The 56,364-nt window shown below is 42.5% G+C and carries 60 protein-coding genes and 1 pseudogene (1 of these 61 cut by a window edge); 21 read left to right on the forward strand and 40 right to left on the reverse strand.

What is annotated here, in order from left to right; genetic code table 11:
* The 15 genes from ACP26M_RS22920 to ACP26M_RS22990 all read right to left on the reverse strand — a co-directional run.
* Positions 1 to 246, reverse strand: partial view of a phage holin family protein gene (locus tag ACP26M_RS22920; protein WP_426583602.1) — the 5' portion only. 105 nt of this gene lie to the left of the window's left edge; the window shows 246 of its 351 coding nt (coding positions 1–246); the start codon lies at positions 244 to 246; its stop codon lies off the left edge, out of view.
* Between the two features lie 60 nt (positions 247 to 306).
* On the reverse strand, positions 307 to 573 hold the full coding sequence (locus ACP26M_RS22925; RefSeq protein WP_090532345.1) for a YtxH domain-containing protein: 267 nt from the start codon (positions 571 to 573) through the stop codon (positions 307 to 309).
* Between the two features lie 163 nt (positions 574 to 736).
* On the reverse strand, positions 737 to 1,771 hold the full coding sequence (locus ACP26M_RS22930) for an AI-2E family transporter (protein ID WP_176625915.1): 1,035 nt from the start codon (positions 1,769 to 1,771) through the stop codon (positions 737 to 739).
* A gap of 78 nt (positions 1,772 to 1,849) precedes the next feature.
* Positions 1,850 to 2,053: a hypothetical protein gene (locus ACP26M_RS22935; protein ID WP_176625913.1), complete on the reverse strand. Its 204-nt coding sequence runs from the start codon at positions 2,051 to 2,053 to the stop codon at positions 1,850 to 1,852.
* Between the two features lies 1 nt (position 2,054).
* Positions 2,055 to 3,503 carry a sigma-54-dependent transcriptional regulator gene (locus ACP26M_RS22940; RefSeq protein WP_426583605.1) on the reverse strand — a complete coding sequence of 483 codons (1,449 nt, stop codon included), beginning with the start codon at positions 3,501 to 3,503 and terminating at the stop codon, positions 2,055 to 2,057.
* A 173-nt stretch (positions 3,504 to 3,676) separates the two neighbouring features.
* On the reverse strand, positions 3,677 to 4,282 hold the full coding sequence (locus ACP26M_RS22945) for an outer membrane beta-barrel protein (protein ID WP_426583607.1): 606 nt from the start codon (positions 4,280 to 4,282) through the stop codon (positions 3,677 to 3,679).
* A gap of 390 nt (positions 4,283 to 4,672) precedes the next feature.
* Complete coding sequence (gene pgl / locus ACP26M_RS22950; protein WP_426583609.1) at positions 4,673 to 5,404, reverse strand: 6-phosphogluconolactonase; 732 nt, start codon at positions 5,402 to 5,404, stop codon at positions 4,673 to 4,675.
* Between the two features lie 7 nt (positions 5,405 to 5,411).
* Positions 5,412 to 6,926 carry a glucose-6-phosphate dehydrogenase gene (zwf, locus tag ACP26M_RS22955; protein ID WP_426583611.1) on the reverse strand — a complete coding sequence of 505 codons (1,515 nt, stop codon included), beginning with the start codon at positions 6,924 to 6,926 and terminating at the stop codon, positions 5,412 to 5,414.
* 26 nt (positions 6,927 to 6,952) lie between these two features.
* Positions 6,953 to 8,377, reverse strand: a complete 1,425-nt coding sequence (gene gndA / locus ACP26M_RS22960; protein WP_426583613.1) for an NADP-dependent phosphogluconate dehydrogenase — start codon at positions 8,375 to 8,377, stop codon at positions 6,953 to 6,955.
* A complete protein-coding gene (locus ACP26M_RS22965; protein ID WP_274986012.1) occupies positions 8,374 to 9,000 on the reverse strand; it encodes an HAD family hydrolase in 627 nt (208 codons plus the stop codon). The genes gndA and ACP26M_RS22965 overlap by 4 nt, the downstream gene beginning before the upstream one ends.
* A 105-nt stretch (positions 9,001 to 9,105) precedes the next feature.
* A complete protein-coding gene (gene tal / locus ACP26M_RS22970) occupies positions 9,106 to 10,194 on the reverse strand; it encodes a transaldolase (protein WP_426583616.1) in 1,089 nt (362 codons plus the stop codon).
* A gap of 269 nt (positions 10,195 to 10,463) precedes the next feature.
* On the reverse strand, positions 10,464 to 11,171 hold the full coding sequence (gene rpiA, locus ACP26M_RS22975) for a ribose 5-phosphate isomerase A (RefSeq protein ID WP_426583618.1): 708 nt from the start codon (positions 11,169 to 11,171) through the stop codon (positions 10,464 to 10,466).
* Between the two features lie 135 nt (positions 11,172 to 11,306).
* Positions 11,307 to 13,310, reverse strand: a complete 2,004-nt coding sequence (tkt, locus tag ACP26M_RS22980) for a transketolase (protein WP_112653383.1) — start codon at positions 13,308 to 13,310, stop codon at positions 11,307 to 11,309.
* 38 nt (positions 13,311 to 13,348) lie between these two features.
* Positions 13,349 to 14,104 carry an ROK family protein gene (locus ACP26M_RS22985; RefSeq protein WP_090532325.1) on the reverse strand — a complete coding sequence of 252 codons (756 nt, stop codon included), beginning with the start codon at positions 14,102 to 14,104 and terminating at the stop codon, positions 13,349 to 13,351.
* Between the two features lie 242 nt (positions 14,105 to 14,346).
* Entirely contained in the window at positions 14,347 to 16,731 is a 2,385-nt protein-coding gene (locus ACP26M_RS22990) for an alpha-L-rhamnosidase C-terminal domain-containing protein (protein WP_426583621.1), read from the reverse strand.
* Positions 16,732 to 16,884: 153 nt separating this feature from the next.
* On the opposite strand from ACP26M_RS22990, the gene ACP26M_RS22995 reads away from it, so the two are divergent.
* From ACP26M_RS22995 to ACP26M_RS23030, 8 genes are all read left to right on the forward strand, one after another.
* Positions 16,885 to 19,287, forward strand: a complete 2,403-nt coding sequence (locus tag ACP26M_RS22995; RefSeq protein WP_426583623.1) for a DUF2339 domain-containing protein — start codon at positions 16,885 to 16,887, stop codon at positions 19,285 to 19,287.
* Positions 19,280 to 20,497, forward strand: a complete 1,218-nt coding sequence (locus ACP26M_RS23000) for a hypothetical protein (RefSeq protein ID WP_426583625.1) — start codon at positions 19,280 to 19,282, stop codon at positions 20,495 to 20,497. The genes ACP26M_RS22995 and ACP26M_RS23000 overlap by 8 nt, the downstream gene beginning before the upstream one ends.
* A 183-nt stretch (positions 20,498 to 20,680) precedes the next feature.
* On the forward strand, positions 20,681 to 21,310 hold the full coding sequence (locus tag ACP26M_RS23005) for a SprT-like domain-containing protein (RefSeq protein ID WP_090532317.1): 630 nt from the start codon (positions 20,681 to 20,683) through the stop codon (positions 21,308 to 21,310).
* Positions 21,311 to 21,456: 146 nt separating this feature from the next.
* Positions 21,457 to 22,095 carry an MBL fold metallo-hydrolase gene (locus ACP26M_RS23010; RefSeq protein ID WP_426583627.1) on the forward strand — a complete coding sequence of 213 codons (639 nt, stop codon included), beginning with the start codon at positions 21,457 to 21,459 and terminating at the stop codon, positions 22,093 to 22,095.
* A gap of 62 nt (positions 22,096 to 22,157) precedes the next feature.
* Complete coding sequence (locus ACP26M_RS23015; protein WP_426583629.1) at positions 22,158 to 23,384, forward strand: FtsX-like permease family protein; 1,227 nt, start codon at positions 22,158 to 22,160, stop codon at positions 23,382 to 23,384.
* 15 nt (positions 23,385 to 23,399) lie between these two features.
* Positions 23,400 to 23,765 (forward strand): hypothetical protein, encoded by a 366-nt coding sequence (locus tag ACP26M_RS23020; protein WP_090532839.1) that lies wholly within the window; start codon positions 23,400 to 23,402, stop codon positions 23,763 to 23,765.
* A 99-nt stretch (positions 23,766 to 23,864) separates the two neighbouring features.
* On the forward strand, positions 23,865 to 24,242 hold the full coding sequence (rbfA, locus tag ACP26M_RS23025) for a 30S ribosome-binding factor RbfA (protein ID WP_090532309.1): 378 nt from the start codon (positions 23,865 to 23,867) through the stop codon (positions 24,240 to 24,242).
* Between the two features lie 9 nt (positions 24,243 to 24,251).
* The gene (locus ACP26M_RS23030) at positions 24,252 to 24,959 is read left to right on the forward strand and encodes a peptidoglycan DD-metalloendopeptidase family protein (RefSeq protein ID WP_426583632.1); all 708 of its coding nucleotides are present in this window, start codon (positions 24,252 to 24,254) and stop codon (positions 24,957 to 24,959) included.
* A 73-nt stretch (positions 24,960 to 25,032) separates the two neighbouring features.
* Here ACP26M_RS23030 and bshC read toward each other — a convergent pair whose 3' ends face one another.
* The 7 genes from bshC to ACP26M_RS23065 all read right to left on the reverse strand — a co-directional run bounded on the left by bshC (position 25,033) and on the right by ACP26M_RS23065 (position 31,702).
* A complete protein-coding gene (bshC, locus tag ACP26M_RS23035) occupies positions 25,033 to 26,649 on the reverse strand; it encodes a bacillithiol biosynthesis cysteine-adding enzyme BshC (RefSeq protein WP_426583634.1) in 1,617 nt (538 codons plus the stop codon).
* Between the two features lie 132 nt (positions 26,650 to 26,781).
* Positions 26,782 to 28,119 (reverse strand): 30S ribosomal protein S12 methylthiotransferase RimO, encoded by a 1,338-nt coding sequence (gene rimO, locus ACP26M_RS23040; protein WP_426583636.1) that lies wholly within the window; start codon positions 28,117 to 28,119, stop codon positions 26,782 to 26,784.
* A gap of 102 nt (positions 28,120 to 28,221) precedes the next feature.
* Positions 28,222 to 29,187, reverse strand: a complete 966-nt coding sequence (gene ftsY, locus ACP26M_RS23045) for a signal recognition particle-docking protein FtsY (RefSeq protein ID WP_129568978.1) — start codon at positions 29,185 to 29,187, stop codon at positions 28,222 to 28,224.
* 206 nt (positions 29,188 to 29,393) lie between these two features.
* Complete coding sequence (locus ACP26M_RS23050; RefSeq protein ID WP_090532298.1) at positions 29,394 to 29,558, reverse strand: DUF4295 domain-containing protein; 165 nt, start codon at positions 29,556 to 29,558, stop codon at positions 29,394 to 29,396.
* A gap of 83 nt (positions 29,559 to 29,641) precedes the next feature.
* Positions 29,642 to 29,824: a 50S ribosomal protein L33 gene (gene rpmG, locus ACP26M_RS23055; protein WP_022830075.1), complete on the reverse strand. Its 183-nt coding sequence runs from the start codon at positions 29,822 to 29,824 to the stop codon at positions 29,642 to 29,644.
* 82 nt (positions 29,825 to 29,906) lie between these two features.
* Entirely contained in the window at positions 29,907 to 30,140 is a 234-nt protein-coding gene (rpmB, locus tag ACP26M_RS23060; RefSeq protein ID WP_022830076.1) for a 50S ribosomal protein L28, read from the reverse strand.
* 419 nt (positions 30,141 to 30,559) lie between these two features.
* A complete protein-coding gene (locus ACP26M_RS23065; RefSeq protein WP_426583640.1) occupies positions 30,560 to 31,702 on the reverse strand; it encodes an NAD(P)/FAD-dependent oxidoreductase in 1,143 nt (380 codons plus the stop codon).
* A gap of 149 nt (positions 31,703 to 31,851) precedes the next feature.
* Here ACP26M_RS23065 and ACP26M_RS23070 point away from each other — a divergent pair, with 149 nt between their 5' ends.
* Both ACP26M_RS23070 and ACP26M_RS23075 read left to right on the forward strand, forming a co-directional pair.
* Entirely contained in the window at positions 31,852 to 32,580 is a 729-nt protein-coding gene (locus tag ACP26M_RS23070) for a zinc metallopeptidase (RefSeq protein ID WP_090532294.1), read from the forward strand.
* 228 nt (positions 32,581 to 32,808) lie between these two features.
* On the forward strand, positions 32,809 to 33,750 hold the full coding sequence (locus ACP26M_RS23075; protein WP_426583642.1) for a YXWGXW repeat-containing protein: 942 nt from the start codon (positions 32,809 to 32,811) through the stop codon (positions 33,748 to 33,750).
* Positions 33,751 to 33,859: 109 nt separating this feature from the next.
* Here the strand turns inward: ACP26M_RS23075 and apaG are convergent, their stop codons facing one another.
* Positions 33,860 to 34,246, reverse strand: coding sequence for a Co2+/Mg2+ efflux protein ApaG (gene apaG / locus ACP26M_RS23080; RefSeq protein WP_090532292.1), 387 nt, complete (start codon positions 34,244 to 34,246; stop codon positions 33,860 to 33,862).
* A 45-nt stretch (positions 34,247 to 34,291) separates the two neighbouring features.
* A complete protein-coding gene (gene dusB, locus ACP26M_RS23085; protein WP_426583645.1) occupies positions 34,292 to 35,284 on the reverse strand; it encodes a tRNA dihydrouridine synthase DusB in 993 nt (330 codons plus the stop codon).
* A 39-nt stretch (positions 35,285 to 35,323) separates the two neighbouring features.
* On the opposite strand from dusB, the gene ACP26M_RS23090 reads away from it, so the two are divergent.
* From ACP26M_RS23090 to ACP26M_RS23105, 4 genes and pseudogenes are all read left to right on the forward strand, one after another.
* Entirely contained in the window at positions 35,324 to 36,268 is a 945-nt protein-coding gene (locus ACP26M_RS23090) for a CPBP family intramembrane glutamic endopeptidase (RefSeq protein ID WP_090532289.1), read from the forward strand.
* Entirely contained in the window at positions 36,269 to 36,481 is a 213-nt protein-coding gene (locus ACP26M_RS23095) for a DUF2007 domain-containing protein (protein ID WP_090532286.1), read from the forward strand.
* The gene (locus tag ACP26M_RS23100) at positions 36,478 to 37,284 is read left to right on the forward strand and encodes a phosphatidate cytidylyltransferase (RefSeq protein WP_188833633.1); all 807 of its coding nucleotides are present in this window, start codon (positions 36,478 to 36,480) and stop codon (positions 37,282 to 37,284) included. The genes ACP26M_RS23095 and ACP26M_RS23100 overlap by 4 nt, the downstream gene beginning before the upstream one ends.
* A 26-nt stretch (positions 37,285 to 37,310) precedes the next feature.
* Positions 37,311 to 37,964 (forward strand): annotated as a pseudogene (locus ACP26M_RS23105) (phosphatidylserine decarboxylase family protein); the annotation flags it as partial.
* A 713-nt stretch (positions 37,965 to 38,677) separates the two neighbouring features.
* Here ACP26M_RS23105 and rplS read toward each other — a convergent pair.
* Complete coding sequence (gene rplS, locus ACP26M_RS23110; RefSeq protein ID WP_090532282.1) at positions 38,678 to 39,025, reverse strand: 50S ribosomal protein L19; 348 nt, start codon at positions 39,023 to 39,025, stop codon at positions 38,678 to 38,680.
* A gap of 248 nt (positions 39,026 to 39,273) precedes the next feature.
* Between rplS and ACP26M_RS23115 the strand changes: the two genes are divergently transcribed.
* The gene (locus ACP26M_RS23115) at positions 39,274 to 39,690 is read left to right on the forward strand and encodes a hypothetical protein (RefSeq protein WP_090532277.1); all 417 of its coding nucleotides are present in this window, start codon (positions 39,274 to 39,276) and stop codon (positions 39,688 to 39,690) included.
* Positions 39,691 to 39,705: 15 nt separating this feature from the next.
* On the opposite strand, the gene ACP26M_RS23120 is transcribed toward ACP26M_RS23115, so the two are convergent.
* Genes ACP26M_RS23120 through ACP26M_RS23130 form a run of 3 tightly spaced genes read right to left on the reverse strand, consistent with a single transcriptional unit; the run spans position 39,706 to position 41,059 of the window.
* The gene (locus ACP26M_RS23120; RefSeq protein WP_090532274.1) at positions 39,706 to 39,951 is read right to left on the reverse strand and encodes a hypothetical protein; all 246 of its coding nucleotides are present in this window, start codon (positions 39,949 to 39,951) and stop codon (positions 39,706 to 39,708) included.
* Between the two features lie 5 nt (positions 39,952 to 39,956).
* A complete protein-coding gene (locus ACP26M_RS23125; protein WP_139160026.1) occupies positions 39,957 to 40,448 on the reverse strand; it encodes a hypothetical protein in 492 nt (163 codons plus the stop codon).
* A 44-nt stretch (positions 40,449 to 40,492) separates the two neighbouring features.
* Positions 40,493 to 41,059 (reverse strand): RNA polymerase sigma factor, encoded by a 567-nt coding sequence (locus ACP26M_RS23130; protein ID WP_090532270.1) that lies wholly within the window; start codon positions 41,057 to 41,059, stop codon positions 40,493 to 40,495.
* A gap of 153 nt (positions 41,060 to 41,212) precedes the next feature.
* On the opposite strand from ACP26M_RS23130, the gene ACP26M_RS23135 reads away from it, so the two are divergent.
* On the forward strand, positions 41,213 to 42,508 hold the full coding sequence (locus ACP26M_RS23135; RefSeq protein ID WP_426583649.1) for an ArnT family glycosyltransferase: 1,296 nt from the start codon (positions 41,213 to 41,215) through the stop codon (positions 42,506 to 42,508).
* Here the strand turns inward: ACP26M_RS23135 and trmD are convergent.
* The 8 genes from trmD to ACP26M_RS23175 form a co-directional block, all read right to left on the reverse strand.
* Positions 42,505 to 43,185, reverse strand: a complete 681-nt coding sequence (gene trmD / locus ACP26M_RS23140; protein WP_091167128.1) for a tRNA (guanosine(37)-N1)-methyltransferase TrmD — start codon at positions 43,183 to 43,185, stop codon at positions 42,505 to 42,507. The two genes, ACP26M_RS23135 and trmD, sit on opposite strands and share 4 nt — an antisense overlap.
* A 106-nt stretch (positions 43,186 to 43,291) precedes the next feature.
* Positions 43,292 to 43,627 carry a VOC family protein gene (locus ACP26M_RS23145; RefSeq protein ID WP_426583651.1) on the reverse strand — a complete coding sequence of 112 codons (336 nt, stop codon included), beginning with the start codon at positions 43,625 to 43,627 and terminating at the stop codon, positions 43,292 to 43,294.
* Positions 43,628 to 43,714: 87 nt separating this feature from the next.
* Complete coding sequence (locus ACP26M_RS23150; protein ID WP_090532262.1) at positions 43,715 to 44,104, reverse strand: VOC family protein; 390 nt, start codon at positions 44,102 to 44,104, stop codon at positions 43,715 to 43,717.
* A 16-nt stretch (positions 44,105 to 44,120) separates the two neighbouring features.
* Positions 44,121 to 44,321 (reverse strand): helix-turn-helix transcriptional regulator, encoded by a 201-nt coding sequence (locus tag ACP26M_RS23155; protein ID WP_091209995.1) that lies wholly within the window; start codon positions 44,319 to 44,321, stop codon positions 44,121 to 44,123.
* Positions 44,318 to 44,755, reverse strand: a complete 438-nt coding sequence (locus tag ACP26M_RS23160) for a hypothetical protein (protein ID WP_426583654.1) — start codon at positions 44,753 to 44,755, stop codon at positions 44,318 to 44,320. The genes ACP26M_RS23155 and ACP26M_RS23160 overlap by 4 nt, the downstream gene beginning before the upstream one ends.
* A gap of 68 nt (positions 44,756 to 44,823) precedes the next feature.
* Entirely contained in the window at positions 44,824 to 45,258 is a 435-nt protein-coding gene (locus tag ACP26M_RS23165) for a hypothetical protein (protein ID WP_426583656.1), read from the reverse strand.
* 161 nt (positions 45,259 to 45,419) lie between these two features.
* Positions 45,420 to 45,947, reverse strand: a complete 528-nt coding sequence (rimM, locus tag ACP26M_RS23170; protein ID WP_426583658.1) for a ribosome maturation factor RimM — start codon at positions 45,945 to 45,947, stop codon at positions 45,420 to 45,422.
* A 95-nt stretch (positions 45,948 to 46,042) separates the two neighbouring features.
* Entirely contained in the window at positions 46,043 to 46,564 is a 522-nt protein-coding gene (locus ACP26M_RS23175) for a 30S ribosomal protein S16 (RefSeq protein WP_426583660.1), read from the reverse strand.
* Positions 46,565 to 46,795: 231 nt separating this feature from the next.
* Here ACP26M_RS23175 and ACP26M_RS23180 point away from each other — a divergent pair, with 231 nt between their 5' ends.
* Together ACP26M_RS23180 and ACP26M_RS23185 are read left to right on the forward strand one after the other, a co-directional pair.
* The gene (locus ACP26M_RS23180) at positions 46,796 to 47,332 is read left to right on the forward strand and encodes a 5' nucleotidase, NT5C type (protein WP_426583662.1); all 537 of its coding nucleotides are present in this window, start codon (positions 46,796 to 46,798) and stop codon (positions 47,330 to 47,332) included.
* A gap of 54 nt (positions 47,333 to 47,386) precedes the next feature.
* A complete protein-coding gene (locus ACP26M_RS23185; protein WP_426583664.1) occupies positions 47,387 to 48,739 on the forward strand; it encodes a PAS domain S-box protein in 1,353 nt (450 codons plus the stop codon).
* 55 nt (positions 48,740 to 48,794) lie between these two features.
* On the opposite strand, the gene pfkA is transcribed toward ACP26M_RS23185, so the two are convergent.
* The 4 genes from pfkA to ACP26M_RS23205 form a co-directional block, all read right to left on the reverse strand.
* Positions 48,795 to 49,772, reverse strand: coding sequence for a 6-phosphofructokinase (gene pfkA / locus ACP26M_RS23190; protein ID WP_426583666.1), 978 nt, complete (start codon positions 49,770 to 49,772; stop codon positions 48,795 to 48,797).
* Between the two features lie 146 nt (positions 49,773 to 49,918).
* Positions 49,919 to 51,676 carry a protein-disulfide reductase DsbD family protein gene (locus ACP26M_RS23195; RefSeq protein ID WP_426583668.1) on the reverse strand — a complete coding sequence of 586 codons (1,758 nt, stop codon included), beginning with the start codon at positions 51,674 to 51,676 and terminating at the stop codon, positions 49,919 to 49,921.
* A gap of 23 nt (positions 51,677 to 51,699) precedes the next feature.
* Positions 51,700 to 52,152 (reverse strand): protein-disulfide reductase DsbD domain-containing protein, encoded by a 453-nt coding sequence (locus ACP26M_RS23200; RefSeq protein WP_426583670.1) that lies wholly within the window; start codon positions 52,150 to 52,152, stop codon positions 51,700 to 51,702.
* A 15-nt stretch (positions 52,153 to 52,167) separates the two neighbouring features.
* A complete protein-coding gene (locus ACP26M_RS23205) occupies positions 52,168 to 52,941 on the reverse strand; it encodes a biotin--[acetyl-CoA-carboxylase] ligase (protein ID WP_426583672.1) in 774 nt (257 codons plus the stop codon).
* A 47-nt stretch (positions 52,942 to 52,988) separates the two neighbouring features.
* On the opposite strand from ACP26M_RS23205, the gene rsfS reads away from it, so the two are divergent.
* The 3 genes from rsfS (at position 52,989) to ACP26M_RS23220 (ending at position 56,260) form a co-directional block, all read left to right on the forward strand.
* Positions 52,989 to 53,363 (forward strand): ribosome silencing factor, encoded by a 375-nt coding sequence (gene rsfS, locus ACP26M_RS23210; protein WP_090532232.1) that lies wholly within the window; start codon positions 52,989 to 52,991, stop codon positions 53,361 to 53,363.
* Between the two features lie 90 nt (positions 53,364 to 53,453).
* The gene (gene ftsH, locus ACP26M_RS23215) at positions 53,454 to 55,565 is read left to right on the forward strand and encodes an ATP-dependent zinc metalloprotease FtsH (protein ID WP_176625846.1); all 2,112 of its coding nucleotides are present in this window, start codon (positions 53,454 to 53,456) and stop codon (positions 55,563 to 55,565) included.
* A 56-nt stretch (positions 55,566 to 55,621) separates the two neighbouring features.
* A complete protein-coding gene (locus tag ACP26M_RS23220) occupies positions 55,622 to 56,260 on the forward strand; it encodes a LutC/YkgG family protein (protein ID WP_176625844.1) in 639 nt (212 codons plus the stop codon).
* Positions 56,261 to 56,364: the final 104 nt, after the last annotated feature.

The raw sequence follows: 56,364 nt of genomic DNA on the forward strand, positions 1-56,364 counted from the left end.
ACATCCAAAACCCATCCAGTAGGAGTGTAAAATATCGGCAAGAAAAAAGCCCAAAGTAACACTCGCAAAAAGAAAAGCCAGTACCATGCTTATTACAGTCACCAAATCGGCAATGATGCTTGCTAATATGGAGCTACCACCTTCAATAGCTTCGTATTTTAAAAGTTTAAACCGGGTTTCGGCATATTCCTTTAACTGATCAACTATTGGGGGTACTGGTGGTTGAGTCTCTTTTTTATCTTCCATGGGTAAGGTTATATATCCCGGATGTTGTTTATCTGCATCCGGGATTGGTGTTATACATGCTTATGCGTGCTCCAGGTCGTCCTGGTATTCTTCTTCGGCACCTTTAATTTTCGACTTGATGTTTTCAACAACTTTGTCTTTTAAGCCAACCAGGTTGTCAATTTCGGCAGCCGCGGTATCTTTTATCGACTCTCCCAGGTTTTTTAATGATTCGGTAAGCTTGTCGCGGGTTTCATTGCCTTTATCAGGTGCAAACAAAATACCTAACGCTGCCCCTGCTGCTAAACCGGCAAGCAATGCAACAACTACTTTTGAGTTATCATTCATTGTAATATAATTAAAAGTTGAACACTTGATTAGTTACGTGTAAATATCCTGCCAAATATGTGCATTTGGCACAATTATTTTTATTTAAGTATAAATTAACTTTTATCAGCCAAATAAATTTTACCCTGTGTTCACAAAACTATTCAGGGCTGTACGGTATATTTTATACGCTGTTTATCCGTTCAAGCCTGTCGGCCGCCATGCGGTTTGTTTCATAAATTTCCATCAGCAGCAGGAAATAGGATAACAACACCGGGCCAAACACCAGGCCCAGGATCCCGAAAAGGGGCAGGCCTATAAAAACGCCTATTATCGAAATAATAGGGTGTGTGTTGGCAACGCGTTTATTAATGATCATGCGCAAAAAATTATCAATATTGCCAATGAACAATAAACCGTAAGCCAGTAATGCTACTCCCTGCCAGTTGTGCCCCTGTGCAAACAATACAATGCTTGCCGGGATACAAAGTGTTGGTGCACCTACCACCGGTAAAAACGAAATAAAGATAGCGATAACCCCCCAAAAAATAGGGTCGGGAATGCCGAATATCCAAAATCCGTTGGCCAGTAATATTCCTTGCGTAAGTGCTATAATTCCCTGGCCTAAAACATTTGAATAGGTAGAATCGCGCAGGGCATTGGCAAATTTCAATGCATGCTGCTCCCTGAATGGCGCATATTTCAATAGCCCGGCCTCAAATTCACGAATTTGTGTAAACATGAAATACAGTATAATATACAATACCAGCAGGGTCAATATGGTGTTGGCCGCGCTGCCCAGTATAGACGGGAAGAGGCCGGTGGCAAAGGTGCTTAATTTTTGTAACGTGTCTTCGGCAAAATGAGGTTGATTAAGGTTAGCGCCGGCAAAAGCATCGATTTTTGAGATCCATTGGTCAATAGGGAGATCTTTAAGGTTGATGCTTGAAATTTTGCCCACAACCATTATGCTTAGTGTTAAGAAAGGGATCACGATAACGATAAGCGATATAAAAATAATAAGCAGGGCCACCAGCGAGCGGTTCCATCCTTTGTTTTCGGCAAGATTAATGTAAAGGGGACGAAAAATGGTGAACAGCACTACTGCACCAAGAATTGAGCTAAACAAGCTGCTGAGCGCATATAATAAAAAACAGCCAAGTATAATGATACTCGCCAGGATAATATTGTTGCGCTGCTTATAATTGAAGACTGACATGTAGGCTGTTGATTGATACTTGCTTAAACAAAAAAACGCCAAAAAGTTTTAGCGTTTCAAGCATTAATTGCAACGCCTTTAATTAGTATCGTTAAGCAGGGTATTGATCCGGATTGAACTTATTTCTATGGTATCCATGTAAAACAAACAGTCTGATGTTGGATTGGGTATTTCATACCGTAATTGCTCAAGCGCCAGGTGAATGTTTGATAATTGGTTTTTTATATCGTGCCTTAATTTACGCAGGGCCTCGGCATCGTCCTTTTCTTCATAAGCCCCCATTTTACTTAAGGTTAATGGCCTTCATTTTATTATAAAGCGTTTTGCGGTCGATATTCAGGATTTCGGCAGCTTTGGTTTTGTTGAAATTAACTTCCCTTAACACCCTTATAATTGTTTCATACTCGGCCTCGAGCGCGGCATTTTTAAGGTCATGACGAGGTTCTTTTGACTCAGGGGCTTCTGCCACATGCGCTGTGGCATGATGATGCTGCGTATAATGATTAGCCGTTTCGTATGATAATTTATAGGTCGACATTTCAAGCGGCAATGCTTTAAGCGTGATCTCATTGCCCTCGGCTAAAAGCGCTGCACGGCGGATCACATTTTTAAGCTCTCGGATATTGCCCGGCCAGCGGTAGTTCATAAAGCAATCCACGACCTCCTGCGAAAACGATTCAACATTGCGCCCGAGCTCCTGGTTGGCTATTTTTAAAAAATGTTCGGCCAGTAATATAATATCATGGCCGCGCTCACGTAAAGGCGGCATGTAAATACTGAACTCGTTAAAGCGATGATAAAGATCTTCGCGGAAACGGCCTTTCTGGATTCCCTCCTGCAGGTTCTCGTTGGTGGCAATGATAATACGTACATCAAGATCGATCTCCTTGGTGCTGCCTATTCTTTTGACTTTACGTTCCTGTACGGTACGAAGTAAAGCTGCCTGGATCTCGTACGAAAGGTTGCCCACTTCATCTAAAAATAAAGTGCCTCCGTTAGCCATTTCAAAGTGGCCTATTTTAGTATATAAAGCGCCGGTAAATGAACCTTTTTCGTGGCCAAAAAATTCACTTGCCGCGAGCTCCTTGGTTAAAGAACCGCAATCCATTGCTATAAAAGGCTGGTTGTGCCGCGGACTGTTAAGGTGAATGCTTTTCGCTACGGATTCTTTTCCGGTACCGCTTTCGCCTAAAATAATAACACTGTAGTTTGTTGGTGCCACCAGTTCTATCTGCCGGGCGAGCTCTTTTGACGCGCGGCTGGTGCCGGTTACAAATTCGGCTGCAAAAACGGTTTTTTTTACAGTGTTAACTTTAGTTTTCTCAGGTAAAATAGTCGCCTGGGGCTCCTCGTCAATTTCAACCAGGGCATGGTGGGTTTCAAGGGCCTTATTAATAGTATTTAATATTTCATCAGGATACAGCGGCTTGGTGATATAATCATAGGCCCCCATTTTAATGAGCTCGACCGCCATTTTAATATCTGAATAGCCGGTGATGATGATAACCCCTGTTTTTGGATATTGAATTTTAATATTGCGGAGCATTTCGCGGCCGTCGGTATCTTCGAGCCTGAAATCACATAGTACAAGTTGATATTCACCATTTTTCAACGCTTCCATCCCACCGGTACCGCTTGATGCCGTACTAACGTCAAACCCATTCCGCGTCAAAAACTTCGATAGCAATAACGCCACATTAACTTCATCATCAATGATGAGAATCCTTTTCATATTCAGCAATTATTGTGCGGTAAATGTAATATTACGTGTCAAAATACAAACAATGTGCTAATTTATACGATTTATTTAATTATAAAGGTTCATATCAACTAAAAAAACATAATAAAAAAGGGGAGCCCGAATGAGCTCCCCTTTTGATATCAAGGTATATGTAGGGCCATATATTAAAAGCCGTACGCTACACGTAAACCTATAAAGTTAACTTTGCTTGCGTCAACGCCGGTAGCATATTTGGTAGTTGCTTCATAGCGGATACCGGCATCAATAAAGCTGCTTGCACTCACCGGGAACTGAACACCAATTTGCGGAGCGTAAACAAACGCAGTTGATTTATTAGCGCCAACGTCAGATTTGTTTAACAGGAATGCAGCACCAGCTTCACCTTGTACGTAGAAGTTGCTGATAGGGAAGTATTTCAAACCTGCTTTAACCGGGATCAAATGAAAATCGGTAGGGCTAACAGTTGTATTACCTACAACCACATCATTTTTACCAAAGATATTGTTGTAACCTGCGTTAACAGTAACAAATAACTGGTTTGAAACAACCGGGATATCAGCCTGTACCGAACCGCCTAAATTCCATTTGTATCTGTCTTTGAAGTCGCCAAGAGGAATACCTGCGTCGACACCGATGCTGTAACGGATGCCGCTTTTAGTTGTAGTTGATGTTGTAGCAGTGGTAGTAGGTGTAGATGTTTGTGCTTTTGCACCAAATGCTAAGCCTGCAAATGCAAGGGCTAATGCTGAAACTTTGAATAAATTTTTCATAACTATTGTTGTAATTTTTATATGTGTTGTCTTAAACACACAGCAAATTAACAACAGAAATCAGATGTGATTTTTCATCCAAAAGTCATGAATATTTAATCAATTGATTAATAGTAATTTATTTTTTGACCCTATGGGTATTTTGGTCAGGATAGTGTAAAATGCCCTTGTAATTGCTGTTTTTCTGTCAAAAATAACATTGGCTTAACATGTGTTTTTGACCCCAAAAATGATGAATTCTGCGTGAAATTGGGCGAAACGACTAAATGCCGAAAAAAATCCTGTGAAATTAATGTTCAATGTGCATCCGGTAATCATTACGGACTACTCAAAACAAAAAGGGCTTAAGCAAATGCCCAAGCCCTTTAGTTGCTAAAATAATAGCGGATATTATTCTTTATTCTCCAAATCGGCAGCAGCAGGTTCGTCGAGGAACCATTCTACTTCGCCGGATATGGAATCAATAAGCTGTGCTGGATAAAGCTCAATATCCTCATCATCTTCCAGGATGTGTTTTACAGCTTCGGCCTTGCCTGCGCCGTAAACTAAGAATGCTATTTGAGCAGCATCATTAATAAGCGGTGCGTTGAGGGTAATGCGCCATACCTGCTGATCTTCAAGCCATACTTCTTTTACACCAGGCACACGGTCATGCAACACCGGCGTATAAGGGAATAATGATGCTGTGTGCGAGTTATCGCCTAAGCCTAACAGCACGAGGTCAAAGCTTGCTTCGCCATCATCAAAAAAAGCCGAGATCACTTCCCAGTATTTGGCAGCGGCTTCGGCAGGGCCAAACGATGTCTCAACCGGAAAAATCTGCGCCGGGCTTATCATCAATGGCTCAAACAACGCTTTTTTTGCCATCAGGTAATTGCTGTCCTTGTGGTCATGCGGCACGTTGCGCTCATCGCCAAAAAAGAAGAAAACTTTTTCCCAGTCCACCTGGTCGGCGTATGTTGTTGAAGCTAACAGCTCATATAGCTTTTTAGGTGAGCTGCCGCCCGAAAGCGCCACACTGAACTTGCCGTTTTTGTTGATGGCTTCGGTAGCCAGGGTAACAAAATGATCGGCCAGCCCGGTTAAAACTTCACCTTCCGTGTTATAGATATTCAGTTTCATCAGCTTTTTATTTTTTACCATTTACAGGTAAAGTAAACCAATTATAGCCATCACGTGCAATTAAAGCTTCTGCTGCTTCAGGGCCCCATGAATCGGCCGAATAATTAGGGAAGTTAAGGCTCTTTTTATTTTGCCATGTGTTTAGTATCGGCATTACCAGTTCCCATGCTGCCTCAACCTGGTCACCACGCATAAACAGGGTTTGATCGCCCATCATGGTATCCAGGATCAGTGTTTCATAGGCTTCAGGCGCCTGGTTGGTGTAGGTACCTTTATAGTCAAACACCATATCAACGGCGTTTAATACCATATCGATACCGGGGCGTTTAGCCTGAACCTGCAAACGGATGCTCATCTCTGGCTGAATGCTGATGATCAACCTGTTTTGCTGCCAGCTTTCAGTAGCTTCGGCCGGGAAAATCTGGTGAGGGACATCTTTAAACTGGATAGTAATCACTGATGATGACTGGTGCATTCTTTTACCTGTACGTAAATAGAATGGAACACCCTGCCAGCGCCAGTTGTCGATAAAGAACTTGATGGCCGCAAATGTTTCAGTATTTGATTCGGTGTTAACCTTTGGCTCTTCTCGATATCCCGGTACTTCTTTACCTTTCATCCATCCGCTGCCGTATTGGCCCCTAACTGTTGAGTTACGTACGTCTTCAGCAGTAAACTTGCGCATTGCTTTCAATACGTCAACTTTGCGGTCGCGTACTTCATCGGCGCTAAAACTGATAGGAGGCTCCATAGCCACGTGGCAAAGCAATTGCAGCAGGTGGTTCTGGATCATATCCCTCATCGCACCTGAGCCATCGTAATAGTCGCCACGTTCTTCAACGCCCAATTGCTCGGTAACTGAAATTTGTACGTGCTCAATATGGTTACGGTTCCATAGCGGCTCCATAATGGAGTTGGCAAAACGGAAAGCCATGATATTTTGAACAGTTTCTTTACCCAGGTAATGATCGATACGATAGATCTGGCATTCATCAAAAATGCTTTTCAATAACTGGTTCAGATCTTTTGCAGTTTCCAGGTCGTGTCCAAATGGTTTCTCAATGATGATCCTTACACGTTTTTTATCATCGGCCAGTTTAGCTTTTGATATGTTTGATGCAATGATCGGGAAGAAATTAGGCGCTACCGCAAGGTAAAACAACACGTTTGCCCTAGTTTTCCACTCGGCGTTGTGTTTTTCAATGCGTTTGCCAAATTCTTTGTATGTTTCAAAATCAGTAGCGTCAGATACCTGGTAATAAACGTTTTTTACAAATTCGGCCCATTGTTTATCATCCGTTTTACCGCTGCGCGAAAACTGGTTGATATCTTTATATAGGTTTTCTCTGAATTGCTCGTCGGTTAGCTTGGTACGACCGGTACCAATGATTGAAAATTGTTTGGGCATCCATCCATCTAAAAATAGATTATATAGGGCCGGCGCAATTTTCCGGGAGTTCAAATCTCCCGTTCCACCAAAAATGATAAATATGGTAGGGTCTGATTTAGCTGTTGTGCTCATTGTTTTGTTTTAATTAATAGCGTCAATTAGTCGTTTGCCGGAGCCCATTGTGTATGGAAGGTGCCTTCTTTACCAATCAGCTCATAAGTGTGCGCGCCAAAATAATCACGCTGGGCCTGGGTAAGGTTTGAAGGCATTCTTTCGCTGCGGAAAGCATCAAAATAGCTCAATGCTGAAGCATAACCAGGAGCAGCAACACCGGCAGCAATAGTAGCCGATAATACTTTCCTGATGCCTGGTAAGGTACCGGCAACCAATGCTTGTATATCACTGTCAAGCAACAGGTGAGGCAGTGCCTGATCTTTATTATAAGCATTGTAAATGTCATTCAAAAATTCTGAACGGATGATACAGCCGCCTCTCCAGATCTTGGCAATTTCGCCCAAATGAAGGTCATATTTATACTCTTCAGATGCTTTGGTAAGCAGGTGCATACCCTGTGCATAAGTAAGGATGCTGGTAAAATAGAAAGCCTGCTCTAAAGCAACCAACAACTCCTCCTTATCGCCTTTAAGCTCGATAGGGTCGTTATAAAGGGCAGAAGCTTTTTCGCGCAGTGATTTGTATTTTGAAAGATCGCGCATTGATACAGATGTATCGATGGTTGGGATTGGGGTTACCAAATCCATAGCCACCTGCGACGTCCATTTACCTGTACCTTTAGCTTTCGCTTCGTCTTTAATATCATCTAACAATAAATGATCGGTTCCAGATGCTTTGTATTTGAAAATATCTTTGGTGATATCTAAAAGGAATGACTGTAAACGGCCTTCGTTCCATTTAGTGAACAGATCGCCAATTTCATCGTTACCTAACTTTAAGCCTTTTTTAAGGATCTCATAAGTTTCGGCAATTACCTGCATAATACCGTACTCGATGCCGTTGTGAACCATTTTAACAAAATGACCTGATGCGCCAGGGCCAATGTAAGTAACACAAGGTTCGCCGTTAACTTTAGCAGCGATGGCTTCAAAAATAGGTTTCATCACAGCATAAGCATCCTTATCGCCACCCGGCATCATGCTTGGGCCACGACGGGCACCTTCTTCACCGCCTGATACGCCCATACCGAAGAAATGCAGGCCTTTGGCCTCCAGTTCCTCAACACGACGGTTTGTATCAGTGAAGTGCGAGTTACCGCCATCAATCAGGATATCGCCTTTTTCCAATAACGGGGTTAATTCCTCAATTACAGCGTCAACAATTTTACCGGCAGGCACTAACATCATGATAGCCCTTGGTGTGGTAAGGCTCTGTATAAATTCTTTAACATCGGCAAAGCCCTTAGCGGCCCTGTCACCAGCTTCCTGGTTCAATGAATCTACTTTACCGGTATCTTTATCGTGCCCGGCCACCGCGAAGCCATGATCGGCCATATTTAGCAGCAGGCTGCGACCCATAACACCCAGGCCTATCATGCCAAAGGCGTATTTGTTTTCTGTTGCGCTCATTTTGTTTTGAGGTTTTCTTTTTTAAGAGTTTCTAAAATTTTCTTGGTGCTTTCGAGGCTGGTATGCTGAAAAGAACGGATCCCCAGTTTTTGGGCGGTATCAACAAACATCTTTCTGTCGTCAAAATACACGCATTGTTGAGGCGATACCTGGGCTATACCCATAGCTAACTGCCATATGCCGGGGTCGGGTTTGCGCATTTTTACTTCGCATGATGATACAAAGGCATCAAAACATTCATGCAGTTTAAATTTACGCACCCGGTAGTCGTTCAGCTCCTTGCCTTCGTTGTTCACTGAAATAATACGGAAGCCACAATCTTTTTTCCAGTCTTTAAGGAATTGCAGCATGGGCAATTCAACAGATGTAGAATAGATAAAATCCTTAAAATCTTCGCGTACAAAATCCCTCGGGTGGTTAAATATCACCGTATCAAGGTATTCGTCGAGCGTGATGCTACCAATTTCATATACATTAAAAATGAAATTATGCAGCGCGTTAACTTCGTCGTAATCAAGGTTAAAACGTTTGGCCGCTTCTTCGCGCGCCTCATGCCCCCATCCGTTCGACAGCAAAATGCCGCCCACGTCAAAAAAAAGGATCTTCAGATCAGCAACTTCCATAGATGTATTTTGTATTAAAGTCGTTAGTCTAAAGTCTTAAGTTCAAAGTCAAAGAAATAATCCCGACTTCGAACTTGGACTTTCGGCTTAAGACTTAGAACTTGATTACTTATTCTTCTGTGTTTCGATGGCGTTCAACAACTTTTCAAATGGCTTGTTGAATTTTTCGATGCCTTCATCTTCTAACTGCTGGGTTACAGCAGCAAGGTCGATACCTAAAGATGGTAGTTTGGCTAAGATCTCGTTAGCTTTATCTAAACCGGTTTCTAACGTGTTTGCAGCAACACCATGATCACGGAAAGCGTCAACAGTTTCCAAAGGAACGGTATCAACTGTGTCCGGGCCAATTAATGCCTCAACATATTTGGTATCTTTAAATGCAGGGTTTTTACTACCTGTACTTGCCCATAATAAACGCTGTGGTTGTGCGCCTTGCTCGGCAAGTTTTTTCCACCTTTCGCTGCTGAATACCCTTTTATAAATTTCGTATGCTTTTTTAGCTGACGCGATTGCGACCTCACCATACAGCTCTTTTTCGCCTTTTGCTTCAATAATCGGGTCCACAATAACATCAATACGGCTCAGGAAGAAACTGGCTACTGACGCGATGTGGGCAATTTTATGACCTGCAGCTAAATGCTCTTCCAGGCCTGCAATGTAAGCTTCGGTTACTTCTTCATAACGTTCTAAGCCAAACAGCAGTGTAACATTGATATTGATGCCTTTTGCAATTGATTGCTGAATAGCGGCCAAACCTGGTTTAGTGCCAGGGATTTTGATCATTACGTTTTCGCGGTTAACTTTTTTCCAAAGTTCTTCGGCTTGTTTAGCAGTACCTTCAGTATCTAAAGCCAGGAACGGAGAGACCTCAAGGCTTACGTAACCATCAACTTTGTTTGATTCTTCGTAAACGCCTTTAAACAGGTCGGCAGCAGCCTGGATATCTTTAACAGCTATTTCAAAAAACAGCTTTTCGTTGTCGCTTTCAGATTTGAGCGCGGCAATATCAGCATCATAATCAGAACTGCTGCTGATAGCCTTTTCAAAAATTGCAGGGTTTGAAGTAACGCCGCGTACGCCGTCAACGTCAATTAATTGTTTAAGTTTTCCTGAAGAAATGATCTCACGGTCAATAAAATCAAGCCAGATACTCTGACCAAAACCATGTATCTGTGCTACGTTATTAGTTGCCATAATAGGGTTTGTTTTTGTGTTTGTTAATTATTTTGTTAAAAGCGCGATGAAGGTAGTAAAAATTGCTACCAAATCGGTCTATTATGTAAAGTTCTTAATAAGAATGTCAGTAATTGTAAGATTTATATCATACTTTGTTAATATTTCCGGGTTAAGCCTGCAGTTTTTAGCAGTAAATTCTGGTTTTTAACCTTAAATTGGAATTAGCAAATCAAAAGTCTCATTTTCTTTAAGATTTCGGACTAAAGATGTCGAACTTAAGGCTAAATCTAACTGTTCGAGGCCATGATAATATTCACATCAAAGCCGATAAAAAGCCCGCTTTCAATTACTCCGGTTATCGATTTAATATCTTTTTCAAAACTTTTACCGATTTCCTCAAACTTAGCATCCAATACAAGGTTGCCGTTTTCTGAAATTATTGGACCATCCTTGCCTTTTGCCGGCCTGATGGTTAATTCTGTAGCTCCCAAACTTTTCAGTTCCTTTTCTACATAAGGCAATGCCTGCGGAAAAACCTCAATAGGTACCGGAAATTTCGAGCCTAATTTATCAACCATTTTCGACTCATCAACTATAATATAACTTACTTCACTTGAGCTGATGAGCAACTTCTCTTTAAACATAGCCCCGCCGCGCCCTTTGATCAGGCTTTTGTCGGGGTCAACCTCATCTGCTCCGTCAAAAAGCCAATCGGGTTTATATTCATACAGTGTTGTAACAGGCAAACCTAATTTGGCGCAAAACATAGAAAGCTCTACCGAAGTAGGGATAGCCTTTACATTCAGCTTTTCATCTTTTACCCTTTGGGCAATGGCCACCAAAGCCAGGTATGATGTTGAACCCGAGCCAACACCTATAATATCGCCATCCTTAACTTTTGCCGCTATTTCGGCAGCTACCTTTTGTTTGCCTTCGATATTGATAATCTTATCGGCCCACTCCAGGTTATTTATCAGGTTGCTGTTCCAGTTCATTTTGATTAGAATCAAGAAGTCAAGAACCAAGAGACAAGAAGAAAAACTTATCTTCTTACCGTTTGATTCTTACTTGTATATTTTTTAAATCAAGAGCCAGGAAAATCTTGATTCCTGACTCTTGATTTCTTGCCTCTATAAAAGAGCTTTTGCTTTTTTAACAACGTTATCAACAGTAAAGCCGAAATGTTTGTAAAGGTCTTCGGCAGGGGCCGATTCACCGAAGGTTGTCATGCCTAACATATCGCCTTCGTCGGTGATGTATTTGTGCCAGCCCATTGGTGATGCCATTTCAACCGCCAAACGTTTTTTACTTGCTTTAGGGAATACTGATTCTTTGTAAGCCGCATCCTGTTTTTCAAACAATTCCCATGATGGCATGCTTACCACGCGGGTTGAAATACCTTCAGCTTCCAGTTTTTCCTGCGCCTGCATAATTAAGGCTACTTCAGATCCGGTAGCTATCAGGATCAGATCCGGGCCTTTGCTGCCTTCTGAAAGGATATAAGCACCTTTTTCCAGGTTTTCGGCTTTGCCATATTTATCCTGGTCAAGGATAGGTAGGCCCTGGCGGGTGAAGATCAGCACAGTTGGGCCGCCTTTTTTCTCGATGGCAACACGCCATGCATGCGCGCTTTCGTTGGCATCAGCCGGACGGATCACGGTTAAGTTTGGTATCGAACGTAAAGAAGCCAATTGCTCAATAGGCTGGTGAGTAGTACCATCCTCGCCCAAACCAATACTATCATGCGTATAAACAAAAATCGGGTTTATTTTCATGATGGCCGCCAGGCGGATTGGCGGGCGCATATATTCAGAGAACATCAGGAAGGTAGCACCAAACGGTAGTACGCCTTTGGTTAAAGCCATACCATTTAAAGCCGAACCCATAGCATGCTCACGGATTCCGAAGTGGAAGTTGCGGCCTGCACGGTTTTCTGATGTAAACGAATCGTACTCTTTCAGGTTAGTTTCGGTTGATGGGGCAAGGTCGGCCGCACCGCCAATAAGGTTTGGCAATGCCGGCGCAATAGCGTTTAATACTTTGCCTGAGGCCTGGCGGGTTGCCATTTTAGGGTCGGAACCTTTAAATACCGGCAATTTATCTTTCCAGCCTGCAGGTAGTTCGCCTTTCGCGGCAGCTTCGTATTCGGCGGCTAACTCAGGAAATTTTGCTTTATAATCTGCAAATAATTTGTTCCATTTTTCTTCAACTGCAGCGCCGCGTGCACCTTTTTTGTGATAGTAATCCAGCACCTCGTCAGGTACGTTGAATGATTTTTCAGGATCGAAACCGAAGAACTGTTTTACCAGTTTAATTTCGTCGGCGCCAAGCGGCGAACCATGTGAACCTGCAGTGCCCGATTTATTAGGGCTACCATAGGCAATCAGCGAGCGAACGCGGATAAATGATGGTTTCTGAGTTTCGGCTTTGGCATTGATCAAAGCCAGCTCAAGCGCGTGGGTATCGTTTACGTCAGTAAGATCCTGCACGTGCCAGCCGTATGCGCGAAAACGGGCGCTTACATCTTCATTAAAAGCAATATCAGTGCTGCCTTCAATAGAGATGTGGTTGTCATCATATAAATAGATGAGGTTGCCCAATTGCAGGTGACCAGCCAATGATGCCGCTTCGGAAGTTACACCTTCCATCAAGTCGCCATCGCTGCAGATGGTGTAAATATTGTAGTTGAACAGTTCAAAACCAGGTTTGTTGTAACGGGCAGCCAGGTGTTTTTGAGCAATGGCAAAACCCACAGCATTGGCAAAACCCTGTCCGAGCGGACCAGTAGTTACTTCAATGCCGGGCGCCAATCCATATTCGGGGTGACCGGCCGTTTTGCTGTTTAGCTGGCGAAACTGTTTGATATCATCTAACGAAAGATCATAGCCCATTAAATACAAAAAGTTGTACTGTAAAATACAAGCGTGGCCTGCCGAAAGGATAAACCTGTCGCGGTTTGCCCAATCGGGGTTTTTAGGATTGTAATTTAAAAACTTTGTCCATAAAACGTGGCCCATTGGTGCCAGCGCCATAGCTGTACCAGGGTGGCCTGAGTTTGCTTTTTGCACAGCATCGGCTGCCAATACCCTTACGGTATCAATCGCCAATTTTTCTATGTCTTGTTGGTTTTCCATTTTGTTATCAGGTATTGTAGTTAGTGTTAGTTTTTAATTTACTCGGTAGGTGTTGCTATTTTGCGCTTGGTTTTACTTTCGTCCTCGCTGAGCCAAAGCCTTGCGCCGCCCTTGATACCATCGGCATTGGTAACTATTTTCATGTTTTTGTCGAGCTTAAAGGTAAGCTCATCTGAATTGCCGCCGCCAATGTATAAAGTATCGTAATTGAATACAGTTTTCAATATTTTGAAAACCTTTTTCATGCGTTTGTTCCATTTCTCTTTGCCTTCTTTCTCCAAAGCCTTCTCGCCGATATAGTTATCATAGGTAATACCTTCTTTTATCGGGAGGTGCGCCAGCTCAAAGTGGGGCAATAAATGACCGTCCATTAACAAAGCAGTACCAAAACCTGTGCCCAGGGTTATCACCATTTCGAGGCCTTTCCCGGCAACTACGCCAAGGCCCTGCATATCGGCATCGTTAACTACCTGCGTTGGTTTGCCTAATGCTTTTTCCAGTTTTTTGCTTAAATCAACATCAGCCCAGTAATCGGTACCAAGGTTAGGCGCGGTTTTAACAACCCCGTTTTTTACATAACCCGGAAAACCAACCGATATTTTATCATATGCCGGAAAATCCTTCACAAGGGTGTTGATAGCTTTTATAACGTTTTCGGGATTTGCAGGAGCGGGAGTAGGTATCTTGTCGTACTCCATTTTTAAATCCCCTTTTTTATTCAGGATAGTGGCTTTAATATGTGATCCACCGATATCGATTGAGAGAACCCTTAATTGGGATGGTGTTTTTTTCATTTAGCGTAATTTATTTAGCTGGTTGGCAATTTGGTGAAACCCTTAATTCCCAGCGCATAAATATCACATTTTAATAATATCAAATTGTTAAATAATGCGATAAAATCAATTTATCCCATTAAAGCAACAAAGGTAAAGTTAGCGTTGCTTTTATTTAACGAGTCAATATTTAAAAGTATTTTACTTATGCGTGGCAAAATCAGTGCAATTAAGGTAAAATGTAAACACCCCAGTTATTTTTTTCAAATGCTTAAACTGTTATTACCTGTTTTTAGCGTAAAAGTTTTTCCTTTCCACACAAAAATGCCTGATGTGTTTTTGGGGAGCACTATGTTGATACTCCATTTTCCTTTATCGAACACATATTTGGCACAAACTTTTCCGTTAGGGTGAGGCACTTCGCCGCTAATGTTTTTGATCTGGCCCAAATGCGGCTCAATTTTTATTTTGCTGAACCCCGGCGCGTAGGTATCCACCCCTAAAATGGTACGGTAAAATTCAATGTTTGGACTTGCACCCCAGGCGTGACAATCGGAGCGGTTATGGTCAAGGTCGGAGATTTCGGCCCAAGTAGTCAATCCCATTTTGATATTATCCCGCCAGATGTTAAGCCAGTTTAAATAATCATCGCCCAGGCCGCCTTTAATCATAGCCTGGTGCAGGTAATATTTAAAGTAGATGGTGCATTTGGTGAGTGTGCTGTCATTCAATAGTTTTAAGCTGATGTCATGAGCCACTGCGCTGTTTACCATCCCGGCCAGTATAGCAATAGAGTTAGTATGCTGAGAGAATAGTTGTTTATCCTCGGTATCGGCATAAAGTTTTTTGCCAGCATCCCAGTATTTACTTTGGATAGTGGTTTTTAATTGCGCTGCTTTGACCTTGTACATTGCAGCAAACGCGGGCATTCCCATTTTTGCTTCTATTTCGGCGGCCTGCCGATAGGCCCACATCAACTGCAGATCTAATATAGCCGAAGTGCCTTTGGCGCTTTTAGGGGCCTGGCCAAAATCCCAGCCTTTGTCATTAACCCAGTCAACAAATGTCCAGTAGGGTGTATCTTTTAAGGAGCCATCGGCTTGCTGATACTTGCTGAAAAAATTGAGCACATCGCGCATGCCGGGCAGCTTGTCTTTAATAAATAAACTATCGGGCCGGTACATCCAGTAATCATGCAGCATGCCGATATACCAAAGCGAAAAGGTGGAAATAATTTGGGGCGAGAACGAGGGGTGACGGCTTAGCGTGATCCCTTCGGCCAGGCGGGAATGATCCATCTGGTTAATGGCGTTGCGCACCAGGCGGTCATCGCCGCTATTATAAAAAGATACCAGCGCCTGGATGCGGGTATCGCCAACGTATTGCAGCTGTTCATAGTATGGACAGTCGGTATAGGTTTCACCGGCGCAAAGGCGGGCGGTGCGCCAGCCAATATCCAGTATTTGCTGCATTTCGGGGTTGGGCGTTTCCAGTTTGGCATTCATTTTAAACGGATACCCGGTAAACGTTCCGTAAATATCGTCAATAACCAATGGCTCATCTTTGGTGGTTATTGTTACTTCGATATACCTGAAAGTGCGCCATGTTAAGGTAGTAAATGAATTGCCGGAGGCGCCGTCAGCAATTATGCTGTCGCGCCTGCCAACAAAGATCTTTCCCTCTACATCATTCCGGTTGCCTTTAACAGTACCCTCCGGGCCGGTAAGCGCTTTAAACAACGATTCGGTATAGCTAATGCCGATACCTGCATTTTTTCCCTTGCTAAAATTGAGTGTTAAAAACGCGTTAGTAAGATACGTTTGGTCGAGTATCAAGGTAGCCGAAGTATTAGCCGGGATAGTGACCACAGTTTTGCTTGCCGGGAATGAAGAAGGAATAGTTATACCATCGGCTTTTCTTAAAACCGGAATCCTTTGATTGGTCATTTCCATAGCAGGAATTGACGATGGCACCAGCATCCAGCCAAAAGCATTGGTTACGCCTTTGGGGTTTCCATTGTCAATACGCACAGCGTTTTTCCAGTTACTGTCATCAAGTCCGGCGGTATTCCAATCTTTTACCGATTGGTTTAGATCCACTCGTTCGCCCGGCCCCGCAACGTAATATGGATGCCAGCCGATACCGGTAATAGGCTGAAATGATTTATCACGGATGCCTTTCCACGTTTTATTGGTATTGATGATTTCTTCATTTGGCGTATCGCCCTGCATAATGAAACCTGTTTGTAAGGAGATCTGTGCTTCGGGGCGATAATCGCCATCATTCCAAACTACAGCGGCAATGAGGTTTTTGCCCGACTGAAGATATGGTGCCAGATCAACCGTTTCATAGTTCCAGTAATAGGTATCTCCGCGGGCGGGGCCTAACGAAACCAAAGTTTGGTTAACGTATAGTTTATAACGATTATCTGCCGATACATGAACGACGAAAGAAGCAGGCTTAGCTGAAAGCTCAATGCTTTTCCTGAAGTAATAAACGCCATATTCTTTTAATGATTCCTGTGGAACAGTGATCCACGATGCTTTCCACTGGTGTTTTAAAAGCGCCGGACTGATGGTTTGCGCATAGGTGGATGCTGTAATAAAAAGAAAACACAAAAAAAAGTAACGTTTAAAAGATGTCTTCATGAAATAGGGTGGTTTATAGGTGATCGGCATTTGCCTGTACAGCTAAATTACAATTAAAGCTTTAATTTATATGCAATATGCCTATTGGCCGGCAGGCCTGATGGTGGAATATTTCATAATTCCGTTATCTTTATTTTTTACAAACCTAAAACTATGGATGTATTAGCCGTCTTTTTATTAGTGGTGATCATTATAATGATGCTGAACCACAAGGGCAGTTTAAACAATAAGATCAAAGAACTTGAATTTAGAATATTCGAATTAAAAGGTATTATTGAACAGCTTAAGATAACCCGGCCGGGTGCTGAAGATGTCAAAAAAGTAGAAGAACGGGCACCTGCAAGCGTTTCGCCTCCTGCGCTTGTTATACCACAACCTCTTGTTGAAAAAGTAAAACCTCCTGTTGAGGCAGAGATAAAACCAGAGCCTATCACGCCTCCTAAAGTTGAAAGGCAACCCGAAGTTATTGAAGACAGCTTATCGATCATCAATCGCCCTATAAAAACACGCGATTTTGGACCCGCGAAACCTTTGCAGCCCAGGCCGTCTTTCTTTGAGCGCCATCCCGACCTGGAAAAATTCATCGGCGAAAACCTCATCAATAAAATAGGCATAGCCATCCTGGTGCTGGCCATTGGCTTCTTTGTAAAATATGCTATTGATAACGATTGGATAGGGCTGGTGGGCCGCGTGGGCATAGGTATTGTTTGCGGTGGTATTTTAATTGGTGTTGCACATGCGCTCCGCAATAGTTATAAGGCCTTTAGCTCGGTGCTTGTAGGCGGTGGATTGGCCGTGTTTTATTTTACCATAACATTGGCATTTCAGCAGTTTCACCTGTTTAACCAAACCACGGCATTTATCATTTTAATTGTGATCACCATTTTTGCAGTGGTACTCTCCTTATTATATGATAAGCAGGAACTGGCCGTAATTGCTTTGGTTGGCGGTTTTGCCAGTCCTTTTATGGTGAGCAACGGAAGCGCCAATTATAACGGTCTGTTCATTTACCTGCTGATATTAAATGCCGGGCTGCTCATCATTGCTTACTATAAAGCATGGCGGGTACTTAACATTGTTTCGTTTGGGTTTACGGTAATTGTTTTTTCAACGGTGCTGTATACACTTACACCTCCTACCTACCATTTCGGCTTTATTTATGCCAGTATTTTTTACGCGCTTTACTTTGTTATCAACATAGCCAACAACGTACGCGAAAACAAAAAATTTATCGCGTCCGATTTCAGCATTTTGCTTCTTAATACCGGGTTATATTTTGCTACCGGCCTGTACCTGTTAACCATGATGCATGATGAGCAATACCGGGGTTTGTTTTGCGTGAGTTTGGCTGTGGTAAACCTGGTGCTGTCATACATTCTGTTCCGCAATCGTAAGGTGGATACCAATATTTTGTACCTGCTTATCGGCATTACGCTCACGTTTATTTCGCTGGCTGCTCCTATTCAGCTGCATGGCAATAACATAACCATTTTCTGGGCTTCAGAAACGGTGCTGCTTTATTGGCTATACCTGCGCTCGGGCATCCAGCTCATGAAATATACATCTGTGTTTTTATGGATAGCCATGTTGCTGAGCTTGTTAATGGATCTGTTCCAAACTTATGGTAACTACACTCAAAGCCTTACCATAATTGCTAATAAAGGGTTTATTACTGCCGTATTCGCTGCCATCAGTTCGCTTCTACTTTCGATGCTGGTGAAAAAAGACACCACCAAACAGGCACATACCAATGTTTTTACCGGGCAGCTTTTTGGGGTAGCAGCGATGGTGCTTTTTTACTTAAGTGGCCTGCTGGAGATCAACCACCAGTTTCTGAACCACTATCCGGATACCGGACTCAATGTTTTGTATGCAATGGTTTATACACCTGTGTTTGTGTTTATCTACTATATGCTGTCGCCTAAAATACCGGTTATCAATTTTGCCAACGGTGTTAAGCTTGTCATTTTACTGATTTGTGTAACTGTTTACCTGATGCTTACACCGCAGTACTATACATTGCAGCATCTAATGCTTGAAGGTGGCAAACCATCAACAACCCATTTTATGGCACATTGGATAGGTGCTGTATTTATCGGTTTGCTGTTTTACAGGGTGATCCGCCTGTGTCAGCAAAGCATTAATGAAAGTTTGAAAAAAGTATTTACGTGGGTATTAAGTGCAGGTGTTGTTTTGTTTTTAAGCTTTGAAGTAAGCCTGATGAGCAACCTGCTATTTTTTAGTAAAGCCAATTCTATCGACCAAATAGAAACTGTTTATGTAAAAACCGGTTTGCCTGTATTATGGGGATTGCTTTCCTTCGCGCTGATGTGGCTGGGCATGAGGTATAAATTGCGGGTAATGCGGGTGGCTTCGTTAACGCTGTTTTCGCTTACTTTATTAAAATTATTTTTGTTTGATATTAAAAACATCCCGGTTTGGGGTAAAATAGCTGCTTTCTTTTGTTTGGGAGTACTATTGCTTATTGTGGCATTTATGTACCAGCGAACAGCTAAAAAAAATATTGCCGATGATGAGGCTAAAAAAAATGAATAAGCTAACGCTTTTAACGCTGCTGCTTTGCGGAGTCATATTGCCCGCATCGGCACAAAAAAATTTTAAATATAAAGCCGCGCTGCACAAGATTGACAGCAACGGCTTTTACCGTATTGGCCTACAGCCGGAATTGGTAGCAAAGGCCAAACCCGATCTGTCGGACATTCGCATTGCAGACGCGAATGGTAATTTTGTACCATACATCCAGGCCGGCAGTCTCCCGCAAAAGAGCCAGAAAAGTTTTGTTGTTTTTCCTGAGATCAGAAACACATCCAAAACCGATACCAGCACTGTTTTTATTATCGAAAATAAAACGGGACTGGTGCTCGACCGTCTTTGGATCAGGCTGCAAAACACAGCAGTGAAACGTAAGGTAAACCTGCTGGGCAGTGACGATTTGAACCAGTGGTTTGCCATACAAGAAGAGATACCGCTGCAGGAAGCGGTACAAAACAGTGAAGGCACCTATCTGCAGTCGTTATCCTTCCCGGCAAGTAATTATCGCTATTTAAAAATCCAGGTAAACGATAAAAATAAAAACCCGGTTAAGTTTTTGGAGGCCGGCATTTATACGGAATACGCATCGGCAGCTCAAAGTTACACGCCTGTTGCGCCTTTAAACATCACCCGTGCCGATAGTAATAAAACTACCTTTATCGACATTAAGCTGAACGATAATTACCAGGTAAACAAGCTGCACCTCAATATCAGCGCGCCGAGGTATTATAAACGAAGTGTTACCGTTCACCAGTTTGTAAACAATGGCAAAGAGCTCTTGAGCGAAGCCGAACTGTCATCAGATAAAACAACTGATCTGTTAATTGCAGCAAAAGCCAACCACCTGTTAATAGAGATAAGCAACGGCGATAACCAGCCACTGAGCATCGGTGAGATCAAAGCGTTTCAATCCGACGAATATTTGATCAGCTACCTTGAAGCTAAGCAAAGCTACCGGTTCCTGGTCGGTGACCCCTCGGCTCAGGTCCCGGAATATGATCTTAAGTTTTTTGCTGATAGTATTGGAGGGAACACCCCGGTTATTAAACATGAGGCTGTTGTTAAAAACACCGGCTATGCAGTGGCGGTAAAACCTGCCGGGAAAGATTACACCGTACTGATTTGGGTAGCTATTATTGTTTCGTTAGGGTTGTTGTTGTTGTTGACTTTGAAGATGACCAGGGAGGTAAAGAAAAAGGAAGGGGAAAGATAAAATTTACACCCTTTGAATTTAGGATGAGATTGGATGTAGAGGCTTGCCCATCCCGGCAGACTTATACTTTAGAGCAAATAACCGTCAGCAGAAACTTAGATCGTAAATCAAAGTTTTACAAACCATCGACCATGGTTTATGGACTATCAACCACAAATCCTTACATTTGCACTGAGGTAAAAATTGGATAAAGTAAAAGTTTTAGAGAAATATCTACCGGCAGAAGCGGCCCCGCTCATTGCCCGGTGGATTGACTACTTCAAATGCGAATTTAAAATTTCGCGCAACCGTAACAGTAAATTTGGCGATTACCGCTCGCCTTATGGTGGCAAAGGTCACCGTATCTCGGTTAATTACGACCTTAACCCCTACGCTTTCCTGGTAACGACAGTGCATGAGTTTGCACACCTGCATACCTGGAACGAGCATAAGCAAAAAGCCAAACCCCACGGAACAGAATGGAAAAACAATTTCAAAAAAATGATGCAGCCATTTTTTGAAAAAGAGATTTTCCCGGCAGATGTTAAAAAGGCTATTGTAAACTACCTGGATAACCCGGCGGCGTCAAGCTGCTCAGATTTGAACCTGTACCGTTCGCTGCGCAAATATGATCCCCCTAAAACATCCGAAGCAATTTTAACGGTAGAAAAGATTCCGCTTAAGGCATTATTTAAGCTAAAGGACGGCAGGGTGTTCCGCAAGGACGAAAAGTTGCGTAAACGCTTTAAATGTACTGAAGTGGCTACTAAGCGGATCTATCTGTTCAGCCCGGTAGCGGAGGTGGAGTTAATTGAAGGGGCAACGGCGGCGTAATATTATATAACAATCGTCATTGCGAGGAACGAAGCAATCGCGAACTTTACAGGGCGTACCTGCCAATAGGAGATTGCTTCGTGCGCAATAGCGATCGCTCAATCTTACCCCAAGCACCCAATCAATTTATTCCGTACTTTTACCGCATGGCAAAAGTTATATCATTTGTAAATAACCCTTACCAGGAGAATACTTATATTTTGTATGATGAAACCGGCGAATGTGTGCTCATTGACCCGGGCATGTATACTGCACCAGAGCAAAACACCGTGGTTGGCTTTATCAAAAACAATAACCTCAAGCCTGTTATGCTGCTCAACACCCATTGCCATATCGATCATGTGCTGGGCAATAAATTTGTATTCGACCAGTATGGCCTTAAGCCCCGTTTCCACGTTGGCGAGTCGGAAGTATTGGCTGCTGTGGTAGCTTATGCGCCATCTATGGGCTTCCGTTACGATGTATCGCCTATGCCAGATGAATTTTTGCCTGAAACCGGCAGTGTTCACTTTGGCAATACTACGCTGCATCTGATATTCGCACCCGGCCATTCACCCGCTCACTTGTGTTTTTATGATAAAGAGGCTAAGATATTGATAGGGGGCGATGTCCTGTTCAGGCAAAGTATCGGTCGCACGGATTTGCCGGGAGGTAACTTCACCCAACTGATTGATAACATCGAAACCAAACTGTTTACGCTGCCTGATGATGTTACCGTTTATCCGGGCCACGGCCCCGAAACAACCATCGGCTACGAAAAACAAAACAATCCGTTTTTAACTTAGTTAACATCATAGCAACGTTTTACTGAGCATAAGCAAAACCTGAACGCATAATTCCCACACAATTGAACACCTCCATTTACATAGCAAAACGTTACCTGTTCTCGGGCAAAAAAATGCATGCTATCAATATTATTTCGGGTATATCCATGCTGGGGGTGCTCATTGGCAGCGCGGCTTTGCTTATCATTCTTTCGGTGTTCAATGGCTTTGAAAAAGTTATCCTTTCGTTATACAGCAACTTTACGCCCGAAATAAAGATCGAAGCCAAACTGGGCAAAACTTTTAATCCCAACACACCTTACTTTGCTTCCCTGCATAAAGATGCGCGCGTATTTTCATTTACCGAAGTATTGCAGGAAAAAGCCCTGATCAAATATGGCGATAAACCATTTTTAGGTACCGTGATGGGCGTGAGCGATGATTTTTTGAAAAACAACCAGCTCGATAGTACCATAGCCAGCGGCTCATTCACGCTTAAAAGCGGCGATCAAAATTTTGCCGTTATTGGCGCTACCATACAGGGGAGCTTAGGTATTAATGTTCATGACGAGCTTTCGTCCATGCAGATCTATTCGCCGCGGCGCGGTGCGGAAAATTCGGCTAATCCTTTAAATGAATTTGTTGTACGCAGCATTAATCCATCAGGAGTATTTGCCATACAGCAGGAATTTGATGATATAGCTGTAACCCCCATTGAGTTTGCCCGCGATCTGCTTGACCAGCCGGTAAATGTTTCTTCACTACAGCTTAATTTTAAGCGCGGCACCAGTATCGATGCCATGCAAAAAGACATCCAGGATAAAATAGGGAATAACTTTACCGTAAAAAACCGCAAGGAACAAAACAGCGAGCTTTACAAAACCCTTAATTACGAAAGCTGGGCGGTTTACATGATCCTTACCTTTGTGCTTATCATCGCAATATTTAATATCATTGGCTCGTTAACCATGCTGGTTATTGATAAGCGCAAGGACATTGCCATTTTAAGCGGGCTGGGCGCCAATAAAAATATGATCCAGGGGATTTTCTTTTTTGAGGGAATGATGATCACCGCTATTGGCTGTGTTATCGGCATAACGCTGGGCACCATTTTTTGCCTGCTGCAGCAGCATTACGGATGGATAAAAATGGGGGCCAAAATGTCGGTGTTAGACTCGTATCCTATCGACCTTAAAATTAAGGATTTTGGCCTGGTGCTGCTAACCGTTGGCGGCATTTCGGTAATAGCTGCCGGCATCAGCGCCCGTTTAAGTATTAAAGGATTGGATGAAATCAAACAGGATTTGTAAATTTGTTAAATGGGTATGAGGTATATCAAAGTTTTTGTTTTGCTGCTTGTTGTTATTGCTGTTTACGCATGTAATAATGATGCCCATAAAAAAGATGGGGTTACGCTTTATAAAGGCTTGTACAGCGCGGGGCCCGAAATTAAATCATTTAAAGATTGCGATAGCGGCCAGGAGTTTTGGGCTGTTGACAGTTCGGCCCAACTGGAGCTTCAGTATTCCCAACTCAATTTCGAAAAACCTTACGAACCGGTTTATGTGGAGGTTGAAGGCATAAAATCAAAATCCGGCGATGTCGGCCGCGGGTCTGAATATGACAGTACCCTCGTTGTGAAAAAAGTAGTAAAAATAACCAAAGAGATCCCGCAGGACGTATGTAATTAACCCCCTGCCGCCATTGTTAATAAAAGCCTAAAACAATAACTTAGGCTTTTGCATTAAGCATTAAACACTCATCTGCCTTATCGGCGTAACTAACAACCCATGGAATCAAAACGTCAGCAAAAATTTGCCGGAGTAATACAGGAAGACCTTGCAGCTATTTTTCAGCGCGAAGGCATGAATTATTTGCCTAATACACTGGTAACCATAACCAAGGTACGCGTAACGCCCGATTTGGCCATAGCCCGTATATTTTTAAGCTTTTTGGGCAATCCTAATGTGCAAACCGCTTTGCATACCATCAAATCGCACGCTTCGGAGATCAGGTACAAACTGGGCGCCCGCATCAAAGACCAGGTAAGGATCATTCCGCAGCTTGAGTTTTTTGTTGATGACACCAGCGAATACGTTGAACGCATGGACAAGATCTTTGATAAGATCAGTAAAGAGGAACGCCAGCCCGATACCGAAGAAAACTAATAGCCACTGATGGACCGGCACACCTTGTTTGCTAATTACGTTAACAATCATCCCGAAGCCATTGGCAAAGTGGTTGATTTTGATGCAGATCATGACCGCCTTTACCATTTTGACCTTACCGCCGCCAATAAGGAGTTGACGGCTGAGGTTATTAACAAGCCGTGGATGTTTAGCCAGTTAGTGAGCGAAAAGCTGCGCGACTACAATTGCCGTTACGGTATTGGCGGGTATATGGAACACCGTACCATTTATGCCTTTAGCAGTCATTTTGACACAGATGATGAGCCTCGTCGCCTGCATTTGGGCGTCGATATCTGGAACGCTGCCGGAACGCCTGTATATGCCCCGCTTGATGGCTTGGTACACAGTTGCCAGGATAATAATACCATCGGCGACTACGGCCCAACCATCATTTTGCAGCACGATCTTGACGGCTTAACCCTTTACAGCCTGTACGGACATTTAAGCCGTAAAAGCCTGAACGGGCTTTCTAAAGGTATGCCTGTGTCTAAAAACAACCAAATAGCAACCCTTGGCAATGCCGATGAAAACGGCCATTGGCCGCCGCATTTACATTTCCAGCTGATGTTTGATATGGAAGGTAAACAAGGCGATTATCCCGGCGTAGCTAAGTTTTCAGAAAAAGAGATCTGGCAGAAGAATATACCTGACCCCGGCTTGATATTGAGGTTTCCGGATGCGGTGAATGTAGGGTAGCCCCCGTAGAGACGCATAATTGCGTCTTCCCCACAACCCCGCGGCTGGTAAATCTTTTTAGGACGATACAGTGTTATTTCTCCGTTAATACCGTAAACTTAAAATCAAGCGGTTCAAACAAGCGGATAAGCTCATCAATAAAAGTTTGCCCCCATTTTACATACATAAGGCCGAAGTTTTCAGAACGCTCCTGCAGGCTGTCTTTCGGGAAGAGCTCGGCTTTAACGGCGGTTAGCTGCTCCAAACGTACACTATAATTTCTCTTTTCGGCACGGATCAGTTTCTTTTCAAGGTTATCCATTGCCTTTTTAAGGCGGGCCTGTACAGCCGCAGCTGATGGTGAAAGTGTAGGGTCGATTTTGTATGCGCGGAGTTTTATTTTCTCAAAAAGGTTCTCCATTTCGCGCCATTCTTCGGCAATGCTCAGGTTATGGCCGCTGTGCTTTTTGATCCAATAGGTTTGCAGGGCATCGCTTTGTTTAAACAGGTCTATAGCGTCAAGGTTCATACGTTCAACCTTGGCGGCCTGTTCTTTTTTGATCACCAAAGCCGAGTTGCGAAGGATGAGGATAGGGAAATCAATTTTATAATAATCAAAATTGGATTTCAACTCGAGCCAGTAAACTACCTCTGCACCACCGCCGATGTAGGCAATGTTTGGTAAAATACATTCCTGGTAAAGCGGGCGCATCACTACATTAGGGCTAAAGCGTTCGGGATATTCGGCGATCTCCTTTTTCAGTTCAGCTTCAGTAAACCTGATTTCAGTATTAAGCACCTGGTAGCTGTCATTCTCGAAAACTATCCGCTCGCGAAGCTGATCTTTGAGGTAAAAGAAATTGATCTCACGTGGGTTAACCTGGATGTGTACACCAAGCTCATGCAGCTTTTGGTTGGTTTCGGTAATGTTTTTAAAACTATGCTGACCAATGATATCCTGCTCAATAATGGCCGCGAACTCTTTTTTAAATTCATGGTCATCGGCATCAATGATAACTAAACCATATTGTCCGAAAAGTGAATTAACAAGATATCTGGTAGCATCAGCAAGCTTATCAAATTTGGTATAGGCGGTTTCAACAATTTCGGCAAGGTCAGTAGCGTGACCTTCCATGCCTAAAACGCCTTTGTATTGGTTAAGTGCCTGGCGCATGCTCACCGGGTCGATACGACCTGTGGCTCCCGAAGCCTCGTACCACCAGTGCACTTTTTTACCACCTATGTTAGTATAGTTGATCTCGGCAAAGTCGTGGTCTTCGCTGGCCATCCAGTAAACAGGCACAAAATTTTTATCGGGATGGGCGGCTTTTAACTGCTGCGCCAGTTTAATGGCCGTTGCAATTTTATAAAGGAAATATAAAGGTCCGGCGAAGATATTCAACTGGTGGCCGGTTGTAATGGTATAGGTATTATCCTGTTTTAACAGCTCCAGGTTTTGGGCTGTAAGGACAGTTGAATATGTACATAATTTACCCGGCTCTTTGCCTAAACACTCGTACTGCTTAGTTAAAACACGTACCAACACTTCGCGATCAGCAACTACCTTTTTGTTTTTCAAAAACTCGGCAAAACCGGCCATATCCGGGCGGTAATCATAAAAAGGCCGTAGTTCGGGTTTATTGTCGATGTATTCGGCAACTGTGCTTGAAAAAAAACCGGTATCTTTATAACTTATACAGGAAGCGTCCATTTTTCATTTCGGTTTTGGGATGTTCGATTTCGGATTTGGCCTAAAACAAAACATCAGCAAATAAAATTAAATGCTGATGTCGAAATTAGATTATAAATCGCAAATCGCTTTACAGCCGACCGCAAATTAACATTATTTTACAATTTGTCCATAAAGGTCAAAGTCTTCGGCGCTGTCTATCTTTACGTTAACAAAGCTGCCAACGGTAGCATAATCAATGCTGGCATCAATCAAAACTTCGTTATCAACCTCGGGCGAATCAAATTCTGTACGGCCAACAAAATAGCCACCATCCTTTTTGTCAATCAGCACTTTATAGGTATTGCCGATCTTTTCCTGGTTTTTATCAAAAGAAATGCCCTGCTGGATTTCCATAATGGCATCGGCACGCTCCTGTTTTACTTCTTCAGGTACATCATCAACCAAAGTATGAGCATGGGTCTTTTCCTCGTGCGAATAGGTGAAACAGCCCAAACGGTCGAACCTGGTATCCTCAACCCATTGTGCCATCTCTTCAAAATCCTGCTGGGTTTCGCCCGGGTAACCGGTGATTAACGTAGTACGCATAGCAATGCCCGGTACACGATCGCGGATCTCGTTCACAATATCAATGGTTTTTTGCTTGGTAATACCGCGGCGCATCGATTTCAGCATGTTATCGGTGATGTGCTGCAACGGCATATCCATATATTTGCAGATATTTTCGCGCTCGTTCATCACATCCAGGATCTCCATTGGGAAGCCTGAAGGGTAAGCGTACTGCAGCCTGATCCACTCAATTCCGTTCACGTCAGATAAGCGACGAAGCAGCTCATCCAGGTTACGTTTGCCGTAAAGGTCAAGACCGTAATAGGTTAAATCCTGTGCAATCAGGATCAGTTCTTTTGTTCCGTTTTTAGCCAATTTCTTAGCATCCTCAACCAGTTGCTCAATAGGTGAGCTCAGGTGCTTGCCACGCATCAGCGGAATAGCACAAAATGAACAGGGACGGTTACAACCTTCAGCAATTTTAAAGTAAGCAAAGTGCGAAGGTGTGGTTAATAGACGCTCGCCTATCAACTCGTGTTTATAGTTTGCGCCTACGGTAGCTAATAAATTTTGCAGGTCATTAGTGCCAAAGTAGGCATCAACATTGGTAATCTCGGCTTCAAGCTCGGGTTTGTAGCGTTCGCTCAGGCAGCCGGTAACAATCACCTTGCCTACTTTGCCCTGCTCCTTAAGTTCGCTGTATTGCAGAATAGTATCTATCGATTCCTGCTTGGCATTATCAATAAAGCCACAGGTATTAATTACTATAATATCATTTTTGCCTACCTTCTCGGCCTCATGCACCACATCAAACTGGTTGCCCTTCAACTGGCCCATCAATATTTCCGAATCGTAAATATTTTTTGAACAGCCTAACGTAACCACGTTTACACGGGGTTTGGCCTGTTTAACTGATGGACGGGAAATTTCTTTTGTCTTCATAACACACTAATCATTGAGGGAAGCCCCCTCTAAATCTCCTCCGGTAGGGGAGACTTTCAAGTTCATTTAGCCCTCCCTACCGGGGAGGGTTGGGCGGGGCTGTTATTGCTTAAATAAGCTATCTACAAACGCCTGCCTGTCAAACAGCTGCAGGTGATCCATTCCCTCGCCAACACCTATATATTTAACCGGGATCTTAAACTGATCTGATATTCCTATAACCACACCACCTTTAGCTGTACCATCCAATTTGGTTAGCGCCAGGGCGTTTACATTGGTAGCTTCGGTAAATTGCTTGCATTGCTCAATGGCGTTTTGCCCGGTTGAGGCGTCCAGTACCAGCAGTATCTCATGCGGGGCACCCGGGATTACCTTTTGCATCACGTTCTTGATCTTGGTTAGCTCATTCATCAAGCCAACTTTATTATGTAACCTTCCGGCAGTATCTATAATAGCCACGTCATCACCATTGGCCACTGCTGAACGCAAAGTGTCATAAGCAACCGAAGCCGGATCGGATCCCATGGCCTGGGCAACAACTTTTACACCAACACGTTCACCCCAAAGTTTAATCTGGTCAACCGCGGCTGCGCGAAAGGTATCGGCAGCGCCTAAAACAACCTGGTTGCCAGCCTGCTTTAGCTTATGAGCCAGCTTGCCTATAGTAGTAGTTTTACCTACGCCGTTAACGCCAACCACCATAATTACGTATGGCTTATGATCGCCATATTCAAAATTGCGGAAGTCGTTACTGTTGTTTTCGGCAAGCAGTTGCTGAATTTCATCTTTTAACAAGGCGTTCAGCTCGTTGGTGCTTACGTATTTATCGCGAGCAACACGGGCCTGGATCCTGTCAATGATCTTGAGCGTGGTGCTTACGCCAACGTCGGATGTAACCAGGATCTCTTCCAGCTCATCCAACACATCATCATCAACGGTTGATTTACCGGCGATGGCTTTGGTGATCTTTGAAAAAAAGTTATCCTTGGTTTTTTCCAAACCGGTATCAAGCGCCTGCTGTTCCTGCTGCGTGTTTTCCTTTTTCTTAAAAAAATCAAATAATCCCATGTTCGTTGATATGCAAATGTGCTAATTTCAGATGTGCAGATTGTTTGTTCAATGTACTAATTTCAGTATTCAAATATGTTGCCATATCAAATCACCTTCCTTCATCTGCGCATTTGCACACCTGAAATTTGCACATCTAATTTCATTCAACAAAAAAAGCCCTCTCGTTAAAACAAGACGGCTTCAATATTTTAATCAAAGAGTGATTATATAGTTTTACCTGCAATTGCATCCTTAACTAAATCGTTAGGGACAATTTGCTCTTTGAATGAATAAGCACCAGTTTTAGGTGATTTATTCATGGTGATCACTTTTGAATATTCTTTGCCTTTACCTGCTACTTTCAGCGTTGCAACTACTTTCTTTGCCATGTTGTTTAATTATTGATTTAGTGAATTATTGAGTTGGCCATATCAAATTAAAACTTAATGAGCCAATCAATTCGGTCAACTAATTATTTAATCTCTTTGTGAACGGTTACTTTCCTCAAAACAGGGTTGAATTTTTTCAACTCTAATCTTTCAGTTGTATTTTTTTTGTTCTTAGTGGTGATATAGCGAGACATGCCTGGCATACCGCTTGTTTTGTGTTCGGTGCACTCTAAAATCACCTGAACCCTGTTGCCTTTTTTTGCCATTTTCTTTTTATGTTGTACGTGTCACCTCACGGCTTACGTAATTTTTCAATTTTATTATACTGCTAAACTTGAAAGCTAACTACTAAATGTAGCCTTTTTTAACAAATTTATTGATGCAGGCGGTAATACCGTTTTTGCTGATAGTTTTTACAGCAGAAGTAGATACCTTTAAGGTAATCCATTTATCTTCTTCAGGAATATAAAACTTTTTAAGTTTCAAGTTAGGATGAAACCTGCGTTTTGTTTTAACGTTTGAGTTTGAAACGTTGTTACCTACGATAGATCCTTTTCCTGTTAGATCACAAATTCTTGACATGACAAATATTTTTAATTATCAACCCTTTATCCAAAAAGAGTTTGCAAATATCAGACTTTTAAATCAAATATTCAACAGTGATTTGAAAAATTTTCAAAAAAGATTTACAGCAGTGCCAGGCGCTTATCTATTTAGCTGATAACAGGTTATTTTTACCTGTGCTTACTGTTGTCTGAACCCAGATCCTGTAATTTGATCAATTAACAGAATGCTAAATAAATTCGATGAATTCTTTTAGTTTCATCAAATCGGGTTCACACAAAATCGGCAAACAATTTTAATCAACGATTACAGAGCGTTGCTTCGGCCCGGGCTCCTTACCGTGTCTCCGCTCCGGGGGGCCGCACGCAATGGGTTCAATGATGTGGTTAAGAGGCCGTTTTTACATCCCAATTTATCGGGCTTTTAAAATCAATTACTTACGAATTAAGTAACAACTCTGCTACTTCCTCGCCTACCAAACTCCCCATCGCCACGCCCATGCCATTGCATCTCACAGCACAAAAAATATTAGGCTGCACTTGTTTTACTATCGGGCTGATGTCCTGCCCGAAACCCATGATGCCGCTCCACCAATAATCAATCTCAACATTTTGGCCGGGGAGAATCACCTGGTTCAGATAGTTTATCAATTGCTGTTTAACTTCATCGGTATGGCCAAAATCCCAGGTTTCTTCCGCTTTATAATTGAGGTTACGGCCGCCGCCAAACAATACCCGCCCATCAATATTGCGGAAGTAGTAATAACCCTGGTTAAAATGATAAGTGCCTTTAAGTTTTAACCCTGGAACAGGCTTGGTAATCATTACCTGTCCGCGGCCGGGTACTACATCAAGCTGAGGATATAGCTGGCTTGCAAAAGCATTTGTAGCCAGGATCACTTTGCCCGCTTTAAAAATACCTTGCGAGGTACTTAGCCTGATGTGCTGATCTTCCTGCCCGATAACGGAAATGCCACAATTATTAAGTACCAATACGCCGAGTTGGTATGCTTTATATAATAGAGCACGCATCATTTTGCCGGTGTGAATCTGTCCTTCAAAAGGGTTGTATATGATATGCTTCACTTTATTGAAGCCAAAACCTGCAATTTTTTCATCGGCTACTGAATAAATGTCAGCCCGGCCTATAGCTTGTTTTAATAATTTGTTAAGGTGGTTTATTTGATCAATACACTCACGTGCATGGCTTTCCTCATGATCCATAAACAGTTCATGCCCGCCATATTGATAATAATCGATGTTAGCGTCACCCAAATTTTCCCTTAAACGTTGCAGTCCTTTCCACTTGTAAGCTACCAGGTGCATGGCCTCCGTTTCTGATGAATGATTTATTGCCTCAATTTGCTCCGAAACTGTACCAAAACAGGCAAAACCAGCGTTTTTAGTACTGGCGCCTGACGGTAAGAAGCCTCGTTCCAACACTAAAACTTTTAAGGTTGGTTGCTGTTTTTTTAACTGAAGGGCGGCGCTAAGGCCAACAAGTCCGCTGCCAATAATGATAACATCGGCATTATCAGTAAAGGCTGTACGCTCCCAGTATGAAAATGATGGCTCTAACATGTTCAAAAATAGCTATTCGGGAGGCAAAAACTTTGAGGTAACCGAATGCTTTTAAACTTTTGCTTAAAGCGGAATAGTTTTTGAACAAGCGCTGTAACGTTTGTAAGGTTTCAACCTACTTAGTTTTAACTTATATTTATCAATATCATATGAATCACATATCATTAATTATGGGATACATCGCGCCGAACTCGGCCTGGTTCCTGATGATTATTGTTGCCCTGGTAAGCTTTATTGTACAATGGCGGTTCAGGAGTAAAATTAAGCAGTATTCTGAAATTGGCTTAATGTCTGGCTTATCGGGACAGGAAGTAGCCGTGAAGATGCTGCGCGCCCATGGTATCTTTGATGTACAGGTAATTTGTGTTGAAGGACAGCTTACCGATCATTATAACCCCGAAACGAAAACAGTTAACCTGAGTACCGATGTTTTTTACAGCCGCAGTATCGCCGCTGCCGCTGTCGCCGCACATGAATGCGGCCATGCTGTGCAACATGCCGAAGCTTATGGCTGGCTAAGTTTCCGTTCGGCTATGGTGCCCGTTATCAACGTGGCATCAACTATTACCCAGTGGACTTTGTTCATCGGCATTATGCTGTTATTCTTTTCAGGTAGCCCTTATGTTTTGGCAGTTGGTGTTGCCGCGCTTGCACTGGTTACATTTTTTAGCTTTATAACCCTGCCGGTTGAGTTTGATGCAAGTCGCCGGGCGTTAGCCTGGTTGGATAACAATTATGCTGTAGTACAAACCGGACAAGAACATGAAATGGCAAAAGATGCCCTCTGGTGGGCTGCCATGACCTATGTAGTTGCCGCGTTGAGCGCTTTGGCTACGCTGGTTTACTATGCTTCGTTTTTGTTTAACAGGAGGAATTAAGATTAGAGGCAGGAGGCAAGAAATCAAGAGTTAAAGAAGGAAGAACGAAATCAAGAAGCAAAAAGGCCCTAATCGACAATTCGGTTAGGGCTTTCTCTTTTTAAGTTTTCTTTTCTTGTTTCTTGAATCTTGACTTCCTGTCTCTACTTCATGTTTCGTTCATTTAACAGGCCGAAACTTAATGTAATGTTCATGTTACACGGGTAGGTTTGGGTAAAATCATATATCATGAAAAAAATAGCAAGTGTATTTATGGTGCTTTTGATAGTGTCAGTAGCATCCGTTAAAACCTATGCACAAATCAGTATAGGTGTTTCTGTAAATATAGCACCGCCTGTATTGCCAACCTATACCCAGCCGCCCTGCCCTGTTGACGGGTATTTATGGACACCCGGTTATTGGGCTTATGACCAGGATGGCGGATATTACTGGGTTCCGGGTGTATGGGTAAGCCCACCCAGGGTGGGATATTTGTGGACGCCGGGTTACTGGGGCTACGACGGTGCTGTTTATGTTTACCATGAGGGTTATTGGGGCCACCATATCGGGTTTTACGGCGGGGTTAATTATGGCTATGGTTATGTTGGAACCGGTTATGTTGGCGGGCGCTGGGCCGGCAACTCATTTCAGTACAATACCGCTGTTGTGAATGTTAATAACACGGTTGTGCATAATACCTATGTCAACAAAACTGTTATCAATAACAATGTTACCGTTAATAATAACAGTTTTAACGGACCGGGTGGTGTGACCGCAAAACCACAGCCGCAAGAGCAGGCTGCCGAAAAGGAAAGTCACATACAGCCTACGGCTGATCAGATTACCCACCGGCAGGTTGCGGTAAAAGACCCAAGCCAATTTGCAAAAAATAATAACGGGCATCCGGCAACCGCTGCGATGAACAAGGTCAACGGAAGCCGTTTTACCCTTGAAGGAAACCGGGCGCAACCATCATCAAGAGCAAATGCCGGGGATGGCCAGGCGCATAAAGCTAATGCTGCTCCATCTGCTGATAATGCTACTAACAGCCACGCTCCTGCCAGAAGGGCAAATGTTGCCGCTACAAATAATGCTGGTGCAAGACCCGCCGGGCAGCATAGTAACAGGGCTCCCCGCAGGCAAGCTTTGGCTCCGCGCGAAGAAAGACCGCATAGGGAAAGACAACGATAGCCCCAATCTTAATACTCATATATAAAGAAACGGCCTAACTGAATCATCAATTAGGCCGTTATATTTTTTAAGTGTCTTTCTTGTTTCTTGAATCTTGCCGTCTTGACTCTCAATTCAACCTGTATGGCGCTATCAGATAAAACTCCGGGATTTGTACATTGAAGTTGGCGTTATCCAACAGGCGGATCATGTGGTATTCGCCTTTCATGTTGCCCATGTCGGTTTTAAGGTTACAGCCTGATACATACTCATGGGTATGGCCCGGCTCAATAACAGGCTGCTGGCCTACTACACCTTCGCCTTCCACTTCGCGCTTTGCACCGTTTGAGTCAAATATATACCAGTGACGGCTCATCAACCTGATGGCGTAGTTGGTCATGTTTTCGATGCTTACCTTGTAGGCAAACATAAAATGATCGTTTGCCGGGTTTGAATACTCCGGCTGATATATGGTTTCGATGGAAACCTTAACACCCTCAGTTATAGTGGTAACCATGTGACAAGTATCGTTTATTTCAAATATATGGAAAGGGAGCAAATATTAAGCCATTTCGATGGCATATTTTTCTTCGATCTCGGCCAATATCTGGTCAACTGCTTCAAGGTCAGGGGCAGTAACAAAACGCATCCTGAACTCTTTGAAATGATCTATACCTTTAAAATAATTAGAGTAATGCCTGCGCATCTCAAAAATGCCCGTTTTAGGGCCTTTCCACTCTAGTGATTTGTATAAATGGGCACGGCAAGCTGCCACACGTTCGGCAATTGTTGGCTTATCCAGGTATTCGCCGGTTTTAAAATAATGCTTTATTTCGCGGAAAATCCATGGATAACCAATCGCCGCACGACCGATCATCATGCCGTCAACCTCATATTCCATGCGCCAAGCGGCTGCTTTTTCGGGCGAATCGATGTCGCCATTGCCGAAAATGGGGATTTTTATCCGCGGATTTTTTTTGATATCCCTGATCAACGACCAATCGGCTTCGCCTTTATACATCTGCGAGCGGGTACGGCCGTGTATAGTAAGTGCCTTGATCCCCACATCCTGCAGGCGTTCGGCAACTTCGTAAACATTTTTAGTGTTATCGTCCCAGCCCAGGCGGGTTTTTACGGTTACCGGTAAATGTGTGGCCTCAACAACCGCTTTGGTCATGGCTACCATTTTATCAATATCCTGTAAAAGGCTTGCGCCGGCACCGCGGCAGGCCACCTGTTTTACCGGGCAGCCATAATTAATATCCATTAAATCGGGATTGGCCAGCGTAGCTATTTCGGTAGCTTCGCGCATGTGGTCAATATCACTGCCGAAGATCTGGATGCCGATAGGCCTTTCGTATTCAAAAATATCCAGCTTTTGCCTGCTTTTTGCCGCATCGCGGATAAGGCCTTCGCTTGAAATAAACTCTGTATACATCATATCCGCGCCGTTTTGCTTGCACACATAACGGAAGGGCGGATCACTCACATCTTCCATCGGCGCCAGCAGCAGCGGGAACTCCCCTAAATCAATATTTCCTATTTGTACAGACATCCTTATCTTTAGCCTGCAAAAATACGAATTTTACATCGAATGATAAAAGCCTCATATCAAAGCCCTCAGCCACAGGGAAGTCAAATAACGCCGTTTTTACAATTTATAATACTGATTGCGCTAACTATAGGGATGCTGATTGTGTGCGGTTTAATAGCTGCCGGGATTATCGGGGTAATATTCGGATCACAAACACTTACGGATACATTTACTTTTAATACCCGAAATCCGCATGTTGGTGCCGCTTTATGGACGTTGCAAATCATCAGTACTACGTTGCCCTTATATCTTGCCCCTGTAATTTTTGCGCGCTTTATAGTAAGGGAACCTGTAGATTATTTGAAGATTACCCCCAAATTTCCACCGGTGCTGTTATTGCTGATCCTCTCTATCATGATCTGTTCATCCCCGGTTATGGAGGTATTAGTAAATGTTAACCAGAAACTGGTTTTGCCGGCCCCATTAAAAAGTTTGGAAGATGCGTTGCGCGCAATGGAGGCCCAGGCCCAAAAAGCCACCGAAGCCATGCTTCAAATGAAGACCATATCCGACATGCTTTTTGCGGTTTTAGTAGTTGGGTTGTTAACTGCCATTGCCGAAGAGTTTTTATTCAGGGGGTGTTTGCAAACCATCATGATCCGGTGGACAGGAAATCCGCATGCAGCTATCTGGATCACGGCTATCCTTTTCAGTGCTTTTCATATGGAGTTTTTTACCTTTTTACCGCGTGTGGCGCTGGGCGTGTTTTTTGGCTATTTTGTAATGTGGAGCGGCAGTATCTGGACAAGTGTTTGGGCGCATTTTTTAAATAATGCCACCCAGGTTGTGATCCTGTATCTGTATTCGCAAAAGCGCATTACGCTTGATCCTAACGATCAGCACGTTTTTAATTACCAGAGCTATGCATTAAGCCTGATAATTATTTTAATTTTGCTTTTTATGTACAGAAATACTGCTAAAGGAAAAAGCCCGCTGTTGAGTTAAATGGAAAAAAACTGGGTCAAAATTTTTACTTCAACTAATTTTTACCAATCAGAAATTGTTAAGCAAATGCTTACCGGGAATCATATTGATACCGTTTTGCTGAATAAACAGGATTCATCGCACCGGAGCTTTGGCGAAATAGAAGTTTACATTCACCAGGAGGATTTTAGTAAGGCTATTGAGATCATGATCCTCAATCAAATTAATATATGAAACAACGCGCCATCACTGGCTTATTTTTTATTATCGTAATGATCGGGTCTAATTTGTTAGGCCCGTATGTATTTAGTGTTTTTTACCTGTTATTGAGCCTGTTTTGCTTGCTGGAGTTTTACAAGCTGGTTAAACAGGGCGGTATGCAGCCCGAGCGTTTTACTGGGGCACTTGCCGGCGTAATCATGTTCTTCTTTTTTGCGGCTAACTGCTATTTCTCGGCATATAAATATATTATCCTGCTGCCCATACTGCTTAGCTTTATTCCGATAGGCGAGTTATATAAAAAATCTACCGCGCCATTCACTAATATTGGCTTCACTTATTTGGGTTTGCTGATGGCTGTTGTGCCGTTCATGTTTTTCCATGCCATGGCTTTTACGCGGGGAGATGGTGTTTTTAACTTTCACGTGCCGCTTGGCTTTTTAATTATGCTGTGGAGCAATGATACCGGGGCTTACCTGGTGGGCAGCAAATTTGGCCGTAACAAGTTGTTTGAAAGACATTCGCCTAAAAAATCATGGGAAGGCTTTATCGGGGGCATCCTGATCTGCGCTTTGGCGGCATATATTTTGAGCCGTTTTTATACAGAATACAATTGTTTCGACTGGATCATTATGTCGCTTATCATCTCAAACTTTGGTACCATGGGTGATCTGGTTGAATCCATGTTCAAGCGCAGCCTTAACGTAAAAGATTCGGGGGGCATATTACCAGGCCATGGCGGCCTGCTCGACAGGTTTGACGGCTTGCTGATGGCCGCGCCAATTGTATATGCATACCTGTACTTAATTTCAAATTAGTAGTTTTGTATTAAACACAATAAATAATGACCATACATAAAGAAGGCTATACCTCACTCGCTATTACTATCCTGTTCATTTTTGTTTTAAATGCGCTCATCCAGTTTTACATGCCAACTGCGCATACGCTGAAATGGATAGTTTATATTTTTTCGGGTGCTTTATTTTTGATCATCCTGCAGTTTTTCCGCAGTCCATTCTTTGATATTGAAACCGCCGAAAATACTATCCTTTGCCCTGCCGATGGCAAGGTTGTAGTGATTGAAGAAACTGAAGAAACCGAATTTTTAAAAGATAAACGTATTCAATTATCGGTTTTCATGTCGCCGGTTAATGTGCACGTGAACCGTAACCCTATTGCAGGTGTGGTAAGTTATTTTAAATACCATAAAGGTAAATACCTGGTGGCCTGGCATCCTAAATCATCAACCGAGAACGAACGTACAACTATAGCTATTGAAAACAGCAAAGGTGTAACTGTATTGTTCAGACAGATAGCCGGTGCACTGGCCCGCCGCATAGTTTGGTATGTTAAACAAGGGGATATTGTTGAGCAGGGCCAACAGTTCGGTTTTATTAAGTTTGGCTCGAGAGTGGATGTTTTCCTGCCGCTGGGTACTAAGATCCTGGTAAATATTGGCGATGTAGTAAAAGGCGGTCGTACGGTTTTGGCTGAGCTGGTTGATCCGGAGCCGGTAAAAGAAGCTGCAAAGCCTGATGCAATTGTTGTTCCTGAGCCGCCTGCAGCTCCAGTTGAGCCAGCCGTTTTGGTAGAGGAAACACCTACCATGAACAGTATTACTCCTGCTCCGTCACTGGTGGTTGATCATCCTGAGACAGCTGAAAATCCGGCAGTGGAAGAAAGCGCCGCAGAGAAACCTGTTAAGAAAAAAACAGCATCAAAAGCTAAAAAAGTTGATAGTGGTGATGCGGCAAAGGAAGCGGATAGCGAATAATTAGCGTACGTTTTATATAAAGAAAGGCAGATGGGGAACTCATCTGCTTTTTTTGTGCTTTTTCGAAAAGCTATTTAAATGCGTCATTGCGAGGTAAGAAGTAATCCTCTATTAGTATAGCGGCTATGCAAATTCGCTCTGTAAAGTTGGGGATTGCTTCGCAATGACGTGGTTTTTATGGCTGTTGCACTGTCGCAGGTTTAGTGGCGGCGTAATCTGTGATTCGATATCGTTGAAACCGAAAGCTTAAGCCATGGTTCACCACGGGTTACAAACCCGCGGTAGTTTACTTTGATAGCTTGCCTTTGCCTTCGTATTTGAAAATCAACAGATTAAGAGGACCGTTTTTCAAAAACCATCACATGGCAAAAGGCCTTACCGAAATTATTTCAGAAAGGCCTTTTAATCTTTTATATACCGCTAAGCGGTTGGGTAAATTAAACGCGTTTTGATTTGATACGAGCTGCTTTACCAGTAAGGGCACGCAGGTAGTATAGTTTAGAACGACGAACTTTACCAACGCTGTTAACTTCGATCTTGTCGATGTTTGGAGAGTTAACAGGGAAGATACGCTCAACGCCAATGCCATTTGATACTTTACGCACAGTAAAAGTTTCGCTTACACCAACGCTGTTACGCTGAATAACAACACCTTGGTAAACCTGAACGCGTTCTTTATTTCCTTCTCTGATTTTATAGTGAACACTTACAGTATCACCAGCTTTGAAGGATGGAAGCTGCTTTTTTTCTACTGATTGCTCTTCAACAAATTTTACTAAATCCATGATTTTAAGCTCTTAATGCGATTTTTAGCCCGTAAAAATCGGATTGCAAGTATAGGGATTATTTTCAATAAAAGAAAGCCAAATTTAAAAATTTCCACATTTAGTTTTTTTATTAACAACGCGTTGTGGTTTTTTCCGGTATTAACTGAATTTTTAATCCAGTATTTCAAATATTGAAAGTTATAAAGCGCAGATATAGTCAAAATATTTACTTAAAGTTTTTACCTTGACTATTTATCAGACTTCTCATGCGCCAATCAATTCATCCAGTTTCCCAAGCCACAATAATTGCTAAATGGTTGTTTTTTATTAACCTCGTTCCTGCCCTTTTAGCCGGCGTTGTTACAATTCTTACATTTACCAACCTTGTTTTAAGCCGTTTTAAAAGTATTTACGATTGGGTTCTTATCGCTTTGTTATTGCTTGGACTGATGGCTCAATATATTTACTATCAGCAGATGACGAATACTGATCATGTCATTAACCCGTCGGGGTGGAAATACTCGATAATTATCAACATATTTTTTATAATAGGACATTTGGCAAACTTTATTAGAAATCCTTCATTGGTAATACTGATGGTTGTTTACCCTGCCATTTTTCTTGCTATTAGCATCAAGGGATTAAAATTGATAAGACATTCCGAGGCTTCATCCATTTCGTAATGCTCAGATAGGTTTTTATTTTTTGATGGCTTCCGGCACCGGCTTCTTCTCCGTGAAATAAGCAATTAGTGTATATACCAGTCCAATCAAAAGCAGGTTAAATACAAAATTAATGAGCGTATCACTCACCGAATGCGAGCGTTTATCGATATCAATAAACGTAAAAACAGCATAAGCAAGTGCAATGATCAATATGATCCAGCCAATGATGGATACAGGCAGGTAGACGATCCCTTTGCGGGTAAACCAGTTTAATTTCATGATGATTAGTTTTTGATGGAGATGTTTTCTGTCATGGCGAAATTGATGAACGCGAACACGATGGCAAGGCTGATGAGGATCAATACAATGTTCCACAGTTTTAACCTGATACTGATATTGAGCTCTTTTATTTTGCGCCTGTCGGGATCTATTGGCCGAACCTGTACATGAATAATGGAAAGCAGGTTGATAACTATGCAAACAACAGGCAGGATGAATAATACCAACGGGCCGATATAATCGATATAGGGCACCTGTTCCAGCTGTACCATCACGCTGAACATGGAACTAAACCAGTTTGCATTAATGTGGAAGTGATAATACATGAATACGCACAGCAAAAAGTAGCAGGGCACTATCACCAGCCATAATCCCAGGGCTGCCGAACGCCCGGCGTTCATGATGGCCATTTTCACCATGTCCTGGTGTTGGGATGGGTTTACATCGGGTACTTTTAAATTTTCCATTCGCTTTAAAAATTCTTCTTGATCTTTCATGTTAATTACCCTTATAATGCATTAATTGGTTTTGGTTGCAGTGCTTAAAGCATGTTTCTTAATTTCTCCAGCCCGCGCGAAAGCAACGATTTTACCGTGCCTTCATTTTTATCCAGGATCTCGCTGATCTCGGTATTTGTTTTCTGTTCAAAATATCTTAAGGAAATAACTTCCTGGTATTTAATATCAAGCTTAAGCAGGTTTTGACGGATCTGGTTGTAATCATTGTAAGCTTTCAGTTCCTGCTCCATCATCTCGCGCTCGTTGCCGGCATGGTCATGCAGCAGCTTTTCCATCTGCGGGTTTTCCAGCAGTTGCTGTAACGATTCCGGTTTGTATTTACTGCTGCGGTAATACTGATTAAGCTCATTGGTGGCAATGCGGTAAAGCCATGACGACAGGCCTATCCCCCTCCATTTAAATGAACCTATCTTCAAAAAAGCTTTTAGGAAAGTTTCGGCTGCGATATCCCTTGCCAGGTCATAATCCCCACAGCGACGCATAATGTAGCCGAATACCGGTTTATACCAACGGTCGAACACCTGCCCGAAAGCAGTCGGGCTGGTTCGGCATTGTTCAATAAGCTGGGCTTCGGTGTGGTTAGGGTTCATAGCTGCAACGCCATTATAATGCAGTGAGCATTATTTGGTTGCAATCTAATTTAAGGAAAAACACAGTGTTAATATAACCGCTATGTTTTAACAAAGCGTTGAATTTTGAATAATTATATCCGGAGATAGGCTATAAATTGGTATCATTGATACATGCCATATCATATGCGTTTTAATGTAAAGCAAAACCCCTATTTCCTGTTTTCACCGTTCCTTGTTTATTACGTTTATCGTGTATTGAAATTTAAATATCCTGTGTTGTATGGCGATGAGCCCAGGTACGTAGGTTTTGCATCTAACTTAATTCATGGTTTTTATTCGCCCCCCGCGCCTGATATCAATTTATGGAGTGGCCCGGGTTATCCTATTGTACTTATGCCTTGTGCCGCGTTGCATTTGCCGGTTATTTGGTATCCCTTATTAAACGCGCTTTTCTTTTATCTGTCGGTAGTGTTTTTTTATCAGGCCCTGCGGTATATGGTCAAGGAAAAACTGGCGATGCTATTTGCCGTTATATGGGCATTTTATATTAATCTTTACCAGTTTTTACCCGCTATTTATACTGAAGTTTTTACTTCATTTTTAATAGTAAGTATTGTATACAGCGTCACCTTGTATTTTGTGAAGCATAAAACAATATACCTTGTACTTTCAGGTTTTCTGATTGGTTTCCTGGCCTTAACCAAAATCATTTTCGGTTATGTAATATTGCTTTGTTTGATTATCTGTTTGCTGTTAAGTATCATAAAGGCGATAAGAATATCTTGTATTAATGCGGTATATATCTTCGCTATAGCCTTGCTTACTACAGTGCCCTATCTTTCCTATACCCAACACCTTACCGGAAAGATTTTTTACTGGGGAAATTCCGGAGGGATGAGTTTGTACTGGATGAGTTCGCCTTATGATTTGGAATATGGCGACTGGAAGGCTCCCTATCTGTCTAACTCCATACTCCCGATGCCGTTTAAATCAACCGAAGGCGATTCGCTGCTGCAAGCAAATCATGCCAAAGAAATATCTTTTATCATGGCGCATCAAGGTGTTGAGCAGGATGAGCTTTTTAAAAAAGCGGCAATCAGGAATATTAAATCCGCACCTAAAAAATTTGTAAAAAATTACTTCTACAACATCTCGCGAATGCTTTTTGATTTTCCTTATTCATATACCTACCAGGTTACTCAAACAATAAGCAACATTATTACAGGATCCTTGCTTTTGTGGGCTTCCGTTATTTGTTTAGTCATAAGTGTAATTAACCGAAAGCAGATCATCTATCCGGTTAAACTAACAATGCTGCTTTTTACGGTTTACTTTTTGCTTAGCGGCTTTGCAAGTGCTTACGTGAGGCAATTGGATGTTGTGGTGCCGATACTGCTTTTTTGGATAGCCTGTACTATTGATAAACTTCCAAAAATGAGCCTTAAGTTTAAAGAAACGGCTGTTTAATCTTTATCCAAAAGATCCGGCCGTCGTGCTTTCGTACGCTCTAATGCCTGCTCGTGGCGCCATTTTTCTATTTCGGGTGTGTTGCCTCCTAAAAGTATTTCGGGGACCTTGTGGCCGTTCCAGTCGGCCGGACGGGTATAAACAGGGGCATCCAGCAGGTCATCCTGGAATGAATCAGATAATGCGGATGTTTCATCACTCAACACGCCGGGGATTAGCCTTACTACGGCATCAACCAGTACGGCGGCGGGCAGTTCGCCGCCCGAAAGTACATAATCGCCTATCGAGATCTCACGGGTTACATAAATGTCGCGGATGCGTTGATCGATACCTTTATAATGACCGCAAAGGATAATGATGTTTTTTTTGATGGAAAGCTGGTTAGCGATAGCCTGATTGAGGGTTTCGCCATCGGGCGACATGAAGATGATCTCGTCATAATCACGCTCTGATTTTAGTTTTTCAATACATGCCGCAAAAGGCGGAATGGTCATCACCATACCGCTGCCGCCACCGTAAGGATAATCATCCACGCTTTTTTGCTTGTTGGTGGCATAATCCCTCAGGTTATGAACAACAATTTCAGAAATCCCCTTTTTCTGCGCACGCTGCAAAATGGAATGTGCAAAAGGGCTTTCAAGCAAACCAGGCAATACAGAAATGATATCGAAACGCATATTTCTTCAGACTCAGGATAAAAGAATCAGGATGCAAGATTACTGAAAAATGTCCTCTCTCCGAAATTGTCTTGATTCCTGAGTCTTGCAGTCTTGCTTCTATGAGTTATCCTCTATGCTGATAAATTCCCCATAAATTACCCGCCGGATCAGTAAAATGTGCGGTAATTTCCGGAAAATCCTTACCAATGGGTTGAACAATGATACCCCCATTGGCCTCTATCAGTTTAAGTGTTGCTTCTGCATCATCAACCATAATGGAGATCAATAACCCAGCTTTGCCCATCGGTTCGCGGCCAGTTACCCACATGCCGCTTACTTCGCCTACGCCGTCATCAAACGAGGCGGAGCCGTGATTATCCGTACGGATATGCCAGCCGAAAACAGTTGCAAAAATTTTGACGATATCTTGATATCGATGGCTGGGATTTCGATATAGCATATTTTGCCGTTGCCGCAGGTGGGTTGCTTTGCCATAATGGTGCTTTTTATCTTGTCTCTTGATTCTTGTTGCTTGCTTCTATATCAACTATATCACCTTCTCAATCATCCACCGGTGCCCGAAAGGGTCAATAAAGTCACCCTGGCGGTAACCATAGTCCCAATCTGTTACTTCCGAAGCTATTGTTGCGCCTGCCTGCCTCGCAGCTTCCATCACAGCATGCACATCATCAACAAAAAGACCGATGGTTACAGTGGTAGCCTTTGTAGTATCGGGGCAAAGCACAGCCGTTCGTTCGGTTTCCTCATGTAAATGAAAAATGGTGCCGTCTATCGAAAGCTCCGATACATGGATGCTGCCATCATCATTGCTAAAACGCCTGAGTTCTACCGCGCCCAAAGCTTTAATGTAAAAGCTGATATCGGTTACACCATGCGGAATGGCTAACTGCGGTGCGAAGCTTGGTTTTGTTGCCATGGTTATATTGGTTTAATTAATCCTCGTCGTCTAACGAAAAAATGTCCTCAACAGGTTTGCCAAATACACGGGCTATTTTAAGGGCCAGCACAGTTGATGGCACGTACCTGTTGCTTTCGATGGTATTGATAGTTTGCCGCGATACCCCGATAAGCTCTGCAAGCTCGGCCTGGGTTATGTTTTTGATGGCCCGCTCAACCCTAATGTTATTTTTCATGCCTGCCCCTCTTCCTTGTTGATGAGACGGTTGTTCTGAAAAATCTTCCACCTGAAACGCACAATGAAAAATACAAGCGGTACCAATAAATTTAAAAACAAAATATGTTCGGTGTCTTTACTTAATATTAAACTCACCACCAAAAGTATATAATTTACATAAATAGCCCATTGCAATGAGTCGAGCCTGAGTTTAAAGATCTGTTCATCTTCAATGCGTTCTTTGGCGAAGGCGACAAAGAACAGGCCTATAGCCATGAGCAGTGTGGTAGTCATGAAAAAGATATGATGGCTGTTAAACAGGTCGTCGCTTACCGGTTCTTCATGCATGCTAAAGCCCATCTCTTTTTTAAACATTACGATGGGGATATGGATCAGGAAAAGCACAAGCCCAAGGTACCTGAACCAGTGCGGGAATAGAAAACGTGATTTCATGATTGTAAAATTTGCTCGAAACACAGGATGGCTGTATTCTGAATTTTTCTTATTGAATCAACTATAGTTTAATTTGATTCTTTTGCGAGGTTTCTATTTAATAAAAAAACCTTCCATCTAAACCGGATGACAAAGAATATCAAAGGAGTAATGACATTGTAGGCTACAATTTCAAGAAATTTAAAGCCATGTATCAAAACGACTAAAATCAGAAAAAGACAATAATTTACATATATCGCCCATTGTAATGAGTCCAATCGCAGCTGTGAAATATGCTCATCTTCATCTTTTTCTTTGGAGAAAGCTATAAGCAATAATCCGATGATAACGATGATAATATTAAAATCGTTTGTGATATTCATCCAGATATTGGGGACATCTCCTGTTTGGGCGAAGCCCTGGGGATAAAAAAATTTTAAAGCAACGGCTTTTAAAATATCTATGACAAAACACAAGTAACCAATTAATCGACAATAGTGCGGAAATAAAAAACGTGATTTCATAATTGTAAAGTTTGGCTGACCAAAAGTAAAGTAAACTTTACAAAAGTCAAATATATTTGACAAATATTTTTTTTAAAATCCCGGTAAATGAAAAATGCCCGTGAGTACACGGGCATGGGGGAAATCTTATTTCTTTATTCTAAAAGTCTTGAATCTCAAACTTAGCCTTCCAGATAAATATCCAACAAGCCTTCGGGCAGGTCAATGTAAATCTCACCGCCTTCAACATCAATACCTTTAATGATCTCTAAATTTAGCGGAAAAAGTACTTCCTTATTTTTGTACTGAACTGTGGCTATTAATTGCTGCGGATATTCCTGCACCGATAATATTTCGCCCAGTTCACCGTGGGTTTCATCTATAGCGATAAAGCCTTCCACGTCATTCAGGGTAAATTCGCTCTTTTTCTTTTTTGGCTTTAGCTTACCGGGCAGGTAGATATCCCTCTTTACCAGGGTTGATGCTTTTTCAATGGTATCAACATCTTCCAGGTTTAAGTAGGCGTTGTTTTTTTGCAGGTACTTTATTGATGATACAAAATAAGGGATCATTTTCCCTGCAATATCAATAAACACCGCGTTAAATTTAATGGCTTCAATGCCATCAAAATCAACGTAAATCTGTAGCTCGCCTTTTAAGCCTTTGGTTTTTAGTACGCTGCCTATCCTGAAATGATCTTCAGTTTTCATTTAAAATATAATTAAACAATAATGGCGAAGCTGTTTGCCTCGCCATTATCCGGATTTAAGAAATCAAACGTATAGATGTACGCTTAATCAATAAATTATTCTGCGCTTTCAGCTTCTTCATTTGCTGCATCTTCTGCAGGAGCTTCTTCTTCGGCAACAGGAGCGTTTTTAGCAGCAATAGCAGCAGCTTTTTCTTCGCTCTTCTTAGCTTCAGCAGCTAAAGCGGCTTTACGGGCTTCGTCTTTAGCAACATTAAGGCTGGTTTTTTTACCGGTGATTTTGCTGTCTTTCTGGTCAAGCCACTCAGCAAATTTAGTTTCAAGTTGCTCTTCGGTTAAAGCACCTTTTTTAACACCACCTTGTAAGTGTTTTTTGTACAGCACGCCTTTGTATGAAAGGATAGCACGACAAGTATCGGTAGGCTGGGCACCGTTGTTAACCCAATCTAAAGTTTTGTCGAAATTGATGTCAATAGTTGCGGGGTTGGTGTTTGGGTTGTATGAACCTAAACGCTCAATGAAGCGTCCATCACGTGGAGCGCGTGAGTCTGCTACTACGATATAATAAAAAGGTTTGCCTTTTTTACCGTGTCTTTGTAGTCTGATCTTAGTTGCCATTGTAAATTTTTATGTATTCAACATTATCCCCGGAGTTCTTTCTGCGGGGATGCAAAGGTATTAATTTTTATCGTAATTAAAAATGGTTGATAATTAATTATTTATGGTTGAAGTGAATGGCTGATTGGGTTGACTGGTGAATGGTTGTTTTTGCAGGGCATGATTTGGTTTATTTAGCTGTTTTTTAAACTTAACATTGCAATAATTTAAAAAAATCGGAACTTACCCGCCATGAGCATCAACAGAAAAATACGGATAGCAATTGATATGGATGAAGTTATTGCCGATACCATTGGCAAATTCATCAATATGTATAAAGAAAGGCATGGTGAAGAAATAAGCCTGGGCAATATGGAGGGTAAGGAGTTTAGGGAGATCCTGCCGCCGCACTTAAGCGAAACCCTAAGGGTTTATATTAATGAACGGGGTTTTTTCAGGGATATCCCGGTGATGCCCGATGCACAGGAAGTAGTGAAGGCCCTGCACGAAAAGTACGATGTGTACATAGCATCGGCCGCTATGGAGTTCAAGTACTCACTGGAGGATAAGCAGGAATGGCTGGAAGAACATTTTCCATTTATTTCGTGGACAAACATTATTTTTTGCGGGCACAAGATTTTAGATGTAGATATCATGATAGATGACCGGATCAAAAACTTCGCCACCTTTAATGGCCGGAAGATCCTGTATACCTCACCGCATAACATGCTGCTTACCGACTATGAGCGGGTAAATACCTGGAAGGAAGTTGCAGCGAAATTATTGTAGTTGTTTGTTTATCATGTAAATAGCCATATCTTTAAGTATTCACAGCTTTTTTATATGTTTAACCCAAACCCGGCTGCAACCGGAAATTGTACAATTGTTTTTGATATCGATGAACAGAAATACCTGTTTGTAAGTGAAAGCTTTTACAGCCTTTTTGAAGTAGGCGCTGATCACCTTCGTCAAAATGTTGATTTTTTGATTGGACTGGTAAAAGGTGAAACGTTTGCCGGTGTAAAGCAACTTACTGAAGGGCTTGCTATGAACGAGTCAATCCAAATGACCTATCACCTGGAGGCGGGCCGAAAGCAGCTAACCGAAAAACGGACGCTTGCCATTGATGGCCTTACCGGCCATAAAATCATATTAAGTAATATAACTTCTGCCCTCGATGGTGTTCGTATTCCGATCCCGTTTAGCAAGCCGGGTCTGAGCGAACAGTTTCTCAATTCGCTTATTGATTCGCAAACAAATTTCCTGGTAAGGATAGATATTAATGGCAAATTTAGCTTTGCTAACCGCCGGTTTTTTAAAACCTTCGGTTATGATGAGGCTGACATAATAGGTCATCATTTTTCAAAAACGACCATTCCGCAGGATGCGCAGCTGTGCCAGGACGCTTTTGTGGAATGTATTAATAATCCCGGCAAGATCGTCAGGCTCGCTCACAAAAAGCCTGCTAAAAATGGGAACCTGCATGATACCGAATGGGAGTTTGTATCCATCGCCGACGATAACGGAATGGTAGTTGAAATACAGGGCATAGGCAGGGACATTACATCTCAAATGCAAATGCGGGAAGAGGCTTTGCATATGAAAGACAGCCTTGAAGCATTGATCAATAATACCCGTGACCATATCTGGTCGGTTGATAAAGAGTTGCGTTATTTGTACATGAACCAGGCCTATGTTGAGCAGGTGACTCATTTAACGGGCCAAAAACCTTTTAAAGGTGAATACTCCTATAAACATAAGGGCTTTAGCAAGCAATTAATTGACGATTGGACTATTTACTATAACCGTGCTTTAAGCGGAGAACGGTATGATATTATCAGTGAAAGCATCGATCCGGTAAATGGACAGCGTTTGTATTATGAAGTTAATTTTAATCCTATTTACACCGCTGCAGGCGATATAATAGGTGCAGGTTGTTTTGGTCATGATATTACCGAAAGGCTCAAAATACAGAAAGAACTCGTGAGTCAGAACGATCGTTTAAGAAATGTTGCTTCTTTAAGCTCGCACGAGTTGCGCCGGCCTGTGGCAAGTATGCTTGGGCTTATCAGCTTAATGGACCATGAAGATTTCTTTAACCCCGAAAATAGGGAGATCATAGCGCACCTGTTTACCGTGAGTGCCGAAATTGATACAGCGATAAGGCTTGTTGTTGACAGCACCATTGCCAAATAAAACAGCCCCGGCTTGATTAAGGCGGGGCTGTTTTTATTTATCGTTTTAGCTTAAATTACATAGAGAGCATTTCAACCAGTTTAATCATGTTTGGATCAATGCCCTGGTGGTGTTTAATAGCATGCTCAAACGGGGTATAAGCAATTTCACCATTGATGAGGCCTATCATTTCGTTGCGATGCCCATCTCTCAAGGCTTCAACTGCAGCAGCGCCGACACGGCTTGCCAATACCCTGTCCATACAGCTTGGTGCTCCGCCGCGTTGTATGTGACCTAAAATAGAGATCCGGGTATCATAATTAGGGAACTTTTCCTGCACTAACCTGCCCACTTCAAACGCGCCGCCCGCATCTTCACCCTCGGCAACAATTACTATACGCGATGTTTTATCTTTACGGCCAAATTCAAGGCGGTTTAACAAACCTTCGAGCCCGGTTTTGCTTTCGGGGATCAGGATAGCCTCGGCACCGGTAGCAATACCGGTACGTAAAGCGATAAGGCCCGAGTCGCGGCCCATTACTTCAACAATAAATAAACGGTCGTGCGATTCGGCGGTATCCCTGATCTTGTCAACGGCGTCAACAACAGTGTTAATGGCGGTATCGTAACCAATAGTAAAATCGGTGCCCACAAGGTCATTGTCAATTGTACCAGGTAAGCCAACCACCGGAATATCATACTCGCTGCCAAAAACTTTAGCGCCGGTAAAAGTACCATCGCCGCCAATGGCTACCAATGCGTCAACTTTATTTTTTACCAGGTGCTCATATGCTGCCTTACGACCTTCGGATGTTCTGAATTCATCACACCTTGCAGTTTTAAGGATTGTGCCACCACGCTGGATAATGTTTGAAACGGATTTACGGTTCATGGTAAAAAAGTCACCTTTGCCCATACCGTCGTAACCACGGCGGATCCCCGTGACTTCAATTCCGTAATACATGGCGGCACGTACCACCGCCCTTATGGCAGCATTCATTCCGGGTGCATCACCACCCGAAGTAAAAACGCCGATATTTTTGATCTGAGTCATTTTTTTGTTTCGGTTATAAACAGGCTAACCTATTCATAACTAATTAGGGTTGTAAATATTGTTCATTATTCAAACGCCACGCCTAACCAATAAAACGCGGAATTTGAATTTTGCGCGAATTTACACTTATTTTTTGAACCCGATCCCTATTTTTTGTAAGCAGCTACGCCACTGTCTAAAAATTTAAGATAACTGGCAATGTCATAATTTGCCGGCGATGTCGGTATTTCTGCACCCGATGCATCTTTAAGTAAGTTGCCATCACTATCAAGCATTACGTATAATGGCTGCGAATTTGAATTGAAGCGTTGCGCCTCCAGGTTGCTCCATTTACCGCCAAGTGTAGTGATCTTTTTACCGCTGTAATCTGATACAAAGTGTTCCGCCGCAGGCAATTCTGCTTTGTCATCAACTACCAGCTGCAGTAGCACAAAATCATTTTTAATGCGGCTAAACACGTGCGGATCTGACCATACGTTGGCTTCCATTTTACGGCAGTTAACACAGTTAAAGCCAGTAAAGTCAATGAGTATCGGTTTATGCAGGGCCTTTGATACCTGTAAAGCTTGATCGTAATCATACCATGCATCCAACCCTTTGGTTTTGATGCGGGTATAGTTGGCAGCATACTTGCGTTCGCCAATGCTCGCGGGTATGGCCGCTGATGGACTTGCTGCTGATGAGCCTGAACCATCCGGAATATTTGAAAGGTTGAAATCCTGAGTGGCTTCGGGAGGTAAAAACGCGCTAATAGATTTTAAAGGCGCACCCCACAAGCCCGGTATCATATAAATAACAAAAGCAAACACAATAATAGCCAGGAACGTGCGCGGAGTAGTAAGGAATTTTACATCGCTATCATGCGAAAACTTGATCTTGCCAATCAGGTAGAGCCCGATCAGTAAGCCAATTGCTATCCACAGCGATAAAAATATTTCCCTGTCAAACCAGTTCCAGTGGTAGGCCAGGTCTACATTGGATAAAAACTTCAAAGCAAACGCCAGTTCAAGGAAGCCCAATACAACTTTAACGCTGTTAAGCCATCCGCCCGATTTCGGAAGCGTTTTTAGTGCTGAAGGGAATAAAGCGAATATGGTAAAAGGCAGTGCTAAAGCCAGAGAAAAGCCGAACATACCCATTGCCGGGCCAAGGCGATCACCTTTTGAGGCTGCATCAACCAGCAAGGTTCCTATAATAGGGCCTGTACAAGAAAACGAAACAACAACCAATGTTGAAGCCATAAAGAAGATACCTGCAAGGCCGCCTTTATCAGAATTTGCATCCAGCTTATTAGCCAGCGAACTTGGTAGTGTGATTTCAAATGCGCCCAAAAAGGAAATACCAAATACAATGAGCAGCAAAAAGAAGAAAATATTAAATATACCGTTCGTTGCCAGTTCGTTTAGTGCATCCGAGCCAAATATGATGGAGATCAGCAAGCCCAGTGTAACATAAATTACAATGATTGATACCCCATAAATGAGCGATTGCATAACAGCTTTGCTTTTGCTGCCGCTTTTTTTGGTAAAAAAGCTTACTGTTAAAGGCAGTAAAGGATAAATACAAGGCAAAATTACCGCGGTAAAGCCACCCAGTAAACCTTCAATAAAGATTTGCCAAAGTGATTTTGGTTTTTCTGCTGTTTTTGAAGCAGCTGCGGGCGTCTTTGATGTTTTTGCGGCTTCTGCCTTTTTTACCGAATCGGCTTGCTTTTTCCTGATAGCTATGCTATCTGCTGCGGTAGGAATATCTGTAAATGTGACATCCGCTGCTGATACCGAAGTATCGGCTGCTTTTTTTTGCACAGCATGAGCCGGGTTTGCTCCGGCTATATTAAGAACAATCAGGGTAATTAATGTGATAAGCCCGGCGCGCAGGTAAGCACCTTTATTTAATAATTTCATGACTACTTTTAAGGTGTGCTGAATTATTTACCTAAAGGGATAGTGAAATCAACATCTTCTGGTGGCAGGCATTTCATATCGTTACAGGTCATGTAGGTCAGTTTGCCGGTAACTGCTGTTGCTTTGGGTGATTTTAAACTGATTTTTTGGCTAAAAACAACTTCCTTTTCAAAGTAGCTAACATTCATGCTGAATGCTTTTTCATACTTGGTTATCGGGGTAGGTTCGGTAGTTTTACCAATAGCAGCATATAATTTTGATGGGGTAAAGTCAAATGAGGTTTTGATGGGGCCGCCATCTTTTACGGTTTGTGAGTAAATGTGCCAGCCGCTTTGTATCGTTGCTTTTAAAAATACTACAGCTTCTTTGTCATTTACCTTTTTTGCCGCGTATGACCACCTCACCGGCGATTCGATCTGAGCGTAAGCGCCAACGCTGATGATAAGCGCGGTTACCAATACCAATAGTTTCTTCATTTGTGCTTTACTTTATTATTTATTTAAAAATTTCAATTCTTTAAGGTTAAACTCTAATTGCTGTCCGTTAGTATCTTCAATAACCAGCAAGCCATTAGGCAGTACATTTTTTACAATGCCATTGAACTGCCCGCTGTTTGACTCAAAACTTTTAACCTCGTTTAACCAGTACAGTCGGCTTAAGTAACTATTCCTTACAAAATCAATTTGTCCGGCCTTCAGTTTCAGGTAGTATACTTCAAGCTTGTTGCAAATTTCCGATAATAACAGTGTTAAATCATAATCCTTTTGTAAGATTTGCTTTACAGAGGTGGCGTTTGAGGCGCCGGGCGGAAAATTTTCCTGGTTTATATTTAAACCAATGCCAATAACCGAGTCTTTGAGCTGCCCGCCCTGTATAGTATTTTCGATGAGTATGCCACCCAGTTTCCTGTCGGCATAGTAAATGTCATTAGGCCATTTAATTTTTAGCTCATCACCTAATAATAGATGCAGGGCATCATACACCCCTAAACTTACCGCACGGTTCAAATCAAACTGGGCATCAACGGGTAAAAAATGGGGCTTTAATAAAATACTAAAAGTAAGGTTTTTTCCGGGTTCGCTATGCCAGGTATTTTGTTGCTGGCCCCGGCCGGCGTATTGCTCTTCTGCCATAATGACCGTACCTTCGGGTACTGGCTTGGAATTTGACAGTAGATTTTTAAGAAAACTATTTGTTGAGTCAACTTGTTTAATTGTTACTAAATTTTGACCAACAAATAATCCTGAAAATATGTTATTTTGCAAAGTGTAATAATTTTATACTCAAAAACGTTCAAAACTAATTCTTTTTGATGGTAAAAAACAAAGTGTTAAGTGAATCTGCCTATATTTCAGAGTTGGCAATACATGGTATCCAGGAAAAAAAAGGCAATGATATTATTAGGTTAGACCTTCGTAATATATTCAGTTCGGTATCAGATTATTTCGTGATCTGTCATGCTGATTCGTCGACACAGGTAAAAGCTATAGCAAATAGCATTGAGGATGAAATTTTCAAAGCCACCCAAACCGAGCCCTGGCGCAAAGAGGGTTTTGAGTATGGCGAGTGGATACTGCTTGATTATGTGGATGTTGTGATCCACGTGTTCAGGACCGATAAACGTGAGTTTTATGGAGTGGAAGATTTGTGGGGCGATGCAGATATTAAATATTATAAAAGTGCATAAACATCCGTCACAAAAAGGCTCAACGCATAGTCTTACTGTTACCGCGTAAAATTTAAATTATAGATTGTAAGTTTGAGCTCGTAAAAAGAAATGAAAGATATTAAAGATTCTAAATCAGAAAATCCAAGACCTATCCGTAAAATTGTGAACAAGAAGCCCTCACCAAAACCGCCCAAATTTAATATCATGTGGCTATATGGTATTGTTATTTTGGCCTTTTTATTGATTCCGGCCTTGTTAAACGGCGGATCGGGCAAACCGGTTACTTTCCAGGAATTTGAGGCAAACATGCTTCGTACAAATGATGTTCAGAAAATTGTAGCTTATAAAAGCGGCGATCTGGTAATGGCAGATGTTTACATCAAACAACAAAGCTTGTCAAAGCCATATTTTGCCAGTAACGTATCTAAAGACAAAAACTTTTTTAATACCAGTACCAATAGCGGCCCACAGTTTACTTTTACAGATGCTTCTTATGAAAGCCTGAAAAAGTCTATTGCCGATGCTCAAAAAGATGTACCTGACGACCAAAAAGTATCTTTACAATTTGAACAGGGACATGAAAGCCTGTTATCAAACTGGCTGGTACAGGGCGTTATCATGGTGATATTATTTGCCGGTGTATGGATCTTTATCATGCGCAGGATGAGCGGTGGTTCGGGCGGTGGCCCGGGCGGCCAGATCTTTAACATCGGTAAATCAAAAGCAACCCTGTTTGATAAAGAGGCCCAGGTAACTGTTACATTTAATGATGTTGCCGGTTTGGAAGAAGCTAAACAAGAGGTAATGGAGATTGTGGATTTCCTTAAAAATCCGAAGAAATATACTAACCTGGGTGGTAAAATCCCTAAAGGCGCGCTATTGGTAGGTTCGCCGGGTACCGGTAAAACCTTATTGGCCAAAGCTGTTGCAGGCGAAGCTCAGGTGCCTTTCTTCTCCCTTTCAGGATCAGACTTTGTGGAGATGTTTGTAGGTGTGGGTGCATCACGCGTACGTGATCTGTTCCGCCAGGCTAAAGACAAAGCGCCATGTATCATTTTCATTGATGAGATCGACGCTATTGGCCGTGCCCGTGGTAAAAACAATATTGTAGGTGGTAACGATGAGCGCGAAAACACCCTGAACCAGTTACTGGTTGAAATGGATGGTTTTGGTACCGATTCGGGTATTATCATCTTAGCTGCAACCAACCGTCCGGATGTACTGGATTCAGCGCTATTGCGTCCGGGGCGTTTTGACAGGCAGGTATCTATCGATAAACCGGATTTGATTGGTCGTGAGCAGATCTTCAAAGTTCACCTGAAACCTATCAAACTATCTGATGGTGTAGATGCTAAAAAACTATCGGCACAAACCCCGGGTTTCGCGGGCGCTGAAATTGCTAACGTTTGTAACGAAGCTGCGCTGATTGCTGCCCGTAAAAACAAAGAGGCGGTTGATATGACCGATTTCCAGGATGCTATTGATCGCGTTATCGGTGGTTTGGAGAAGAAGAATAAAATCATCTCTCCCGAAGAAAAGCGCATTGTTGCTTACCACGAAGCAGGTCATGCTATTGCTGGCTGGTTCCTGGAACATGCCGATCCGTTGGTTAAGGTATCTATCGTTCCTCGTGGTGTCGCTGCCTTAGGCTATGCCCAATATCTGCCAAAAGAGCAGTTTTTGTACACTACCGAGCAATTGCTTGACGAAATGAGCGTATCTATGGGGGGGCGTGTTGCTGAAGACATCGTTTTCGGTAAAATCTCTACCGGTGCACTGAGCGATTTGGAGCGTATCACTAAACTTGCTTATGCCATGACCAAAATTTATGGTATGAACGATAGCGTTGGTAATGTATCGTTCTATGATCCGCAGGGCGAATACCAATTTAATAAGCCATACTCAGATACTACAGCCGAAATGATTGACGCTGAAGTACGAAAGCTGGTTGATGTGGTTTATCAAAAAACCAAAGACTTGCTGAATGCTAAACGTGACGGCCTTGAAAAGATAGCTCAGAAGTTACTGGAAAAAGAAGTGTTGTTCCAAAGTGATTTGGAAGAAATCCTGGGTAAGCGTCCGTTTGATGAGCGCACAACTTATGATAAGTTTGTAAACGGTGAAGCTGCATTAAATCCGGATGTGGATAACAATGCTATTCCAGACTCGCTGACTAATCCTGAACTTTCAAGAATAGAAAGCGAAGATCCGAAACTTTAATTTTTAAATTATAACACAAAGCCACCGGCAAAGCTGGTGGCTTTGCTTTTTTAGTTATGAGGGATATCACTACATCAAAAGAAAAACTGCTTAAAAAAATCAGGAAAGCGCTTTTGGAGAAAAGGGATAACCCATACCCTCAGCTGGAAGATCAGCCCCTTTATCCTGCAACGGATGAAATGCCCGAGGTGGTCTTCGCCGAACAGTTTACCAACGTATCAGGCCAGTTTGTTTTTTGTGAGGATGAGCTGCAATTTATTGAAAACCTGCTTACCCTTGCCGAAGAACGTAAATGGCACAAAATTTACTGCTGGGAACCTAAGTTGCAGGAGATCCTGAACCAGTTTGAATACCCGCACTACGAAACCGATAAAGACTTTGAACAAGCCGAAGTTGGTTTTACTCTTTGCGAGGCTTTGATTGCCCGTAACGGAAGCATCCTGCTTTCAAACGGTAATATGGCCGGCCGCAGGTTAAGCATCTATCCATCGGTGCATATTGTACTGGCTTATACTTCGCAAATGGTTATGGACTTAAAAGATGGTTTTAAACTCATCAAAACCAAATATGGCAACCAACTGCCATCTATGATCAGCACGGTAACCGGCCCAAGCCGTACGGCTGACATTGAAAAAACACTGGTATTAGGCGCCCACGGCCCTAAAGAGCTTTTTGTTTTTATGCTGGAAGGGTGACCGTTGATTTTTTGATTACGATGATTTCGTTGATTTTTTCTTTTTAGGATTACACCGATTGATTTTTTGATTTCTCCGATTGAGGTTAGCCTGTTGTCTTTCGC

It is taken from the genome of Mucilaginibacter sp. R-33, from assembly GCF_049949235.1.
In the GTDB taxonomy this organism is placed as follows: domain Bacteria; phylum Bacteroidota; class Bacteroidia; order Sphingobacteriales; family Sphingobacteriaceae; genus Mucilaginibacter.

Bases quoted from the DNA above. Each gene is read 5' to 3' on its own strand.
- rsfS (WP_090532232.1), top strand. From the start codon at position 52,989: ATGGTAAAAAACAAAGTGTTAAGTGAATCTGCCTATATTTCAGAGTTG.
- ACP26M_RS23090 (WP_090532289.1), top strand. From the start codon at position 35,324: ATGATAAAAGCCTCATATCAAAGCCCTCAGCCACAGGGAAGTCAAATA.
- apaG (WP_090532292.1), bottom strand. From the start codon at position 34,246: ATGGTTACCACTATAACTGAGGGTGTTAAGGTTTCCATCGAAACCATA.
- zwf (WP_426583611.1), bottom strand. From the start codon at position 6,926: ATGAGCACAACAGCTAAATCAGACCCTACCATATTTATCATTTTTGGT.
- ACP26M_RS23155 (WP_091209995.1), bottom strand. From the start codon at position 44,321: ATGAAAAATAACATTAGGGTTGAGCGGGCCATCAAAAACATAACCCAG.
- ACP26M_RS22925 (WP_090532345.1), bottom strand. From the start codon at position 573: ATGAATGATAACTCAAAAGTAGTTGTTGCATTGCTTGCCGGTTTAGCA.
- ACP26M_RS23220 (WP_176625844.1), top strand. From the start codon at position 55,622: ATGAGGGATATCACTACATCAAAAGAAAAACTGCTTAAAAAAATCAGG.
- ACP26M_RS23125 (WP_139160026.1), bottom strand. From the start codon at position 40,448: ATGAAAGATCAAGAAGAATTTTTAAAGCGAATGGAAAATTTAAAAGTA.
- ACP26M_RS23020 (WP_090532839.1), top strand. From the start codon at position 23,400: ATGAGGTATATCAAAGTTTTTGTTTTGCTGCTTGTTGTTATTGCTGTT.
- ACP26M_RS22935 (WP_176625913.1), bottom strand. From the start codon at position 2,053: ATGGGGGCTTATGAAGAAAAGGACGATGCCGAGGCCCTGCGTAAATTA.
- rimM (WP_426583658.1), bottom strand. From the start codon at position 45,947: ATGAAAACTGAAGATCATTTCAGGATAGGCAGCGTACTAAAAACCAAA.
- ACP26M_RS23175 (WP_426583660.1), bottom strand. From the start codon at position 46,564: ATGGCAACTAAGATCAGACTACAAAGACACGGTAAAAAAGGCAAACCT.
- gndA (WP_426583613.1), bottom strand. From the start codon at position 8,377: ATGAGCGCAACAGAAAACAAATACGCCTTTGGCATGATAGGCCTGGGT.
- rpiA (WP_426583618.1), bottom strand. From the start codon at position 11,171: ATGAACTGGAACAGCAACCTGATAAATAACCTGGAGTGGGCCGATAAG.
- ACP26M_RS23145 (WP_426583651.1), bottom strand. From the start codon at position 43,627: ATGCTATATCGAAATCCCAGCCATCGATATCAAGATATCGTCAAAATT.
- ACP26M_RS22945 (WP_426583607.1), bottom strand. From the start codon at position 4,282: ATGAAAAATTTATTCAAAGTTTCAGCATTAGCCCTTGCATTTGCAGGC.
- dusB (WP_426583645.1), bottom strand. From the start codon at position 35,284: ATGTCTGTACAAATAGGAAATATTGATTTAGGGGAGTTCCCGCTGCTG.
- trmD (WP_091167128.1), bottom strand. From the start codon at position 43,185: ATGCGTTTCGATATCATTTCTGTATTGCCTGGTTTGCTTGAAAGCCCT.
- ACP26M_RS23075 (WP_426583642.1), top strand. From the start codon at position 32,809: ATGAAAAAAATAGCAAGTGTATTTATGGTGCTTTTGATAGTGTCAGTA.
- bshC (WP_426583634.1), bottom strand. From the start codon at position 26,649: ATGGACGCTTCCTGTATAAGTTATAAAGATACCGGTTTTTTTTCAAGC.
- ACP26M_RS22930 (WP_176625915.1), bottom strand. From the start codon at position 1,771: ATGTCAGTCTTCAATTATAAGCAGCGCAACAATATTATCCTGGCGAGT.
- ACP26M_RS22985 (WP_090532325.1), bottom strand. From the start codon at position 14,104: ATGAAAAAAACACCATCCCAATTAAGGGTTCTCTCAATCGATATCGGT.
- rbfA (WP_090532309.1), top strand. From the start codon at position 23,865: ATGGAATCAAAACGTCAGCAAAAATTTGCCGGAGTAATACAGGAAGAC.
- rplS (WP_090532282.1), bottom strand. From the start codon at position 39,025: ATGGATTTAGTAAAATTTGTTGAAGAGCAATCAGTAGAAAAAAAGCAG.
- rpmG (WP_022830075.1), bottom strand. From the start codon at position 29,824: ATGGCAAAAAAAGGCAACAGGGTTCAGGTGATTTTAGAGTGCACCGAA.
- ACP26M_RS23070 (WP_090532294.1), top strand. From the start codon at position 31,852: ATGAATCACATATCATTAATTATGGGATACATCGCGCCGAACTCGGCC.
- ftsH (WP_176625846.1), top strand. From the start codon at position 53,454: ATGAAAGATATTAAAGATTCTAAATCAGAAAATCCAAGACCTATCCGT.
- ACP26M_RS23165 (WP_426583656.1), bottom strand. From the start codon at position 45,258: ATGAAATCACGTTTTTTATTTCCGCACTATTGTCGATTAATTGGTTAC.
- ACP26M_RS23100 (WP_188833633.1), top strand. From the start codon at position 36,478: ATGAAACAACGCGCCATCACTGGCTTATTTTTTATTATCGTAATGATC.
- ACP26M_RS23195 (WP_426583668.1), bottom strand. From the start codon at position 51,676: ATGAAATTATTAAATAAAGGTGCTTACCTGCGCGCCGGGCTTATCACA.
- ACP26M_RS23200 (WP_426583670.1), bottom strand. From the start codon at position 52,152: ATGAAGAAACTATTGGTATTGGTAACCGCGCTTATCATCAGCGTTGGC.
- ACP26M_RS23065 (WP_426583640.1), bottom strand. From the start codon at position 31,702: ATGTTAGAGCCATCATTTTCATACTGGGAGCGTACAGCCTTTACTGAT.
- ACP26M_RS23160 (WP_426583654.1), bottom strand. From the start codon at position 44,755: ATGAAATCACGTTTTCTATTCCCGCACTGGTTCAGGTACCTTGGGCTT.
- ACP26M_RS23115 (WP_090532277.1), top strand. From the start codon at position 39,274: ATGCGCCAATCAATTCATCCAGTTTCCCAAGCCACAATAATTGCTAAA.
- ACP26M_RS23030 (WP_426583632.1), top strand. From the start codon at position 24,252: ATGGACCGGCACACCTTGTTTGCTAATTACGTTAACAATCATCCCGAA.
- ACP26M_RS23180 (WP_426583662.1), top strand. From the start codon at position 46,796: ATGAGCATCAACAGAAAAATACGGATAGCAATTGATATGGATGAAGTT.
- ACP26M_RS23010 (WP_426583627.1), top strand. From the start codon at position 21,457: ATGGCAAAAGTTATATCATTTGTAAATAACCCTTACCAGGAGAATACT.
- ACP26M_RS22965 (WP_274986012.1), bottom strand. From the start codon at position 9,000: ATGGAAGTTGCTGATCTGAAGATCCTTTTTTTTGACGTGGGCGGCATT.
- ACP26M_RS23130 (WP_090532270.1), bottom strand. From the start codon at position 41,059: ATGAACCCTAACCACACCGAAGCCCAGCTTATTGAACAATGCCGAACC.
- ACP26M_RS23150 (WP_090532262.1), bottom strand. From the start codon at position 44,104: ATGGCAACAAAACCAAGCTTCGCACCGCAGTTAGCCATTCCGCATGGT.
- ACP26M_RS23095 (WP_090532286.1), top strand. From the start codon at position 36,269: ATGGAAAAAAACTGGGTCAAAATTTTTACTTCAACTAATTTTTACCAA.
- ACP26M_RS23135 (WP_426583649.1), top strand. From the start codon at position 41,213: ATGCCATATCATATGCGTTTTAATGTAAAGCAAAACCCCTATTTCCTG.
- ACP26M_RS23120 (WP_090532274.1), bottom strand. From the start codon at position 39,951: ATGAAATTAAACTGGTTTACCCGCAAAGGGATCGTCTACCTGCCTGTA.
- tal (WP_426583616.1), bottom strand. From the start codon at position 10,194: ATGGCAACTAATAACGTAGCACAGATACATGGTTTTGGTCAGAGTATC.
- tkt (WP_112653383.1), bottom strand. From the start codon at position 13,310: ATGGAAAACCAACAAGACATAGAAAAATTGGCGATTGATACCGTAAGG.
- rpmB (WP_022830076.1), bottom strand. From the start codon at position 30,140: ATGTCAAGAATTTGTGATCTAACAGGAAAAGGATCTATCGTAGGTAAC.
- ACP26M_RS23050 (WP_090532298.1), bottom strand. From the start codon at position 29,558: ATGGCAAAGAAAGTAGTTGCAACGCTGAAAGTAGCAGGTAAAGGCAAA.
- ACP26M_RS23185 (WP_426583664.1), top strand. From the start codon at position 47,387: ATGTTTAACCCAAACCCGGCTGCAACCGGAAATTGTACAATTGTTTTT.
- rimO (WP_426583636.1), bottom strand. From the start codon at position 28,119: ATGAAGACAAAAGAAATTTCCCGTCCATCAGTTAAACAGGCCAAACCC.
- pfkA (WP_426583666.1), bottom strand. From the start codon at position 49,772: ATGACTCAGATCAAAAATATCGGCGTTTTTACTTCGGGTGGTGATGCA.
- ACP26M_RS22940 (WP_426583605.1), bottom strand. From the start codon at position 3,503: ATGAAAAGGATTCTCATCATTGATGATGAAGTTAATGTGGCGTTATTG.
- pgl (WP_426583609.1), bottom strand. From the start codon at position 5,404: ATGAAACTGAATATCTATAACACGGAAGGTGAAGTTTTAACCGGGCTG.
- ACP26M_RS23000 (WP_426583625.1), top strand. From the start codon at position 19,280: ATGAATAAGCTAACGCTTTTAACGCTGCTGCTTTGCGGAGTCATATTG.
- ACP26M_RS22990 (WP_426583621.1), bottom strand. From the start codon at position 16,731: ATGAAGACATCTTTTAAACGTTACTTTTTTTTGTGTTTTCTTTTTATT.
- ftsY (WP_129568978.1), bottom strand. From the start codon at position 29,187: ATGGGATTATTTGATTTTTTTAAGAAAAAGGAAAACACGCAGCAGGAA.
- ACP26M_RS22995 (WP_426583623.1), top strand. From the start codon at position 16,885: ATGGATGTATTAGCCGTCTTTTTATTAGTGGTGATCATTATAATGATG.